General features: G+C 69.3%; 46 protein-coding genes and 1 pseudogene (2 of these 47 cut by a window edge). 20 read left to right on the forward strand and 27 right to left on the reverse strand.

The annotated features are described in order from the left end of the window. The 5 genes from AUC47_RS04825 to AUC47_RS04845 form a co-directional block, all read right to left on the reverse strand. Positions 1-692, reverse strand: the 5' portion of a protein-coding gene (locus tag AUC47_RS04825; protein WP_096714067.1) for an adenylosuccinate synthase. It extends 595 nt beyond the left edge of the window; 692 of the gene's 1,287 nt are visible here — the first part of the coding sequence; its start codon is at positions 690-692; its stop codon lies beyond the left edge, outside the window. 123 nt (positions 693-815) lie between these two features. Further along, complete coding sequence (locus tag AUC47_RS04830) at positions 816-3,194, reverse strand: FG-GAP-like repeat-containing protein (RefSeq protein WP_179297517.1); 2,379 nt, start codon at positions 3,192-3,194, stop codon at positions 816-818. 113 nt (positions 3,195-3,307) lie between these two features. Next, entirely contained in the window at positions 3,308-5,755 is a 2,448-nt protein-coding gene (locus AUC47_RS04835) for an FG-GAP-like repeat-containing protein (protein ID WP_179297518.1), read from the reverse strand. 122 nt (positions 5,756-5,877) lie between these two features. Further along, positions 5,878-7,059 (reverse strand): hypothetical protein, encoded by a 1,182-nt coding sequence (locus AUC47_RS04840; protein WP_143740703.1) that lies wholly within the window; start codon positions 7,057-7,059, stop codon positions 5,878-5,880. Positions 7,060-7,089: 30 nt separating this feature from the next. Continuing rightward, positions 7,090-10,872, reverse strand: a complete 3,783-nt coding sequence (locus tag AUC47_RS04845) for a putative toxin (RefSeq protein WP_096714071.1) — start codon at positions 10,870-10,872, stop codon at positions 7,090-7,092. A gap of 427 nt (positions 10,873-11,299) precedes the next feature. On the opposite strand from AUC47_RS04845, the gene AUC47_RS04850 reads away from it, so the two are divergent. Further along, a complete protein-coding gene (locus tag AUC47_RS04850) occupies positions 11,300-12,226 on the forward strand; it encodes a DMT family transporter (protein WP_096714072.1) in 927 nt (308 codons plus the stop codon). A 102-nt stretch (positions 12,227-12,328) separates the two neighbouring features. Here AUC47_RS04850 and AUC47_RS04855 read toward each other — a convergent pair whose 3' ends face one another. Both AUC47_RS04855 and AUC47_RS04860 read right to left on the reverse strand, forming a co-directional pair. Continuing rightward, the gene (locus AUC47_RS04855; protein WP_218838202.1) at positions 12,329-13,756 is read right to left on the reverse strand and encodes a mechanosensitive ion channel domain-containing protein; all 1,428 of its coding nucleotides are present in this window, start codon (positions 13,754-13,756) and stop codon (positions 12,329-12,331) included. 1 nt (position 13,757) lies between these two features. Continuing rightward, the gene (locus AUC47_RS04860) at positions 13,758-15,914 is read right to left on the reverse strand and encodes an adenylate/guanylate cyclase domain-containing protein (protein WP_096714073.1); all 2,157 of its coding nucleotides are present in this window, start codon (positions 15,912-15,914) and stop codon (positions 13,758-13,760) included. 111 nt (positions 15,915-16,025) lie between these two features. Here AUC47_RS04860 and AUC47_RS04865 point away from each other — a divergent pair, with 111 nt between their 5' ends. From AUC47_RS04865 to AUC47_RS04900, 8 genes are all read left to right on the forward strand, one after another. After that, complete coding sequence (locus tag AUC47_RS04865; protein WP_096714074.1) at positions 16,026-16,727, forward strand: Pr6Pr family membrane protein; 702 nt, start codon at positions 16,026-16,028, stop codon at positions 16,725-16,727. Positions 16,728-17,022: 295 nt separating this feature from the next. Beyond that, positions 17,023-18,006 carry an AAA family ATPase gene (locus tag AUC47_RS04870; protein WP_096714075.1) on the forward strand — a complete coding sequence of 328 codons (984 nt, stop codon included), beginning with the start codon at positions 17,023-17,025 and terminating at the stop codon, positions 18,004-18,006. A 3-nt stretch (positions 18,007-18,009) separates the two neighbouring features. Further along, entirely contained in the window at positions 18,010-18,897 is an 888-nt protein-coding gene (locus AUC47_RS04875; protein WP_096714076.1) for a DUF58 domain-containing protein, read from the forward strand. After that, the gene (locus tag AUC47_RS04880) at positions 18,884-19,375 is read left to right on the forward strand and encodes a hypothetical protein (protein WP_096714077.1); all 492 of its coding nucleotides are present in this window, start codon (positions 18,884-18,886) and stop codon (positions 19,373-19,375) included. Before AUC47_RS04875 ends, AUC47_RS04880 begins: the two co-directional genes overlap by 14 nt. Continuing rightward, a complete protein-coding gene (locus tag AUC47_RS04885) occupies positions 19,366-20,352 on the forward strand; it encodes a vWA domain-containing protein (RefSeq protein WP_096714078.1) in 987 nt (328 codons plus the stop codon). Before AUC47_RS04880 ends, AUC47_RS04885 begins: the two co-directional genes overlap by 10 nt. Next, positions 20,349-21,425: a vWA domain-containing protein gene (locus tag AUC47_RS04890; RefSeq protein ID WP_096714079.1), complete on the forward strand. Its 1,077-nt coding sequence runs from the start codon at positions 20,349-20,351 to the stop codon at positions 21,423-21,425. The genes AUC47_RS04885 and AUC47_RS04890 overlap by 4 nt, the downstream gene beginning before the upstream one ends. Beyond that, entirely contained in the window at positions 21,422-22,189 is a 768-nt protein-coding gene (locus AUC47_RS16665; RefSeq protein WP_096714080.1) for a hypothetical protein, read from the forward strand. The genes AUC47_RS04890 and AUC47_RS16665 overlap by 4 nt, the downstream gene beginning before the upstream one ends. Continuing rightward, positions 22,183-23,298 (forward strand): DUF4064 domain-containing protein, encoded by a 1,116-nt coding sequence (locus tag AUC47_RS04900; RefSeq protein WP_096714081.1) that lies wholly within the window; start codon positions 22,183-22,185, stop codon positions 23,296-23,298. The genes AUC47_RS16665 and AUC47_RS04900 overlap by 7 nt, the downstream gene beginning before the upstream one ends. Before the next feature lie 18 nt (positions 23,299-23,316). On the opposite strand, the gene AUC47_RS04905 is transcribed toward AUC47_RS04900, so the two are convergent. From AUC47_RS04905 to AUC47_RS04925, 5 genes are all read right to left on the reverse strand, one after another. Next, entirely contained in the window at positions 23,317-24,312 is a 996-nt protein-coding gene (locus AUC47_RS04905) for a helix-turn-helix domain-containing protein (RefSeq protein WP_096714082.1), read from the reverse strand. Positions 24,313-24,396: 84 nt separating this feature from the next. Beyond that, positions 24,397-25,365 (reverse strand): alpha/beta hydrolase, encoded by a 969-nt coding sequence (locus AUC47_RS04910; RefSeq protein WP_096714083.1) that lies wholly within the window; start codon positions 25,363-25,365, stop codon positions 24,397-24,399. A gap of 131 nt (positions 25,366-25,496) precedes the next feature. Further along, positions 25,497-26,204, reverse strand: coding sequence for a ZIP family metal transporter (locus tag AUC47_RS04915; protein ID WP_096714084.1), 708 nt, complete (start codon positions 26,202-26,204; stop codon positions 25,497-25,499). Between the two features lie 145 nt (positions 26,205-26,349). Then, the gene (locus tag AUC47_RS04920) at positions 26,350-27,132 is read right to left on the reverse strand and encodes an NAD(P)H-dependent oxidoreductase (RefSeq protein ID WP_096714085.1); all 783 of its coding nucleotides are present in this window, start codon (positions 27,130-27,132) and stop codon (positions 26,350-26,352) included. Between the two features lie 23 nt (positions 27,133-27,155). Further along, positions 27,156-28,526 carry an MFS transporter gene (locus tag AUC47_RS04925; RefSeq protein WP_179297519.1) on the reverse strand — a complete coding sequence of 457 codons (1,371 nt, stop codon included), beginning with the start codon at positions 28,524-28,526 and terminating at the stop codon, positions 27,156-27,158. A gap of 99 nt (positions 28,527-28,625) precedes the next feature. Here AUC47_RS04925 and AUC47_RS04930 point away from each other — a divergent pair, with 99 nt between their 5' ends. From AUC47_RS04930 to AUC47_RS04955, 6 genes are all read left to right on the forward strand, one after another. Continuing rightward, positions 28,626-28,997: a winged helix-turn-helix transcriptional regulator gene (locus AUC47_RS04930; protein ID WP_096714087.1), complete on the forward strand. Its 372-nt coding sequence runs from the start codon at positions 28,626-28,628 to the stop codon at positions 28,995-28,997. A gap of 136 nt (positions 28,998-29,133) precedes the next feature. After that, positions 29,134-30,567 carry an argininosuccinate synthase gene (gene argG / locus AUC47_RS04935; RefSeq protein WP_096714088.1) on the forward strand — a complete coding sequence of 478 codons (1,434 nt, stop codon included), beginning with the start codon at positions 29,134-29,136 and terminating at the stop codon, positions 30,565-30,567. A gap of 157 nt (positions 30,568-30,724) precedes the next feature. Next, a complete protein-coding gene (locus tag AUC47_RS04940; protein WP_096714089.1) occupies positions 30,725-31,348 on the forward strand; it encodes a TetR/AcrR family transcriptional regulator in 624 nt (207 codons plus the stop codon). After that, entirely contained in the window at positions 31,345-32,166 is an 822-nt protein-coding gene (locus AUC47_RS04945) for a hypothetical protein (RefSeq protein ID WP_179297520.1), read from the forward strand. Before AUC47_RS04940 ends, AUC47_RS04945 begins: the two co-directional genes overlap by 4 nt. Continuing rightward, the gene (locus AUC47_RS04950; RefSeq protein ID WP_096714090.1) at positions 32,163-33,998 is read left to right on the forward strand and encodes a YhgE/Pip family protein; all 1,836 of its coding nucleotides are present in this window, start codon (positions 32,163-32,165) and stop codon (positions 33,996-33,998) included. The genes AUC47_RS04945 and AUC47_RS04950 overlap by 4 nt, the downstream gene beginning before the upstream one ends. Positions 33,999-34,103: 105 nt before the next feature. After that, positions 34,104-36,752 carry a penicillin acylase family protein gene (locus AUC47_RS04955; RefSeq protein WP_179297528.1) on the forward strand — a complete coding sequence of 883 codons (2,649 nt, stop codon included), beginning with the start codon at positions 34,104-34,106 and terminating at the stop codon, positions 36,750-36,752. A 118-nt stretch (positions 36,753-36,870) separates the two neighbouring features. On the opposite strand, the gene AUC47_RS04960 is transcribed toward AUC47_RS04955, so the two are convergent. After that, complete coding sequence (locus tag AUC47_RS04960) at positions 36,871-38,211, reverse strand: MFS transporter (RefSeq protein WP_256999444.1); 1,341 nt, start codon at positions 38,209-38,211, stop codon at positions 36,871-36,873. Between the two features lie 81 nt (positions 38,212-38,292). Here AUC47_RS04960 and AUC47_RS04965 point away from each other — a divergent pair, with 81 nt between their 5' ends. Next, a complete protein-coding gene (locus AUC47_RS04965) occupies positions 38,293-39,054 on the forward strand; it encodes an alpha/beta fold hydrolase (RefSeq protein WP_096714091.1) in 762 nt (253 codons plus the stop codon). Positions 39,055-39,083: 29 nt separating this feature from the next. Here AUC47_RS04965 and mnhG read toward each other — a convergent pair whose 3' ends face one another. The 13 genes and pseudogenes from mnhG to AUC47_RS05030 form a co-directional block, all read right to left on the reverse strand. After that, on the reverse strand, positions 39,084-39,473 hold the full coding sequence (mnhG, locus tag AUC47_RS04970) for a monovalent cation/H(+) antiporter subunit G (RefSeq protein WP_096714092.1): 390 nt from the start codon (positions 39,471-39,473) through the stop codon (positions 39,084-39,086). Next, entirely contained in the window at positions 39,470-39,739 is a 270-nt protein-coding gene (locus tag AUC47_RS04975) for a monovalent cation/H+ antiporter complex subunit F (protein ID WP_096714093.1), read from the reverse strand. Before AUC47_RS04975 ends, mnhG begins: the two co-directional genes overlap by 4 nt. Beyond that, the gene (locus AUC47_RS04980) at positions 39,736-40,314 is read right to left on the reverse strand and encodes a Na+/H+ antiporter subunit E (protein ID WP_096714094.1); all 579 of its coding nucleotides are present in this window, start codon (positions 40,312-40,314) and stop codon (positions 39,736-39,738) included. Before AUC47_RS04980 ends, AUC47_RS04975 begins: the two co-directional genes overlap by 4 nt. Then, positions 40,311-41,864 (reverse strand): Na+/H+ antiporter subunit D, encoded by a 1,554-nt coding sequence (locus tag AUC47_RS04985; protein ID WP_096714095.1) that lies wholly within the window; start codon positions 41,862-41,864, stop codon positions 40,311-40,313. Before AUC47_RS04985 ends, AUC47_RS04980 begins: the two co-directional genes overlap by 4 nt. Before the next feature lie 227 nt (positions 41,865-42,091). Further along, a pseudogene (locus AUC47_RS04990) lies at positions 42,092-42,619 on the reverse strand (Na(+)/H(+) antiporter subunit C); the annotation flags it as partial. After that, positions 42,619-45,561 carry a Na+/H+ antiporter subunit A gene (locus AUC47_RS04995; RefSeq protein WP_096714096.1) on the reverse strand — a complete coding sequence of 981 codons (2,943 nt, stop codon included), beginning with the start codon at positions 45,559-45,561 and terminating at the stop codon, positions 42,619-42,621. The pseudogene AUC47_RS04990 and the gene AUC47_RS04995, both read right to left, overlap by 1 nt. 72 nt (positions 45,562-45,633) lie before the next feature. Beyond that, a complete protein-coding gene (locus AUC47_RS05000; protein WP_096714097.1) occupies positions 45,634-46,374 on the reverse strand; it encodes a GntR family transcriptional regulator in 741 nt (246 codons plus the stop codon). 5 nt (positions 46,375-46,379) lie between these two features. Continuing rightward, the gene (locus AUC47_RS05005; RefSeq protein ID WP_096714098.1) at positions 46,380-47,435 is read right to left on the reverse strand and encodes an aldo/keto reductase; all 1,056 of its coding nucleotides are present in this window, start codon (positions 47,433-47,435) and stop codon (positions 46,380-46,382) included. Continuing rightward, on the reverse strand, positions 47,432-48,571 hold the full coding sequence (locus tag AUC47_RS05010) for a mandelate racemase/muconate lactonizing enzyme family protein (RefSeq protein WP_096714099.1): 1,140 nt from the start codon (positions 48,569-48,571) through the stop codon (positions 47,432-47,434). The genes AUC47_RS05005 and AUC47_RS05010 overlap by 4 nt, the downstream gene beginning before the upstream one ends. Then, positions 48,571-49,455, reverse strand: a complete 885-nt coding sequence (locus tag AUC47_RS05015; protein WP_096714100.1) for a carbohydrate ABC transporter permease — start codon at positions 49,453-49,455, stop codon at positions 48,571-48,573. Before AUC47_RS05015 ends, AUC47_RS05010 begins: the two co-directional genes overlap by 1 nt. Continuing rightward, positions 49,448-50,410 carry a carbohydrate ABC transporter permease gene (locus AUC47_RS05020; RefSeq protein ID WP_256999445.1) on the reverse strand — a complete coding sequence of 321 codons (963 nt, stop codon included), beginning with the start codon at positions 50,408-50,410 and terminating at the stop codon, positions 49,448-49,450. The genes AUC47_RS05015 and AUC47_RS05020 overlap by 8 nt, the downstream gene beginning before the upstream one ends. A gap of 13 nt (positions 50,411-50,423) precedes the next feature. Beyond that, positions 50,424-51,680 (reverse strand): ABC transporter substrate-binding protein, encoded by a 1,257-nt coding sequence (locus AUC47_RS05025; RefSeq protein WP_256999446.1) that lies wholly within the window; start codon positions 51,678-51,680, stop codon positions 50,424-50,426. Positions 51,681-51,788: 108 nt separating this feature from the next. Beyond that, on the reverse strand, positions 51,789-53,138 hold the full coding sequence (locus AUC47_RS05030; protein ID WP_256999447.1) for an alpha-L-fucosidase: 1,350 nt from the start codon (positions 53,136-53,138) through the stop codon (positions 51,789-51,791). Positions 53,139-53,220: 82 nt separating this feature from the next. Here AUC47_RS05030 and AUC47_RS05035 point away from each other — a divergent pair, with 82 nt between their 5' ends. From AUC47_RS05035 to AUC47_RS05045, 3 genes are read left to right on the forward strand one after another with little or no spacing between them, the layout of a single operon-like run. Further along, on the forward strand, positions 53,221-54,549 hold the full coding sequence (locus tag AUC47_RS05035; protein WP_096714103.1) for an alpha-L-fucosidase: 1,329 nt from the start codon (positions 53,221-53,223) through the stop codon (positions 54,547-54,549). A gap of 17 nt (positions 54,550-54,566) precedes the next feature. Then, the gene (locus AUC47_RS05040; protein ID WP_096714104.1) at positions 54,567-54,896 is read left to right on the forward strand and encodes an L-rhamnose mutarotase; all 330 of its coding nucleotides are present in this window, start codon (positions 54,567-54,569) and stop codon (positions 54,894-54,896) included. A gap of 43 nt (positions 54,897-54,939) precedes the next feature. Then, positions 54,940-56,445 (forward strand): hypothetical protein, encoded by a 1,506-nt coding sequence (locus AUC47_RS05045; protein ID WP_096714105.1) that lies wholly within the window; start codon positions 54,940-54,942, stop codon positions 56,443-56,445. Between the two features lie 21 nt (positions 56,446-56,466). Here AUC47_RS05045 and AUC47_RS05050 read toward each other — a convergent pair whose 3' ends face one another. Next, positions 56,467-57,528, reverse strand: a complete 1,062-nt coding sequence (locus AUC47_RS05050) for a LacI family DNA-binding transcriptional regulator (RefSeq protein ID WP_096714106.1) — start codon at positions 57,526-57,528, stop codon at positions 56,467-56,469. Between the two features lie 59 nt (positions 57,529-57,587). On the opposite strand from AUC47_RS05050, the gene AUC47_RS05055 reads away from it, so the two are divergent. Further along, positions 57,588-57,671, forward strand: the start of a protein-coding gene (locus tag AUC47_RS05055) for an MFS transporter (RefSeq protein ID WP_096714107.1). It continues 1,152 nt past the right edge of the window; only the first 84 of its 1,236 coding nucleotides appear in the window; it begins with the start codon at positions 57,588-57,590; its stop codon lies beyond the right edge, outside the window.

Here is a 57,671-nt window from a genome sequence, read left to right on the forward strand (position 1 = left end):
TGGTCGATGTCGAGCATGGTGGCCTGGCCGCCCTCGAACACGACGACCTCGCCGCGGTCGAGCGCCTCGGCGATCAGGTAGCCGGTGTCGGCGACCATCGGGCGCAGACGCTCGGCGTACGACAGCAGCTCCTCGACGATCTCGTCGACCGTGACCGCGCGGCGGTTGAAGACCTTCACGAGCAGGTGGTTCTTCTGGTCGAGGGCGCCCTCGACCTTCTGGCGCAGGATGTTCTCGTCGAAGAGGTCCTGCACGCGGATGCCGACGCGGTTGATCTTGTCGGCGTAGGCCGGGCCGATGCCGCGGCCGGTCGTGCCGATGTTGCGCTTGCCGAGGAAGCGCTCGGTCACCTTGTCGAGAGTGCGGTGGTAGGCGGTGATGATGTGGGCGTTCGCGCTCACCTTCAGCCGCGAGACATCGATGCCGCGGGCGCCGAGCGCCTCGAGCTCGCTGAACAGCACCTCGAGATCGATGACGACGCCGTTGCCGATCACGGGCGTGACCCCGGGCGACAGGATGCCGGAGGGCAGCAGGTGCAGCGCGTACTTCTCGTTGCCGACGACGACGGTGTGACCGGCGTTGTTGCCGCCGTTGAACTTCACCACCCAGTCGGTGCGCTCACCGAGCAGGTCGGTGGCCTTCCCCTTGCCCTCGTCGCCCCACTGGACGCCGACGATCACGATTCCTGGCATGGGTGTCCCCCTTGCTGACGCCGGGTTCGCACCGGCTGATGAGCTGGCCCTCTTCGGGCGACCCCATCCTATCGAAGGCCGGTTTCGGGGCTGTTTCGGGTGGTCGGAACAGCCCCGGTCGCATCAACTGAACAGACGCAGCGAGTTCCAGCCGTTGCCGACACGGACCGGAGCACCGAAGCCGGTGGCGCCGAGGCCGGGGTACACATACAGTCCCCCGTCGGCCGTGCGCCCGAACAGGTCGGCCTTGCCGTCGAGGCCGTAGTCGACGCCCCCCGTGATCGCTGAGATACCGGCCCATCCGTTGCCGACTTGGGGACCCTTGGTCAGTGTTGCGCCGTTTCCCGGATAGAGGAGCAGCGCACCCGCGGGAGTCGTGGCGAGAATGTCGCCCTTGCCGTCGGCGTTCCAATCGCCCGCGAGCACGCGGTTGATTCCGGTCCAATCGCCGCCGATCCTGACCTTCGGACCGAACGTTCCGTTCCCGATTCCGGGATACGCATAGAGGTTGCCGTCCGATTCGCGCGCGACGAGGTCGGCCTTCTTGTCTGCGTTGAAATCCGCTCCGCCGGTTATCAGGGCCTTTGTGTGCCACCCGCGTCCGACCAAGGCCTTGGTGGGGAACCTCAGTGCGCCGTCGCCCTGGTGGTACCAGAGGGTTCCGTCGTTGTTGACGACCATCATGTCGCCCTTGCCGTCGCCGTTGTAGTCACCGTGGATGATCTGCTTCGCGTCGTTCCACCCACTGGTGGAAACGGTCTGAGCGGCCCATCCGCCGTTGCCGTTGCCGTGATACAGGTTGAGCACATTACCTGACGAGATGCCGATCACATCGGCCTTGCCGTCGCTGTTGAGGTCGAACGACGGCTTGCTCGGCGTCAGGGGCGTTCCGTGGTACTCGAAATGGTTGTGGGTGCAGTCGTCGACCGTCTGCGCCCAGCCGTTCGGCACGGTGAGCGGCGCACGGCAGTTCACCTGGCCGACGCCGGCAGGAGCAGGCAGCGCGATGAACATGGCCGCCACGAGAGCGCGGTCCTCAGGCGTGTCACCCGTCGATACAACGCCGTTGACGACGCTGATGTCGACGGCGTGGCCGCCGCCGTCTTTCGCGTGATAGCTGGTCGTCGAAGGCGTCGCCGTGGTGCAGTTCTCGTTGAGGGACGCGATCGTGATGGAGAACCCGTCATCGACGACCACCTTCTTGAGCGCGGCGAGGATCACAGGGTCGATGGTGCAGTCGCGGACCACGCCAGCCACGAGGTTGCCGCGCTTGAAGCCGTCGGCATAGGCCTGGATCTGTCCCAGCGGCTCACCGCCCGACACTCGGGCCGTTGCCATGATCTGCTGCGCGAGAGCCTTGTCGGCGGCGGACACGGGGGTCGTGTTCAGCGCCTTCTGGACGGTGGTGGTGATCCAGGGGGCGAGGGTGTCGATGCGGGTGGAGGTCACGGAGGCGGTGCCGGCGGGGATGCCCGAGCCCACGCACCCGGCCTGGGACGACGTCGATGCGATCGCGACGAGGGTCTTCGTGCCGTTCACGGTGCGGATGCCGGGAGCGCCGCCGTCGCCGAGACACAGGGCAGCGCCGGTAGCGGATGCCGTCGTCGTCGCCGCGGCGACAGCCGTGACCGGGTAGGTGTTCGTGTGCGGGGCGAGCGGCACCCATGCGGATGCCGTGCGCCCGTACCCGGTGAACGCCAGGCTCTCCCCGACCGCGGGGGCCGTGGTCGCGAGGGTGATCGGGGTGATCGTGTCGATCGGTGTCTCCAGCTTCAACATCACCGCATCCGCACCCGCAGCGGGCTGCACCTGCGTGACCTTCGCACCCGAACCGGCACCGCCCGTGGTCTTGTCGTTCGCGATATCCGCACCGAACAGCACCCGCACCGGGCCCGCCGGAGCGCCCGCGACAAGCGACGCGGGGTCGGCGACACAGCTCGCCGCGGTGAGAACCCAGGACCGATCTACGAGGGTTCCCGTGCACGCCCCCAGACCCGACCGGACCTGCCCGATCGCGGTGCGCGGGAACGCGGCATCCGTGACCGGCACATCCGAAGCGTCCGCCTTCACATCCAGCGTCACGATCGTCGATTCGCCCGTCCGACCCTCGTCCACCGACCCCGACCGGGTCGGGTCCAGCTCCAGGGTGTCCTCCACCCCGTCGATCTCGAAAGTCACATCCAGCGGCTGCTTACCCGCCCGCACCCCGAACGAGCTGTCGATCTCGAGATTCAGCACCGCGGGACGGAAGATCACGTCGAAACAGACCTGGTTCGCACGGCCGTTCAGCACCCGCTCCACCCGCACCTGATTCAGCGACGCAGGCGGCGTCCCCTGGGGACACGTCCCCAACCGCAACCCGCCGTTGCCGTCCTTCAACACCAGCCCATTCGCCGCCCCCAACGCCGCCGCGTCAGGATGCACCCCGGACTCCACCAGGAACCCCGGCGCATCATCAGCGACCGCCGACGACACCGGCACACCCACCAACAACGCAGACACCAACGCACCCAACGCGGCAACGACACCCACGCGGGAACGGAAACGAGACGATGACATGAAGGCCTTTCTTGCCTGGTTGCGAGAGGAGTGATCGGGCGTCGTGACACCCATGGTCAGGTCAAAAGACGGTGGAGGTTCCAACCGCTATCCGGGTTGGTCGGTGAGGTGAAGCCCGATCCGGTTCCCGCATAGAGCAGGAATTGCCCAGCAGTCGTCCGTCCGAGGATGTCGGCGTTGCCATCGCCGTTGTAATCCACACCGCCCGTGATGACGGTCATGATGTCCCATCCGTTGCCGACCTGAATGGCCGGGGTGAGGTTGACGCCGTCCCCGCGGAAGAGCCAGAGGATGCCGGCTGAGTCGCGCGAGACCAGATCGCCCTTGCCGTCGCCCGTGAAGTCTCCGGCGAGGAGTGACGTCATGTGCCCCCATCCGGCGTTGAAGTGCACGCCAGCCTTGAAGGTGCCGGCGCCGGTGCCCGCGTACAGGAAGATGTTCCCGTTCGTGCCACGTCCGATCATGTCGGCCCGCCCGTCGCCGGTGAAGTCCGCCCCTCCAGTCAGGTAGGTCGTGCCCGGCCAGTTGGAGCCGATGAGCGACTTCGTGAAGCCCCGCGCTCCATTCCCCTCGTAGAACCAGACGGTGCCGTCGCTCTCGGTGGAGACGATGTCGCCCTTGCCGTCGGAGTTGTAGTCGCCGTGGACGATCGCGGTTGTGGCGTCCCATCCGAAGCTCTGGAGGTGCCGGCTGAGCCAGCCGCCCGTGCGAGCGCCGGAGTAGATGTTCAGTTGATGGGTCGTCGAGATCCCCAGCACATCGGCATAAGTGTCACCATCGACATCGAAGGACGGCGGCGTGACCGGTGCCGCCGCCGCAACCGTGCCTCGATACTCGAAGTGATTGTGGGTGCACTCGCTCGCGAACTGAGCCCACCCGGTAGGAGCCTCGGCTCGCGGTCGGCAGTCCAGCTGTCCGACACCGGCGGGCGCCGGCAGCGCGGCGAACATCGCGCTGCGGAGGGCGATGTCCTGCACGGTCGCACCGGTCGCCGCGACCCCGTTCACGACCGTGATCTTCACGGCGTGGCCGCCCCCGTTCCGCGAGTGGTAGTCGGTCGCCGCGGTCGCGGTGCCCAGGCAGTACTCGTTGAGTGACGAGATGGTGAGGGAGAACCCGTCGTCGACGACAACCTTTTTGAGCGCTGCGAGCAGGGTGGAGTCGATCGCGCAGTCGCGTGGCTGGCCGCTCACGATGTTGGCACGCTTTACCCCGCTCGCGTAACCCTGGAGCTGCGACAGTACCGGGGCGGCGGCGGTCACCCGGCCGCTGTCGATGATCTGCTGTGCGAGGGTCTTGTCGGTGGCCGAGACAGGCGTCGTGTTCAATCCGTTCTGGATGGTGGTGGCGATCCAGGGAGCGATCGTGTCCACCCGCGTAGACGTGACTGAGGCCGTGCCCGCGGGGATGCCCGAGCCGAGGCATCCGGCCTGGGACGACGTGGACGCGATCGCGGCGAGGGTCTTCGTGTCGTAGATGGTGCGGATGCCGGGGGCACCGCTGTCACCGAGACACAGGGCAGCGCCCGAGGCGGATGCGGTCGCCGTCGCGGGCGCGACGGCGGTCACGGGGTAGGTGATCGTGTGAGGTGCGAGGGGCACCCAGGCGGATGCCGTGCGCCCAAACCCCGTGAACGCGAGATTCTCCCCCACCGCCGGGGCCGTGGTCGCGGGAGCGATCGGGGTGATCGTGTCGATCGGGCCTTCCAGCTTCAGCATCACCGCATCCGCACCGGAGGCGGGCTGCACCTGCGTGACCTTCGCACCCGAACCGGTACCGCCCGTGGTCTTGTCGTTTGCGATGTCCGCGCCGAACAGCACCCGTACCGGCGCTGCGGGCGCACCTACAGCCAGGGTCGCGGGGTCAGCCGCCAGGCAGCTCGCCGCGGTGAGCACCCACGACCGGTCCACGAGCGTGCCCGTGCACGCTCCGAGGCCGGACCGGACCTGCCCGATCGCAGTACGCGGGAACACCGCATCCGTCATCGGCACATCCGAAGCGTCCGCTTCCACCTCGAGCGTCACGATCGTCGAGTCGCCCGTCTGACCCTCGTCCACCGACCCCGATCGCGTCGGCGCGAGAGGCAGATTGTCCTCGACGCCGTCGATGACGAACGTCACATCCAGCGGCTGCTTGCCCGCCCGCACCCCGAACGAGCTGTCGATCTCGAGGTTCAGCACCGCGGGACGGAAGATCACGTCGAAACAGACCTGGTTCGCACGGCCGTTCAGCACCCGCTCCACCCGCACCTGATTCAGCGACGCAGGCGGCGTCCCCTGGGGACACGTCCCCAACCGCAGCCCGCCGTTGCCGTCCTTCAACACCAGACCGTTCGCTGCACCCAGAGCCGCAGCATCTGGATGCAGCCCGGACTCCACCAGGAACCCCGGCGCATCATCAGCCACCGCCGAGGACACCGGCACACCCACCAACAACACGGACACCAAAGCACCCAGCGCGGCGACGACGCCGAACCGGGAACGGAAACGAGACGAAGAACTCATGAACTGCCTTTCGCTCGACCGCTCGCCGCGGCGAAGTTCGCGTACCACCTTGGGTTGAGGCGCACGGAAGAAGCGGGAAAAGGAGTGCGGCATTCGCGGCGCATCGTGGTGGTGCCGCACGGCTACGCCAGGCCTGCGCGCGCTCGGTTAGCGGCGATGCGGCGCTCGATGCGCTCTGCCTCCGGAGAGCCCGGAAGAGGGGCCCGCAGAACCGACGGCATCGATAGAGCAGGCTGGAGACACCGCCGCTCCTGGTCGGCGCTCAGCGTAGCGAGCAGTTCGCTTCCGACCCATGGAGCACGTCGGACCAGAGGGCGGAGTGCACTCCCCGCCGACGGCTCCGCCGTCCACACGTGCATGCTTCCCTCCGGGTGATCTGTGATGACTCCCGAGGTGAGGTACGGACGGACCAGCTTCGTGTATTCGGGTGAGTACCACGTCATCCACTGCGCCGTCCTGGGAAGCCCACCCCAACTACCCTTGTAGGCCGGCGAGGCGGCTGTGGCGTAGAGGCTGGAGTTCAGTTCCGCGAAGGCGAAGAAGCTGGAGGTGCGCTTCGCCACTTCCACGAAGAAGTCAGTGAAGTCCTGCGTCGCGAGATCCGCCGTGTCTTTGAGCGGGATCGTCAACCTGAGTGCCTGGAACCTCGACCTGAGCTCGTCGGTCCAGCCGTCCACACTCCCGCTCAGACCCGACCGTCCTTTGAGGATCAGCCGGGAGAGCTTGCACTGCTCGCGATAGATGAGGTCGAACGCCGAGTCTCCTCCGCCAACCAGCTTTCCCTGCAGGGGCTCCTCCGTCCCGAACCTCGTCGGAACCGCGGAAGGAAAGTGATCCCTCGCGGCTTCGAGATAGCGGGCGGCGAAATCGGCAGAGCCGTCGCGGGTCCGATTCCACTCGACGTGCAAATACACGGGCGCGCGGTTCTCCGTCGAGTCGCTGTGCGCGCGGCCCGGCGACACGTACGTCTGCGGGTCGACGACTCGTCCGTTGATCTTGAGCGCCAGATCATCTGCAAACGACCTCGCGGCGGTGATGTCTTCCGGGTCCGAGCTGAGAACGGCGATGCTGTACAGCACCGGCGATCCGTCCGCCTCGCCCCACTCTCGAAGGTCCTCCGGCTCGAGAACGAAGGGGCCCTCCACGGTGTACAGGTGCGCCCCGGTGCGCCGGTTCAGCACAGCGAGCACCTCTCCCGTACCGGGCCCGCGGACGACCTTGGTCCTTCGCGGAGCCGATGCAAGCCGCGCCAGTTCTCGCTCCGTGAGCACCTCGGCACCGAAGACGTTCAGATCGTATGACAAGGCAGGTTCCTTTCATCCGCCCGTGGCGCGTTACTTGCAGTAGGTTGCACGCATGCTCCCCGACAACTCGCCACCCACCGTAGCCGGGAGGTGCTTCACGACGATCTCAACGCCCGTGCCAAGCGGGGCGCAGATCGCTTCCACAAGCGGACCTGTCAGCTTGGTGTCAGGTCGGATCGCCAGGACCACCTGCGAGAGCCCCAGTTGTTCGGCGATTTTGACGTCATCCTTGATCTGGCTGCTGTAGTACTGGCTGTTCACGTTCTTGACTTCCATGAGGTAGTCGTCGCCGATCGCATCGGGAATGCGGTCCCTCTTGAGGTCCAGGTCGGGATAGTCGGCCTTCGAGAAGGTGGTCTTCGGACCCCCCGGGGGGATTCCCGCCGCAGTTTCACCCTTCTGCCCCTTAACGTTCGCCGAATCGCCTGGCCGGAAGGTCGGTTCCTCGGGATCGAACGGACCGCAGTTCTTCGTCGACCGACCGAGACTGCACGCCGCTCCCGCGATGTCGTCAACGCGCCCATCGTTCTTGCGGATGAGCGAGAACGCGTCCTTCACCTTGTCGGCGAAGCCGATGACCTTTGTCGCGATCTTCGCGATCAGCGGGATGGAGCCGAGAAGCTTGGCGACCTTGCCCCAGGGCGCGAATCCGATGATCGACATCACACAAGCGCCGAAGTCGCCCTTCGTGACGCAGTTCATGATGTCGGTGACGCCGAGAACATCGAGGAGGAGCTGGCCGCCTTCCTTGATGATCATGTCCATGAAGGCGTTGGGCTGCGTCAGAGCGTGAGCATCCTTCAATCGCTGGACCTCGGCATCACCGCCGGCGGCGTAGGCCGCGTCGATCTCGGCCTGCGTCAGATCACCGCGCTGGTCGGCAGGCGGCGGGAAGTTGTTCGAGGCGTCTTCGGCGCGCTGCATCATCGCCGCGATGTTCTGCGCATCGGTGGCGGCCTGCGCGGCGGCGGTTGCGGAGAGCCCGGCGTTGGTCGCCGACTGCGCGGCGCGAGCGGCAGCACCGGCGGCATCCGCCGCATATCCCTGCGCCTGCTGTGCCGAAGCCGTGGCGCGAGCGGCGCTGCTGCTCGCGACCTTGGCGTCGGCGATCGCTCGCGTGAGCGCCTGGTGGGCTCGCTGCTGCGACTGCTTCGCTTGGTTCTCCGACGCCGTGGCCTGGTTGGCCGACTCCGCGGCCTGCGCGGCCCAGCTCTGCGCCTGCTGTGCGTACTGCTGGGCCTTCGCCGCGCTGGCCTGCGCCTCCGCGGCCGCATTGCGGGCTATCGCCGCCGCCTCGGCGGCCTTCGCGGCAGCTTCCCGCGAGGCAGATGCCTGCGAATCGGCCAGCTGCAGCATGCTCTGCATCTGTGCGACATGAGCAGCCGTGGCGTTGTCGCGCTTCTCCGCCTCGTAGCGACCGCGTTCGAGGAAGACACGCAGATCGGCGTTGGACCCCTCCAGTGCGATGTTCGCCGCGGCCTGGAGCTCGGGACCCCCCGATCCGCTCAGGATGAAGGCTTCGGCACGTTGGTCGATCGCGAGAGCGTCGTATTGCCCGTGCTCGATGAACTCGGCGAGAGCGGCCGGGTCGTCGGCATCGAGGGCGGCGTTCGCCTGCCGCTGCACCTCGGCCCCGCCGTTCTGCGCGAGGACGAAGGCGGTCTGGCGGTTGTCGAGATCTTTGATCGCGGGCACGTCGACCGCGAGGAACTCCGCGACGAACTCCTCGCCGTTCTCGAGGATGTCGTACGACTCCACGCGGAGCTGCTCGTTGGTGCCGTACAGGTATCCCTTGACCTCGTCCCACTGGTCCTGCTCGAGAGCGACGGGGTATCCCTCGGTGAAGTACTCCACCACGGCCTCGTCGGATCCGACGACCGCTTGCTCGGCGCCGGCCGCGACCCAGGCGGTACCCGTGGTGATCAGCGCCAGCAGGGCGGAGCGGGCCTCAGGCAAGAGCTCGTCGAGGTCGGCGTCGGGCTGGGAGATGGCCTCGAGGAAGGCGCTGCTCTCAGCGACGGCATCCGCGGCCTTCTTCTCCTCCTTCTCCTGCTGTTCGAGAGCTTCGGCCTCTTCTGCGGCAGACTCCCGCGCGCGCTCCATTCCGTACTCTTCTTCGGCGGCGAGGCGCTCTGCGTCGGCCTTCCGGGCAAGGTCGAAGATTCTCTTGGCGAGATCGACGGCCTTCGTCGCCTCTGTCGCTGCGGTCTCCGCCTTCGCCGCCGACGCCGTCGCGCGCGTGGCCGCGCCTTGCGAGATCGATGCCTGATTGGCCGCCGTATCGGCTTCGATCGCGGCCGCGTTGGCGTGATCGGCGGCCCTCGACGCCGCATCGCGGGCCTCCTGCGCCACCTGCGAAGTCTGTGAGGCGAGTTGATCGACCCGGGCCGTGGCCGACGCCGCGCGGTCTTTCGCCGCGTTCGCCTTGGAGGCCGCAGCGCGCGCCTGGGCCGCCGCGGCAGATGAAACCCCTGATGCCTGCGACGCTTCTGTGGCCCACCCAGCGGCTTCTCCGGAGTAGCCGGCCGCGGCGTTCGCCGCATTCGAGGCCCTCGTGGCGGCACCGGACGCCTTGTCGGCCTCGCTCGACGCCCGGGATGCTGTGCTCGCAGCCCCGGCTGCGGTGCGTGCCTGCTCGGCGGCCGCGCGCGCCGCCGCCGCGTTCTGCTCCTGCCCCGCGGCGGATGCCGCGGCGCTGTTGGCGTTGGCTGCGGCGCGCTGTGCGCGCGCGGCAGCCGACGCCGCCGTCCCGGCAGCACTCATCGACGCATTCATCGCCTGGTGCGCGGCCGCCGCAGCCTGCACGGCGGTGTCTGCGGCATCCGCGGCCTGCGAGGCCAGGGAGGCCGCCCGGCCCGCTGCGGCGTTCGCCTTCTGTGCTTCGCCCTGCGCGGCATTGGCCTCCGCAGCCGCACGCTCCGTCGCCTCCTTGGCGAGTCTCGCCGCGAGGACAGCCTGAGCCGACGCCTCGTCGGCTTTGAGGCGCTCCTCCTGCGCGATGGCGTTCGCGTCGATCGCCTGCTGAGTGAGCTGCGTGATCGACGCCGTCTCGGCATCCCGCGCGGCGGCGACGAACTGGCCGTAGCGGAGGAAGTCCGCGACAGCCTGGGCGTCGTCGCTGCCGTCCGGCAGCATCGCGCCGAGCGCCTCCTCGGCCGCCGCGGCGACGCTGGGCGATCCGGAGCTCGCGAGTACGTACGCCGCGGAGCGATCGTCGATGATCCGCGCGTCATACTGCCCGGAGCGGATGAATTCGCTGACCGCGTTCGGGTCATCGGAGTCGAGGGCCTTCTCGGCCTCTCTGCTCACGGTGGGGGTGCCCGATCCGGCCAGGATGTACGCCTCTGAGCGCTCGTCGACGATCCACGCGTCCTGCCAGCCGCCCGAGACGAACGCGCGGATGACGGCAGGGTCGGTGGAATCGAGGGCGGCCTCGGCCTGCTCGCGCACCTCGCGACCGCCGAACATGCTGAGCCGCAGTGCGACGATCCGGTAGTCCTGGTCGATCGCGAGGGCCTGGCCGTTCGCGATGAACTCGTCGACAGCGGCTTCACCCTTCGCGAGCGCGTCGCGTGCTGCGGCCTGAACCGAAGGACCGCCGTCCGTGAACAGGCGAACGACTCCCGCCGGGTCGGTCGCCGGCTCGTAGAGGCCGAAGCCTTCCGGGACAGACGCCGGCGCAGTGTCGGCCGTAGCCACGACCGGCTGGAACAGTCCGATGACGACGGCGACCGTCGACACCATTGCGGCCAGCGCGAACGGCAGCCTTCGTGCGGGAGCGAAACGGAGTCGTCGAGCCGATCTGGGGGCCATCACGAGCCTCTTCTTCGAATGTCAGAAAGTCAGGGAGAACCGATGAACCGGAGACCGAAGGCGAGGCTGGCGGCCGCGGCGAATCGCCGGGTGGCGCGCGACCGAGAGTGCGAGCAGATCTGGCGTTCGAGCAGACCATCACGCGTCATCCGAAGGTCTGCGGCGGTACGGATCGGACTTTATCCATCGACTGTGAAAGTGTCTGTCCTCCAAATGGCCGACTTGACACGATAGAACGAGCGTGTGCAGCGCAATGTGTTCATATACGAGGACGATCCAGGGTCAACCGAGTCGCGTCAACCTTCGAAAATCCTGAAAGAATCTCTGGAGAATCCTGCGGGTCTCACGATTCCAGCGGCCGGAAAACGACGGACTCTGTCGCTCCTCCGCGTCGACTGATGTCGGTGGCCGGTGCCACGATCGGAGGATGCCGAACACCGACCTCCCGAGCGACGCCACCGTCGCGACGCCCCGCCGCCAGGGGCTGCTCGTGCTCGTGGCCGCGTTCGTCACGGTCGTGCTGTGGGCGTCGGCATTCATCGGCATCCGCGGTGCGGGACCGCACTTCGACCCCGGGGCGCTCGCGCTGCTGCGCATGGCCGTCGGAAGCGCTGTGCTGGCGATCATCGCGGTGCGGCACGGCATCCGTCTTCCCGCGCGGCGGAACTGGTGGCTCGCGGCCGTCTGGGGCGTTGGCTGGTTCTGCGTCTACAACCTCGCCCTCAACGCGGCCGAGCGCACGCTCGACGCCGGCACTGCGGCGATGGTCGTGAACCTCGCACCGCTGATGGTGGTCGTCTTCAGCGGACTGTTCCTGCGCGAGGGGTTCCCGAGGCCGCTGCTGATCGGAGCGCCGATCGCGTTCCTCGGGGTCGTGCTGATCGGCATGAACTCCTCGACGTCCGCTGGTCCCGACATCACCGGGCTACTGCTCGCCCTGCTCGCAGCGGTCATGTACGCGGGGTGCACCCTGCTGCAGAAGCGGCTGCTGAACGAGGGATCGGATGCGACGACGCTGACGTTCCTCGGGGCTGTCGCCGGCACGGTCGCACTCCTGCCCTGGACGGGAAGCCTGATCGGCGCCGTCCAGACGGCTCCCCTCGACTCGACGCTCTGGGTCGTGTACCTCGGGATCTTCCCGACGGCTGTCGCATTCACGACCTGGGCGTACGTGCTGCAGCGCAGCACCGCGGGTCAGACCTCGGCGACGACCTACGTCGTGCCCGCCATCGCGATCCTGCTGTCGTGGGCGATCCTCGGCGAGGTCCCGACGCCGCTCATGTTCCTGGGCGGTGCGCTCTGTCTGCTCGGCGTGCTCGTCACCCGCATGCGCTGGCGGCGGCGGGAGAGCTGACACGTCGCTTCACTCGGCCGATCGCCCCTCCCTCGGCCGGATGCGCCGCAGACGGCCGAGGCAAGCGTGTTCGGCCGAGGCGACGGCATCCGAAGACCGATCTCAGCCGCGCGAGATCGACCCCCGAGCGCCCTCGAGGTTCGCGAGCATCTCGCCGGCGAGCTTGCGCTTGAGCTCGAGCGACTCGCCGATCTCAGCGGCCAGCCGCGGACGGGTGCGGATCAGCTCATCGACCGTCGATAGGGGAAGCACCACGACCGTGAGGATCTCCCCGGCCACGGTCACCGCCTGCGTGCGCTCGCGGGTGAGCGCCGTCTGTCCGATGATGTCGCCCTTCTCGGCCGTCGCGAACTCGACGCGACCGCCGTCGACTTCCAGCGTGAGCACGGCGCGCCCCGACACCACGACCCGAACCTCGTCGGGCACGACCCCGCTCGGCAGCACGACCTCGCCGACGCCGAAGCGCTCCAGGTGAGACCCCTGCAGCAGCGCCTCGAGGTCGTCGTCGTGCAGATGCAGCGTCCCCGCGATCTCCGAGAGCGCCTCGGCCAGCCTGCCGGGCTCGGCGATCGGATCCGTCGCATCGCCGTCGAGCGCGAACCCGTGCCGGCGCGCCGCGTACCAGAGCCACGACAGGTAGGTCGAGAGCGCCCGCCCGGCATCCGCCGGTCCTGCGACGGGAATCGTGACGCCGTACGCTCCGGCACCCGAGTAGCTGGCACTCGCACGCTCCCCCGGCGCCCGCATGGGCAGGGCATCGGCGACCTCGACGAGCAGAGCGATGACCTCGTGCGGCGGGTCGTCGGTCGCGAACTTCACGTCGGTCGACGCCGCGTACGGGCCGTCCGGCTCCGACAGGTTCGTGAACGACGCCCCCGACAGGCTCGAGTTCGGGACGATCTGGATGCCGGAGCCGGTGTCGATGTGCACGGCACGCCAGTTCACCTCGACGACACGACCGCGCACGCCGGAGGCGTCGAGGAAGTCGCCGATCTTGAACGGCTGCTCGAACAACAGCAGCAGCCCCGAGATGACGCCGCCGACCGCGTTCTGCAGGGCGAGGCCGATCACGATCGATCCGACGCCGAGAGCGGTGAACAGGCCGCCGACGTCGGCATCCCACACCCAGGAGAACAGCAGCGCGAGGCCGAGCGCGACGAGCACCAGCCGTGCGATCTCGACGAAGATCGTGGGGATCCGCTTGCGCCAGGAGTCCTCTGCGGCGTTCGCGAACAGGGCGACGTTGAAAGAGGACAGAAGCAGCAGGATGACGAGGAAGCCGAACACCGTCGCCACGACGCGCGTCCACACCTGTTCGGCCGGCGACTGGATCGCGAACGCCAGCAGCGCGAACAGGGCGCCGACCGGGATGACGGCGTTGCGCAGCAACCGCAGAGGCCCGGCGACCGGGCTGTTCCGCCTCCGGAGACCGTTGATCAGCTCAGTGAGCACGACGAGCAGCACCGGCACGCCCACGGCGAGGACGATGACCCACCAACCCCAGCCGTCGCGGAAGGCGTCTTCGATCACGTCACGCCACCTTCCACACGGTCTCGGTCGTGCCGTGCGCCTCGATCGTGCCCGCCTCGGTGAACGTGAAGACCTCTCGAGTCCGGTCGTACACCGTCTGACTCACGTACACACCCGGCTGCCCGGTGACCGACCGCACGCGGTACGCGAGGTTCACGGCATCGCCCCACAGGTCGTAGGCGAGACTCGTGCGCGCGACGAGTCCGCTCGTCACCGTGCCGGTGTCGACACCCGCTCGCAGGCCGATCGACGTGCCGTTCTGCGCGTTGAAGCGCTCGATCACTCCCAGCAGATTCCGCGCGAAGTCGACGCTGCGTCGCACGTTGTCGACCCGCGGCACGATGAGTCCCGATGACGCGAGGTAGCCGCCGCGCAGGGTACGCACCTTCTCCACGCCCGCCTTCTCGGCCGCCTCGTCGAACCCGCGCATGAGGGTGTTCAGGTGTCCGATCTCCTGCTCGGGGGTCAGCCCGCGCGCGTAGTCGTCGAAGCCGATCAGCTCCGCGAACACGACCGAGACGTTCTCATGCGCCTCCGAGATCGCCTCGTCGCCCTTCTTGTACCGCTCGGCGACGCGCTCCGGCATGAGGGTCAGCAGCAGCCGCTCGTTCTCGGCGTGCTGCTCGTCGATGAGCTCCTGCTTCACCCGCAGGCTCGACGCCATGTCGTTGAAGGCGCTGCCCAGGTCGCCGAACTCGTCGCGGGACCCCTGTGGCACCTGCACATCGAGGTCGCCCTCCGCCACCCGATGCGTCGCGGCGACGAGACGGTGGATCGGGCGAGTGAACACCTGCGCGAGCAGCAGCGACAGCAGCGAGACCCCGAGCAGGATGCCGAGCAGCGAGAGCAGCACGGTCCTCGTGAAGTCGCTCACCGGGGCGAACGCCTCAGCTGAATCGATGCGCGCGATGATCACCCAGTCGAGGCCCTCGACCTCCAACGGCGCGTATGCGGTGACGCTGTCGCCTCCGAGGTAATCGCGGCCGGTCGTCGTGCCGGATCGGCCGGCTTGAGCATCCGTCACCGCCTGCGTCGTGACCGGCTGCAGCAGCACGGTGCCGTCGACCTCGACGGCACGCTTCGCGATGCTCGGCGCCACGCCTCCGTTGACCGCACGCTCCTCGTACTTCTCGGGGTCCTCGATGAGGATACGGGAGTTGCTGCGCATGAGGTCGTCGCGGCCGACGAGGTAGACCTCGCCGGTGTCGCCCAGACCCTGCTCCTTCCAGCCCTCCGACCCGGTCGTGAGGTTGTTGATCGTATCCAGGGAGATCTGGAAGGCGAGCGCGCCGGTGACGCGATCGCTGTTGCCGACCGGCGAGACGACCCACATGCTGGGAACGTTGAGACCGGGGATCCAGCGCTCGAAGTCGGTGAGGATCACGGTGTTCACGGAGTTCGTCGCGATCGCCTCGGAGTAGGCGTTCGCGACCGACGTGTCGCGGTACGGTCCGGTGAGGAGGTTGGTCCCCAGCTCGGGACCCTTGTACGCGGAGAACACGACGTCGCCGTCGAGGTTCATCAGCAGGGCGTCTTCGTAGCCCGCCTCCTGGATCAGGCGGGTGAAGTAGTCGCCGTACTGTTGCGCCGCCTGCCCGTACGCCGACTCGTCGTCGGGGTCGTTGTCTTGCAGAAGCGTGTCGTAGTCGGCGTCGAAGTCCTTGTTCTGCGTCGTGAAGTGCGCCTGCAGATGCTGGCCGGCCACCGACTCGGGGATGAAGGCGCTGTCGCCGTACTGATCGCCGGTGCGCGCCTCGAGCTCGGGGATGAAGGTGTCGGCGTAGTACGCCTGCAACTCCTCGATCTCGCCTGGCTCCTGCTCCTCCTGCTGAAGCGCGGCGAAGCCGGCGTTGATGGAGGTCGACAGGGTTTGGGCACTGAGATTGCGGGAATGCAACGAGGCGTCGCGTTTGACGGCATCGAACTCATCCGTGATCTCGGCGGCTCGCATCGAGCGGATCGTGATGAGCTGATCGACCGCCGCGTCGTGCAGCGAGCCGCGACCGTTGATGAAGCCGATCGCTCCGACGATGACCGACGAGACGAGGCTCACCGCCAGCAGCATGATGAGCAGCTTGGATTGGATGCTGAGCCCCGCCCGACCGCGCCAGGAGCGACGGCCCTCTCGGGTCGCAGGTGTAGCCGTACCTTCGCTCATGTGCCCCTCCGCCACGCGCGTCGTCGTCTCGCGACAGACGCTATCGATATATCGGCATGGCGGTCTAGAGCCGATTTCGACGGTGTCGATAGTGTGTGCGCGGGAGGAAGTATGAAGACCTGGTGGCCTTACGTCCGGCTGGCGTCCGCAGCGCTCGGCCTCGCGGCTGTGATCGCCCAGCTCTCACTCACCGTCGCGCTCGCGGCCGACAACTCGACCCCGTGGGGCAGTCACCTCCCCACTGTGTGGTGGAACTTCTTCAGTTTCTTCACGATCGACTCCAACGTCATCGCGGCCGTGTCGTTCATCGTCGCCGCGATCTGGGGCGTCCGGCATCGGCGCGACGACGAGCGGGAGCCCTCCTGGCTCGCGATCCTGCTCGTGTGCGCGAGCACCTACATGATCGTCACGGGCATCGTCTACAACACCCTCCTCCGCGGCATCGAGCTGCCCCAGGGCATCACGGTCCCGTGGTCGAACGAGGTGCTGCACGTCGTCTTCCCGTTGATCCTGCTGCTCGACGTGCTCTTCGCCCCGCGCCGCCGCGCACTCCCCTGGAGCACAGTCTTCATCTCGGCGATCTTCCCGCTCGTCTGGGTCGCATACACGATGATCCGCGCCAACCTCGTTATCGCGCCCGCCACGGGCGAGAAGTGGTGGTACCCCTACCCCTTCCTCAACCCGCAGGTGATCCCCGGCGGGTATCTCGGCGTCTCCGGGTACATCATCGGCATCGCGATCGCCATCATCGGCGTCGCCTGCTTCGTGGTGTGGGTGGGACGCCGCCGCGCGGCATCCGTCTCCTCCGACTGACCGACAGCGAATGGGGAGAAGTCCCCATTCGAGGGCCGGAGGGGCACGAACGGATGCCGTTACGCTGGTCGCGGGGGAACGTCGTCGCGTCCCCGAGGGAACGAGGAGACCTGTGAACGAGCCCTACGCACCTGGCAGCCCCGCGGGTTCCACCCCGCCGCCTCCGCCCGCTCCGTCGGCATCACCCGCGCCCCCGGCCCCGCCGGCCCCGCCCGCGGCTCCGACCACGCGCGCCGAGGCAAGCGCTGCTCAGCCCGCTCCTCCCGCTTCGCCTTCGGCATCGAAGAGATCCGAGGTGCCGACCGACGCCGAGCTGCGCCGCGCGAGCGCCGTGCTGAAGACGGTGTCGGACGCGTACTCGGCGAAGATGGTCGGTCAGGAACGCCTGCGAATGAGCCTGCTCATCTCGCTGATCGCGGGCGGGCACATCCTGCTCGAGAGCGTGCCGGGTCTCGCCAAGACCACCGCCGCGAGCACGCTCGCCGACACCGTGAAAGCGCAGTTCAAGCGCATCCAGTGCACGCCCGACCTGCTGCCCAGCGACATCACCGGCAACCAGATCTACGACGCCGCGACCGGTTCGTTTCGCACCGTGCTCGGACCGGTGCACGCGAACTTCGTGCTGCTCGACGAGATCAACCGCTCGAGCGCGAAGACCCAGAGCGCGATGCTCGAGGCGATGCAGGAGCATCAGACCACGATCGGTGGCGAGGTGCACCACCTCCCGCAGCCGTTCCTCGTGATCGCCACGCAGAACCCCATCGAGCAGGAGGGCACGTACGAGCTGCCCGAGGCTCAGATGGACCGCTTCCTTCTGAAGGAGATCGTCGAGTACCCGAGCCCGGCCGACGAGTTCGAGATCCTCGGACGCATCGACTCGGGCGTGCTCGACCCCGACCGCCACGTCGAGAGCGCGATCACGCTCGATGACGTGCGGATGCTGCAGGACGTCGCGAGCCGCATCTACGTCGACCCCGCGATCCGCAACTACATCGTCTCGATCGCGTACGTCACCCGGAACCCCGCCCCGTACATCGGCGAGGAACGCGCCCGCTACATCAAGTACGGCGCCAGCCCGCGCGCGAGCATCGCGTTCCTGCAGGCCGCGCGCGCCCTCGCGCTGCTCAACGGTCGCGGTCACGTGCTCCCCGAGGACATCCGGTCGCTGCGCCACCTCGTGCTGCGCCACCGCGTGCTGCTGACGTTCGAGGCCGACGCCGAGGGCATCCGCAGCGAGGAGATCATCGACCAGATCTTCGGCGCCGTCCCCACCCCCTGACCCATGCCCAGCCTGATCACCCAGGTGAAGAGCAAGCTCTTCATCCACTCGTCGCGCAAGTCGCTGCACGCCCTCGACGGCGCGTACGCGTCGCTGCTGCACGGGCGCAGCCTCGACTTCGAAGACCTGCGCAAGTACGAGTACGGCGATCAGGTGCGTGACATCGACTGGCGCGCGACCGCCCGGCTGGGCACGCCGCTGGTGAAGCGGCACCGCGCCCAACGCATGCACACGGTGATGTTCGTGGTCGACACCGGGCGATCGATGAGCGCTCTCGCCCGCGACGAGCGCTCGAAGAAGGAGCTCGCGATCCTGGCCGCCGGGGTGCTGGGGGTGCTCGCCCTGCGACACGGCGACGACTTCACCCTCGTCTACGGCGACTCCGCCGGCGTGCGCCGTCGGGCTCCCGGCCGCAGCGAGGGAGCTCTCGAACACGCGCTGCGCACGGTCGACCGCGCGATCGACGACAGCACGGCCCCGAGCGACCGCGACGCCCTGCTGTCGTATGTGACGCGCACCATCTCGCGGCGGATGATCGTCGTCGTCATCACCGACGAAGCGCCGATCACTCCCGAGACCGAGCGGGTGCTGCGCCGACTGCGCGTGCAGCACGACGTGCTGTGGCTCACCCTGCGCGACGCCGAGCCCGTGCTCGACCACACCACAGGAACCATCCGCAGCGACGTCGACAGCATGTGGGAGGTGCCCGACTTCGTGCAGGGCGACCTCGACATCGTGCGAGAGCTCACGGCGCAGACCGAGGCGGATGCCGTGCGGCTCGCCGAGGTGCTCAAGCGCATGGAGATCAGCCACGGAGTGCTCGCGGATCAGGACGACGCCGTCTCGCAGCTGCTGCAGCTGCTGAATCGGAGGTCGCATGCCCGGCTCTGACGAGCTCTACCCGCCGGCGCAGTACGGCTGGGGATGGATCCTGCTCGCGATCGGCATCCTGCTGCTGCTCGTCGCCGGGGCCTGGCTGGTCATCGCCGTGACGAAGCCGCGCCGCGACCTGACCCTGATCCGCGACGGGCAGGGCGCCACGCTGCAGACCGTCGACGTGCTGTCCCAGCTGCGGGTCGAGTATCTGCAGGCGATCCAGCACATCGAGGACGACTATCGAGCGCGCACCCTCTCGGCGCGCAACGCCAACTTCGAGCTGAGCCGCGTCGTGCGCACCTTCGTGAACGAGTACAGCGGCCTCGAAGCCCCGGTCCTCGCGCTCGACGACCTCGTGTCCCGCGGCGTGCACCCCGCCCTCATCGACGCGATGGGCCGCCACTACTACCCCAGCATCTTCCGTCCCGGTCCTGCGATCGATCCGCTGGCCGGCGCCGAGGCGGCCAGAACGGTGGTGCGCACATGGCACTAGCGAACTGGTGGGTCGTCCTCGTCGTCGTGGGCACCGCCGTCGTCGCGATCGCGATCGGTGTGCTGCTCGGGTTGCGCGGCGGCGCGAAGACCGATGCGCACGAGCGAGCGAGAGTCGCGCGCGCCGAACGCCTGCGCGCCCTGCCGACGTTCCGTCAGGCGCTGAACCGCCGCGTGCTGGCGCTCTCCGGCATCCTGCTGCTGGGTGTCATCGCCGTCGTGTCCGCGGGTGTCGTCGCCGCCCGGCCGATGTCGTCGCAGACCATCCAGCCCGTGAACACGAGCCGCGACATCATGCTGTGCCTCGACGTCTCGGGGTCGATGAGCGAGGTCGACGTCGAGGTGCTGACCGTGTTCGAGGAGCTTCTCGACAGCTTCGAGGGCGAGCGCATCGGGCTGACGATCTTCAACAGCTCCCCGGTGCAGATCTTCCCCCTCACCGACGACTACCCGTTCATCCGCGAGCATCTGCAGAGCATCCGCGAGAGCTTCGACTACCTCGACGAAGTGCCTGAGCACTGGGTCGGCACCCTCAACGGGAACGGCGCCTCGCTCATCGGCGACGGCCTCGCCGCCTGCGCCATGGCCTTCGACCACCCCGACGACGAGCGCTCCCGGTCGATCATCTTCGCCACCGACAACGAGATCAACGGTGCCTCGATCGTCACTCTCGACGAGGCCGCCGCGTACTCGGCGTCGGTCGGGGTGCGCGTGTTCGCGCTCAATCCGGTGGAGGGGAAGGATGCCGACGTCAGCGCCGAGCTCACCCGCGCCGCCGAGGCGACGGGCGGGCAGGCGTACGGCCTGCGCGACACCACCACGGTGTCGGACATCGTGGCACAGGTGCAGGAGCAGGAGGCGACCGAGCTCAAGGGACAGGCGCAGGTCGTCTGGACCGACACCCCGAACCTCTGGATCGTCGTGCTGCTCGTCGCGATGCTGTCGTTCGTGGTCGTGCTCTGGAGGGTGAAGCTGTGATCCTCCAGCCCGTCCTCAACGTCTTCCTGCTCCTGCTGCTGTTCGCACCCGTGGCGGCGATCGGCGTTCTCGCGCTCGTCAAGGCTCCCGGACGCGACCGGGGTCTGTGGGTCATGCGGCTCGTCATGCTCGTGGCCCTCTTCGCGATGCTGCTGCGCCCCGGCATCCCCGGAGGCGCGACGCAGACCCTCGCGACCGACACCGACATCGTGCTCGTGGTCGACACGACCGCGAGCATCGTCGCCGAGGACTGGGCCGACGGCCAGCCTCGACTCGACGGCGTGCGCGCCGACGTGCAGTCCATCGTCGACGAGTACCCCGGCGCCCGCTTCGCGCTCATCACCTTCGACGCCTCGGCCGACCTGCGGCTGCCACTGACCACCGACACGACGGCGCTGATCTCGTCGCTCGACGTGCTGCGCCCCGAGGTCACGAGCCAGTCGCGCGGCAGCTCGATCGGCATCGCGAACCAGTTGCTCGCCGACACGCTCGCGAACGCCGCCGAGTCGCAACCCGATCGCTCGCGCATGGTCTTCTACTTCGGCGACGGCGAGCAGACCGCGAGCTCGACGCCCGAGCCCTTCGACGGCAGCGAGCGATACACGGATGCGGGAACCGTGCTCGGCTACGGCACGACCGAGGGTGGACCGATGCGGCTCACCACCGGCGGCGTCGACGGAGCGAGCGGCGAGTACATCCAGTACGAGGGCGCGAACGCACTGTCGACGATCGACGAGCGGAACCTCGAGACGATCGCCGGTCAGCTGGGCGTCGAGTATCAGCACCGGGCGGCGGATGCCGAGATCGCCCTGCCCGAGGCGCCGTCGACCACGACGAACTACGCCGAGTCCGGTCAGGTGGGCAACGTGATCGAGCTGTACTGGATCGCCGCGTTGCTCATCGCCGCGCTGCTCGCGGTCGAGCTCGCGAGGGCGAGCATGCTCGTCGCTCGACTCCGCCACCTCCGCGCCCCGAAGCCCGGCAGCGCCACCCGCGGGTCGTCGAGCGAGCGCAGCCGCCGCGGGTCGTCGAGCGAGCGCAGCGAGACGAAACGTGACGGAGGTGACGCATGAGCACCGTGACCTCACCCGCCGAGGTCCGGGCCGAGGCGGCATCCGCTCTCCTCGCCTCGAACCGGCGGCGGCGCCGCATCCGTCGCTGGATCGCGATCGGCACGCTGCCGCTCACGCTCGTCGCGCTTCTCTTCGTCGGCAAGCTGCTGAGCATGTACGCCTTCGCGCACCAGTCGATCAGCGCGTACGTGGCCGACGACTATGCCGGTTCGGAGGCGTCGGCGCGAGGCCAGGAGTTCCTCAACTGGTTCGAGCCGTACAAGGCGCCCTTCAACGTCGGCACGGCCCTCGCGGGCGCCGAGCAGCTGCCCGAGGCACGCGCGAAGCTCGAGGAGGCGCTCGACCTCGCGACCGGACTCGAGGTCTGCGGAGTGCGCATCAATCTCGCGATCGTGATCGAGCGGATGGGCGATGCCGCTCGCGCCGACGGCGATGGTGCGGGGGCCGCTCAGCTGTACGCCGAGGCGCTCACGGTCACCACCGAGATGCCCGAGGAGTGCAACAGCGAGGAGGCGCAGCAGCAGTCGTCGGATCCGAGCCGCGACATGCAGCAGAGCAAGGATGACCTCGAAGACCGCCTCAAGCAGAAGCAGCAGCAGGAGCAGCAGCCCGAGCAGCAGGAGCAGCCCCAGGAGCAGCAGCAGGAGCAGCCCTCTGACGACAAGCTCGAGGAGCTCAAGGACAAGCTCGAACAGGGCACTCAGGAGCGCGACCAGCAGCAGGGCGGCGACGGCGGCGGCTCGGGAACGGACAAGCCATGGTGATGGATCACGAGAAGCAGCGCGCTCGGTACATCGCCGGTACGGAGGGTGCACCGCCGCTGCCCCCGCCGGGCGGGTACCGCAACGCGCGACGCCCGTCTTCACCGGTGGTGCAGCAGCCGGCCGTCCCCGGCGCGTTCGCCACCGCGACCGCCGAGCCCGAGGCGAAGAAGCCCGCGAACGCCCTCGGCTGGATCGCGCTGGTGACCGGCATCCTGTTCGCCGTCATCCTGCTCGTCACCCTCGCCGCGGGCGGGACCGACGTTCTTTACGGCGTCACGATGCTCGCACTGCAGCTCGTCGTCGTCGCGGTGATCGTCGGCGCGCTGTTCACCGGCAGGGGTCGCACCTTGGGCGCGATCGCTCTCGCTGTGACGCTCGTCTTCAATGTCGCGACCGTCGGCGGTATCGGCGCACTGCAGACCTCGGCAGCCGGGACCTATGACGGCATGAAGTCAGACGAGCAGAAGCACGAGGAGGCCTACCCCGGAATCAAGGGGACCGACTCTCAGGACGTGCTGGCTCAGCAGTCGCTCGAACAGGTGCAGGCCGAGGCCGAGAGCCTGTTCGCCGACGTCCGCTCGCGGCTCACGGCCGAGTACGGGTTCGAGTGGGTGCAGGTGGGCGACGAGGACTTCCGCCCCGAGCGCAACGGCTACGGCGGCGAATCGATGCTCGTCGAGTACACCTCCGCCAGCTGGGCGACGACCGAACCCGTTCAGGACTACGCGCTCAAGCTCGACGTCATGTCGACGATCGACGACGTCATCGCCGAGCACGGCCTGTCGTACCTGTACTCGTTCAACGATGCATCGTCGGGCCTCGATCCCACCACGATCGCGAAGCTCTACGGCAGTGACGACCCCCGTGAACAGCACACGTGGGAGTACTACGCCGAGAACTATCCCGACCCGATGCGGTTCTACGCGAACATCTACGACCTCTCCAACGACCCGACCGGCGACTTCCGTACGGCGAGGGAGGCGCAGAACGCCCGGACGGGCGAACCGCTCGAGGGTCTGCAGCTCACCGTGCTCGCGAGCGCTCTGCTCAGCGACGCCGACCGGGCCGAGTTCGAGAAGAAGCTGCAGGAGTACCCGGGCTTCGAGTGAGTCTCCCGACGTCGTCGGTCAGTCGGCGAGCGTGTGGAGCATCCGGGCCAGGGCATACCGTGTATGGCCGCGAGCGGTGCGGGGGTCGTAACCGAGGGTGTCGATCAGCGACGCGAGTCGCTCCTGGATGCTGGAGTGGTGCCGCCCGAGTCGCGCGGCGACCGCCCGGACGCTGCGCTCCTCGGCGAGAGCGTCGAGGAGTTCGAGGGTGCGCGGGTCGAGGGTCCGCAGAGCCGCCGCGTCAGGGTGCAGTGGCGCGGAGTCGGCCGCCTGCGCGACGATCAGGGCCCCACCGAGGTCGGCCGCGTGCACGGCGGGCTCGGCCTCCGACGTGAGTCGCACCGCTATCAGCGCCGACGACCACGAATCGGGGAGCTCGACGCTCGGCACCGTCAGCCCCACTCCGAGGCGCGGAGCGGAACCCTCCGGCCAGGCCGACACCGGATCGGACGCGGCGTCGACGATCGTCGCGCGGGTCAGCCCGTGCCGGGTGGCGACGACGGACGACGGATGCTGCGCCAGTGGCGCCGGATCGGGCGGCGAGGCCACGACCCGCAGCGCGCCGTCCGGCACCCGAAGGCGCAGCACAGCGCTCGCCCGTTCGTCGGCACTCGCGTAGGAGCTGATCGCGAGTTCGACCGCGCTCTCGGCGCCGACCGACCGGCGAGCGCGGACGATGCCGAGCGCGAGGGCGAGACGTTCCAGGATCATCGCGTCGTTCGTACGGGGTTCGCCGTCGCGCTCGATCCAGGCCGCGGCGTCCTGTCCGCATTCCCGCTGCATCCACGACTGCTCGGGCTCGCGCGGGTCGACGCGCTCCCCGCCCGCGGCGACGCGGACGATCTGCGAGCCGTCGCGCAGTCCGACCGTCGCACCGCTCAGCACGGCGGCCCCGCGGAGCATGCTCTCGACGCCGACCGACCGGGCGACCAGCGCATCGAAGTACGTGACGACCTTGAGGGTCTCGCTCGCGTCGGGATCGAGGGCGGTGAGCCGCCCCAGCAGATCTTGCATGTCGGCTCCATCGCCCGGGGGTTCCAGATTAGGACGTCAGCCACGTGCCGACCTCCTCGGCACCACCGAAGAGCGCCCGCGCCCTCAGCCGAGGAGCCGCGTGACCCAGTCGTCGCGGGCGGCGAGCATCGCCTGCGCGACGGCGGCGTGCGGCGCGAACATGTCGAAGCCGTGGAATCCGCCGGCCCACACGTGCAGCTCCGCCTGCACGCCCGAGGCCCAGAGCTTCGTCGCGTAGGCCACGTCCTCGTCGCGGAAGACCTCGGCGCTGCCGCAGTCGATGAACGCGGGCGGCAGGCCCGAGAGGTCGGTGGCCCGCGCGGGGGCGGCGTAGATCGACACCTCCTCGGTGCCCTTGCGGTCACCGAGCAGCGCCGTCCACCCAGTGATGTTCGACCCGCGGTCCCACACGCCGATGCCGTCGATCTGGTGGGTCGAGACGGTCTCGTCGCGGTCGTCGAGCATCGGATAGATGAGCAGTTGGCCGATCAGCGGCGGACCCTTCCGGTCGCGGGCGAGCAGCGCGGTACCGGCGGCGAGCCCGCCCCCGGCGCTCCCGCCGCCGATGAGCAGGCGGCTCGTGTCGATGCCGAGGTCGTCGGCGTGCGCGGCGGTCCAGTGCAGCGCGGCGTAGCAGTCCTCGACCGGATAAGGATCGGGGAACTCCGGCGCCAACCGGTACTCGACCGTCACGATCACCCCGTTGAAGCGCTCGGCCCAATCGAGGAAGCCGACCACGCCCAGCCAGCGGTTGCCGATGATCATGCCGCCGCCGTGCGTGTGGAAGAAGCCCGGTCCGGTGCCCGTGCGTCCCTCTTTCTCGATCACCGTCACGACGATGTCGTCGCCCTCGTGACCGGCGACGGTCTCATCGCGCCATACGAATCCGCGATCTGCGAGCATCTGTCGGATCTCGCCGTCGTTGCTCACGGGCGACTGTCGCATCAGCGGGATCATCTCCGCCGTGAGCGTCGGCGGCAGCTGATCGGCGACGAGCGCGAGCGCGGCCTCGAGCTCGGGGTCGAACGGCGGGCGGGCGAGTGTGTCGGTCATCGGAACTCCTTCGTCCTCAGTGTCCATGGTCGCGTCGTCGCGGCCTCAGGCTCAGCATCCCTTCACTCGTCGCGCCGAGGAACCCGCCGGGTGCGGCCGATCGAGGGAGTACCGACCGCCGGACGGCGGGGTCAGGACGACAGTGCGAGCCCCGCGGCGAGCGCGAAGCCGAGCACGGTCGCGAGCCCCGTGGACTCCTTGGCCTTCGACTGCGCCTCGGGCACCATCGAGTCGACGAGCATCACGAGCAGCGCGCCGGCCGCGAAGCCGCCCGCTGCAGAGCGGAAGGTCTCATCGGTGACGCTCGCGAGCGCGAAGCCCGCCACCGTGGCCGCCGCGCAGACGACGGCGACCCCGCCCCAGAGCGCGAGGACGCGCGAGCGCTTCATGCCGCCCGCGAGCAGGTCGGCCGCTGAGCCGATCGACTCGGGCAGGTTCGAGACGAGGATGGCGACGACGAGCGCGACGCTCACCGGCTCTCCCGAGGCGAGACCGATGCCGAGCACGAGCTGCTCGGGGATGCCGTCGAGCAGCGCCCCCACCGCGAGCTGGCCGCCTCCGGCGCCGCCCTTCGCCTTCGCCGCTCTCGCATCGAGGATGCGGTCGGCGATGTAGTAGCTGAGCGCGCCGAGGGCCACGCCGATGACCAGCGGGATGGGACCGGTGCGCTCGAGGCCCTCCTCCCACAGCTCGAAGGCGATCGAGGCCATGAGCGCGCCGGCGCCGAATCCCAGCACGATGCCCAGCCAGCGGGGCGGCCACGCACGCAGCAGTGCGAGCACCGCGCCGACGAACAACGGGGATGCCGCGACCACACCCCACAGCACTGCCTGACCCATGCCGACCACTCTCGCACCGCGGGGGTCGGAAAACCCAGGGGGTTGCCACCGAGATCTGAGATCAGGAACATCACCCGAGATCAGGAGGATGCTGTGCGCGCACTCCTGATCTCGGGATGTGGTCCTGATCTCAGAGACGCGAGGGTCAGCCGATGCGGTGGATGTCGAGGTCGATGCGTCCTGGCAGGAGGTCGGCGCGCAGAGCCCGCGTGCCCCGGTAGTCGCCGTCCTTAAGCCGTCGGAACGGGCGGCTCGGCGCCTCGTCGACGACACCGTCGAGACGCGCGAGCATCCGCGCGGTCTCTCGGTCGACGTCGTCCGCGTCGAGACCGTCGGCGTCATGGACGACGTGCAGGTCGAGCGGCTCGATGCCCGTGTACCAGAGCGTCCCGTGGGTCACGGGGAAGAGCAGCTGATCGATGTCGCCGCTGATGCCGCGGCTGCCGATCGAGCGGTCGTCCTCGCCGGCGGTGACGATCACGAGAGCGCGGCGTCCGGCGAGCGGGCCGTCGCCGTAGCGGCGCGGGAGACCGGTCTCGGGGTCGTTCGGACCGTACGCGAAGCCGTTGGTGAGCACCCGGTCGAACCATCCCTTGAGGATCGCCGGCGGTCCGTACCACCAGAGCGGGAACTGCAGCACGACGAGGTCCGCCGCCCCGAGCTTGCGCTGCTCCTCGACCACGTCGTCGGGCAGGCGGCCCTCGGCGAACGCCTCGCCCATGAGGTCGACGACGCTGCCGGGTCGCCCCAGCGGGTCGCCGAGGTCGCGGGCCGCGAGCACCGGGTCGAACCCCTGGCGGTACAGGTCGCTCGTGACGACCTCGTAGTCGCGGGACAGCGCGTCGACTCCTTCGCGGAAGAGGCGCGCGTTGAAGGAGTCCGCCTGCGGATGGGCGAAGATCCAATGGGCGACGGGGCGCGACGACATGGTGTCCTCTCAGTCGGTTCTGGTCAGCGGGCGCCGGCCGGGGTGGTCACGACCGTTGCCCGCCGCAGCGGGAGCAGAGCGGCTGCGACGACGGCCACGGCCGCGACGACGAGCGCGACGGCGAATCCGGCCGTGCCGACGATCGTCGCGATCGTGCCGAGCACGGCGATGCCGAGCCCGCCACCGAGGGAGAAGCTCACCTCCTGGATCGCTCCGACCTGCCCCGCGTCGTCTTCGGTCGTGACGTCGAAGAGGGTCGTGGCGGCGAGAGTCGCGGCGACGCCGAACCCGGCACCGACGAGCACGAGCGGGATGGCGACGATGTCGGGATCGAACGCCAGCCAGGCGAGTCCCGCTCCCTGCACGAGGAGCGCGAGCACGGTCAGCGTCGGCGAGGTCAGCCAACGCAGGAAGAGCGGAGCGACCACCCCGCCCAGCGCGATGGCGACCGCCTGCGGGAGGATCGCGATCCCCGCCTCGGCGGCGGTGTGCGCGCGCAGATCCTGCAGGTGCAGGCTGACGAGCAGGACGGATGCCGCGGCCACACCGCTGCTCGCCACGATGCGCACGATCGCCGGGCTGAACCCCGGCACCGAGAACAGCCGCATGTCGATGAGCGGTTCACGGAGTGCACGCTGGCGCCGGATGAAGTACACGAGGGTCGCGACGGCGACGACGGCGGCGACGGCAGCCGCGATCGGCGCCGCGAGCGCCTCGTGCAGGGCGAACACGAGCGCGCCGAGCGCCACGATCGACGACAGGATGCTGAGCACGTCCCACGACGCGGGCCGCGAGCTGCGCGAGTCGGGCACGAGCCAGATCGCGAGGATGCCGGCGAGCACGGCGAGCGGCACGCTGCCGAGCAGCAGCCACCGCCATCCCGGTCCCTCGGTGACGATGCCGCCGAGCACCGGCCCGAGGGCGCTGCCGGTGCCGAACGTCGCCGTCCAGAGACCGTAGGCGAGCACGCGCTGACGCGCCTGGTAGTGCGCGCCGATGGTTGCGACGACCCCCGCCACGACGAACGCCTCGGCCACACCGAGCAGCGCGCGCACGACGATGAGCAGCAGTCCGTCCTGAGCCAGCCCGCCCACGAGATTGAGCGCCGCGAAGCCGGCGAGACCGATGAGGACTATGCGCTTGCGGCCGAAGGTGTCGCCGATGCGCGAGGCGAGGATGAGCGTCGCCGCGAGCGCCAGCGCATACACGTCGACCAGCCACAGCGCACCGCTGTCGGTGAGGGTGAGATCGCCCCGGATCGCCGGGAGCGCGGTCGACACGCTGCTGATCGCCAGGGCTCCGATGAGGATGCCGAGCAGCAGCGGGATCATGGCCAGCCAGGGACGCCGAGCGCGGCGCGCGTGAGCGGAGACGACGGGGACGGGGAAGGTCACCACACGAGTCTGGCGGAGGGGTACGATTCCGACAAGTACGGTCATCCAGGTCACATACTGACGTTTCGGATACCATGGCGGTCGACGGAAGGCGGAGCGATGAGGGAGAAGACCGAACGCATCGTGCGCGAGTGGGGCGACGCCTGCGACGCCGAGATCTCGATCGCCGTCCTCGGCGGGGCGTGGAAGCCCAGCATCCTGAGCCTTCTCGGCGAGCACGAGGTGCTTCGCTTCGGCGAGCTCAGCCGCCTGCTCGACGAGCCGACGGCCCGCGTGCTCACGCGTCAGCTGCGCGAGCTCGAAGACGACGGGTTGATCACACGCGAGGTATACCGACAGGTGCCCCCGAAGGTCGAGTACCGCCTCAGCGACCTCGGCCGCGGATCCATGCCGCTCGTCGACGCGCTCACCGCCTGGGGTGGGCAGTACGCCGCGACACAGCGCGCGTCGCTGGCCGCGGCATCCGCCTGATCGTCCCCTCCGTCCCGAGATCAGGGGCATGCACCCAGATCAGGAGGACACTGTCGGCATCCTCCTGATCTCGGGCGATGCTCCTGTTACCGGCGCCCGCGAAAACAGGCGACACGCCGCCGATAGACTGGAAGGCATGTCCAAGGTCCTCCAGTCACTGCCCGTCGGCGAGCGCGTCGGCATCGCCTTCTCCGGAGGACTCGACACCTCCGTCGCCGTCGCGTGGATGCGTGACAAGGGCGCGGTGCCCTACACCTACACCGGCGACCTGGGTCAGTACGACGAAGACGACATCGAGTCGATCCCGGGCCGCGCGCTCGAGTACGGCGCCGAGGCCTCGCGACTGATCGACTGCAAGACCGCCCTGGTCGAGGAGGGCTTCGTCGCCCTCTCGTGCGGCGCGTTCCACATCCGCTCCGGCGGCAAGACGTACTTCAACACCACTCCCCTCGGCCGCGCGGTCACCGGCACGCTGCTGGTGCGCGCCATGAAGGAGGACGGCGTCGACATCTGGGGCGACGGCTCCACCTACAAGGGCAACGACATCGAGCGGTTCTACCGCTACGGCCTGCTGGCCAACCCGCGCCTGCGCATCTACAAGCCGTGGCTCGACGCTGACTTCGTCACCGAGCTCGGTGGTCGCAAGGAGATGAGCGACTGGCTCGTCGCCCACGACTTCCCCTACCGCGACTCCGCCGAGAAGGCGTACTCGACCGACGCGAACATCTGGGGTGCGACCCACGAGGCGAAGACCCTCGAGCACCTCGACGTCTCGCTCGAGACCGTCGACCCGATCATGGGCGTCAAGTTCTGGGACCCCTCGGTCGCGATCGAGACCGAAGACGTCACCGTGAGCTTCGAGGGCGGCCGTCCCGTCGCGATCAACGGCGTCGAGTTCGCCGACCCGGTGGCCCTGGTGCAGGAGGCGAACGCGATCGGCGGACGCCACGGCCTCGGCATGAGCGACCAGATCGAGAACCGCATCATCGAGGCGAAGTCGCGCGGCATCTACGAGGCCCCCGCCATGGCGCTGCTCTTCATCGCGTACGAGCGCCTCGTCAACGGCATCCTCAACGAGGACACCCTCGCCACGTACCACGAGCAGGGTCGCCGCCTCGGCCGCCTCATGTACGAGGGCCGGTGGCTCGAGCCGCAGTCGCTCATGCTGCGCGAGTCGATCCAGCGCTGGGTCGGATCGACGATCTCGGGCTCGGTGACGATCCGTCTCCGCCGCGGCGACGACTGGACGATCCTCGACACCGTCTCGCCGAACCTGTCGTACGGCCCCGAGAAGCTGTCGATGGAGCGTGTGGGAGACGCCGCCTTCGGCCCGGTCGACCGTATCGGACAGCTCACGATGCGCAACCTCGACATCGCCGACTCCCGTGCCCGCCTCGAGCAGTACGCCGGCCTCGGCCTCGTGGGTGGCGCGACGGGCGAGCTGGTCGGCCGCGTGACCGCCGGCGAGTCCGCCGAGATCACCGGTTCGGTCGAAGAGGTCGACGAGAAGTTCGCGGATGCCGTCGACACGGCATCCGAGGGCGCCGCCTTCGACTCCGGCACCGACTGACACCACGCGCAGAAGAGGGGCGGATGCTGCGGCATCCGCCCCTCTTCCGCGTTCCCCCGCCGGGCCTTCCCCGACGCTCTGTCGGGGTGGAGGACCTGGGCTGTGAGTCTTCCGAGTTATGTTGCACAGTTATGTGCAACATAACTATCATGGAGGCATGAGCACCCGTGCACCCCGCCGCGATTCGGTCGAGAACCGCGCCGGCATCCTCGACGCCGCCCGCGCGACCCTGGCGAACGACCCTCGCGCGTCGATCGACGTCATCGCCCGGAGCGCCGGTCTCTCGCGCCGCACCCTCTACGGACACTTCGACGACCGCGACGCTCTGATCCGCGAACTCATCTCGACCGGCGCGCAGCGCTTCAACGCGATCGCCGAGTCGGTCACCGACATCGAACCGCGCATCGCGCTCGCCCGGCTCGCCGCCCGCCTCTGGCGCGAGGCCTCGCACGTGCAGTTCGCCGCCGCCCTCGCGCTCGACGAGGCGCACGTCGAGCACACCGCCGCCGCACTCGCGCCGCTGCGTCGCACGGTCGCCGCACTCGTGCGGCGCGGGCAGGATGCGGGCAGCTTCCGCACCGACATCGCCGCCCCGACACTCGCGCGGCTCATCGAAGAAGTCGCCCGCACCGTCGTCTCCCGCACCGACGCGAGCAGCAGCGGCGCCGCGAACCTCGCCGTGCGGGCACTGCTGAGCATCGCGGGACTCTCCTGGCGCGAAGCAGACGAGCTTCTCCGCTCCCACCCCGACATCATCGAGGCCGAGGAAGTCGACGCATGAGGATCACCCTGCACGAGGTCAGCAAGGGCCGCGGCGGCCAGGCCCTGCCGAGCACCAGTCTCGAGTTCCACACCGGCGCCGTGCGCTTCGCCCTCGCCGAGACCGAGCAGCGACCGACCGTGCTCGGACTCATCGCCAGCGGTCGCATGCGCCCCGAGACCGGACGTGTGACGATCGACGGCGCGACGGACAATCGGATGCTGCGCCGCACCGTCGCTCTCGTCGACGCCCCCGACGTCAGCGACCCCCACCCCGACATCGCCCTCGCCGGCGTCGTCGGCGAAGAGCTCATGTTCGCCGGACTCGGCGCCACACCGCTGCACGCCCGCCGCTGGCTGAACCAGCTCGGCTACGGCGAACTCGCGTCCGTGCCGATCGGCAACGTCGACCCGGCGGCGCGCGTCCGCATCCTGTGCGAGCTCGCCGTGCTGCGCGAAGGCACGCAGGCGATCGTGCTCGTGGCCCCCGACCGCCATGGCGGAAGCCCCGACGGCTGGTGGCGCATCGCGATGGAGTTCGCCGACCGCGGCTACGCCATGCTCGTGATCGTCGGCGGGTCGGCGGCCGTCGCTCTGGAGCGGATGCAGGAGTTCGACGCCGTGAACGCGTCCGGTCCGATCGAGCCGCTGACGCTCAATGCGGATGCCGAGGGACCCACCGGGTCGTTGAGCGAGGACGGCGAAGCCGACCGAGACGACACGCCTCCCGACCCGACGACCGAGGCTCGCGACGGGTCGTTGAGCGCGGACGGCGAAGCCGACCGAGACGAAACGCGCCATGACCCGCAGCACACCGAAGACGAGGAGGGCGCACGATGAAGGTCCCCGCCATGATCGCCGCCGAACTGCGGCGGCTCACCGCCAGCAAGATGGGCATCATCGCGCTCGTCGCGCTCGTGTGCGTGCCGATCCTCTACGGCGGCCTGTACCTGTGGGCGAACCAGGACCCGTACGCGAAGTTCCCTGAGGTCCCGGTGGCCCTGGTGGTCGACGACGAGGGGGCGCCGGCGCCGACCACGGATGCCACGCAACAGGCCGACGACACCGTCAACTACGGCGAGGACGTCGCCGACAACCTCATCGACGGCAACGCCTTCGACTGGCAGCGGATGACCGAGGACGAGGCGGCCGAGGCCTTGCGCACGGGGTCCGTCGACTTCACCGTGACGATCCCCTCCGACTTCTCGGCGGCGCTCACGTCGGCCGCCGGCGACGATCCGCATCAGGCACGCATCGACCTCGAGACGAACGATGCGAACAACTACCTCGCATCGTCGATGGGCACTCAAGCGGTGGAGAAGATCCGCAGCTCCGTCGCCGAGATGGTCGGCAGTGAGGCTGCCGAGCGCCTGCTGACCGGTCTCAGCGAGGTGCGAGACAACCTCGTGACGGCGGTCGACGGCGCCACCCAGCTCGCCGACGGGGCGACGACCGCAGCATCCGGCAGCGCCACGCTCGCCGACGGCACGTCGCAGCTGGCCTCGGGCACCGCGCAGCTCGCGAGCGGAGCGAACACACTCGCGGCCGGAGCCCAGCAGGTGAGCGACGGCAACCGCCAGCTCGCCGATGTCGCCGATCGCGCGGGTGCCGTCGTGCAGCAGGCGACGAACGCCCTGCCACAGGTGCGCGCCGACATCCAGGCGCTGCTCGCCGATCAGGGCCTCGCCCAGGAGGAGATCGATCAGGTGCTCGCCACCCTCGACCCGCTCGGGACCCGTCTGCAGGAGGGCAACACCACCGTGCAGGCCGCCGTCGGCAAGGTCGACCAGCTCGCCGACGGCGCCGCCGCAGTGGCATCGGGCGCGTCCCAGCTCGCGAGCGGTGCGAGCACGGCCGCCTCCGGCGCCGCCGCGGTGAACGACGGTGCCGTGCAACTGCGTGACGGTCTCGCGACCCTCTCCGACGGCGCCGCCCAGCTGCGCGACGGTCTCGCCGACGGAGTAGCGCGCATCCCGGCATCCACTCCCGAGCTGCGCGAGAAGCAGGCCGACACCATCGCCGACCCGGTGAAGGTGTCGAGCGACAAGGTCGCATCGGCCGAGGACTACGGCGCAGGGCTCGCACCGTTCTTCGCCGCGCTGTCGGCCTGGATCGGCATCTACGCGCTGTTCCTCATCGTCAAGCCGATCTCGCGCCGAGCGGTCACTGCCCTGCACTCGCCGATCCGCGTGACGCTCGCGGGCTGGCTCACCCCGGCGATGCTGGGCGCCGTGCAGATGCTCGGCCTGATGGGCATCCTCGCGATCACCCTCGGGTTCACCTTCGACAATCCGATCGGGACGCTCGGGGTCCTGATGGCGGCGTCGGCGACATTCGCGGCGATCATCCTGGCGCTGAACGTGTGGCTCGGATCCGTCGGGCAGTTCCTGGGCCTCGTGCTGATGGTGCTGCAGCTCGTGACAGCCGGCGGCACGTTCCCGTGGCAGACGCTGCCTGCACCCCTCGCCGCCCTGCACCACGTGCTCCCCCTCGGGTACGTCGTCGACGCGATGCGACAGCTCATGTACGGCGGCGACCTCGCCCGCGCCGGGTGGGATCTCGCGGTGCTCGGGATGTGGCTCGTCGGCGCGCTCGCACTCGCGGCGATCGGCGTCACGCGGATGACGCATCGCCGCACCCTGCGCGACCTCCAGCCGAGCCTGATCGGCTGACAGCGCGTCGGGTCTGTGACTAGGATTCGAGAACGCGTCCGTGAGACGCGCTCTGGGGCTCTCTGGGACTGAGTCCCGTCGAGCCACCCGAGAGAGTTTTCGATGATGACAACTGATCAGGTATCCGTCGTGGAGCCTGCGCGCCGCTCGTGGGGAGTGCGGCTGGGCAGGATCGCGTTCGTCGTCGTCGCAGCGATGATGGTGATCGCCGTCGCCGCCGCGTTCTTCGTGACCTGGACGATTCAACGCTCCTTCCCGCAGGCCGAGGGCGAACTGCGCCTCGACGGACTGCAGGCCGAGGTGACGGTTCAACGCGATGCGAGCGGCGTGCCGACGATCACGGCCGATTCCTCGCACGACCTCTTCTACGCGCAGGGCTTCGTGCATGCGCAGGACCGCTTCTTCGAGATGGACTTCCGCCGCCACGTCACGGCGGGCCGGGTCGCCGAGATGTTCGGCGAGTCGCAGGCCGGCACCGACGCGTTCCTGCGCGCCCTCGGGTGGCGCAAGGTCGCCGAGGAGGAGGTCGCGCAGATGGATGACGTCACGCGCGGCTACTACGAGGCGTACGCCGACGGCGTCAACGCCTACCTCTCCTCACGCTCGGGATCCGAACTGTCGCTGGAGTATGCCGTACTCGGCATACAGAACCCGGAGTACGCGCCGGAGCCCTGGCAGCCGGCCGACTCCGTCGCCTGGTTGAAAGCCATGGCCTGGGACCTGCGGGGCAACATCGAGGACGAGACCGAGCGGGCGCTGCTCACCGCCCGGCTCGCCGAGGGCGGAGCGGATGCCGCCGAGCTCGACGCCACGCTCGAACAGCTGTACCCGCCCTACCCGTTCGACGAGAACCCCGTGATCGTCCCGACCATCTCGACCGTGCCCGCCCTCGACACCGGGGCGGAGCCGGCGGCGTTCTCGACCTCCGACGGCGATCCGGACCTGCAGCAGGCCTTGACGACGGTCGACTGGACCGAGGCCTCCGACGTGATCGAGGCCGCGAGCCTGCTGGTGGGCGACGTCGGCGAGGGCATCGGCTCGAACTCCTGGGTCGTCTCCGGCGACCTCACCGAGAGCGGGATGCCGCTGCTCGCCAACGATCCGCACCTGGGCGCCTCGCTGCCCTCGGTCTGGTACCAGGTGCAGCTGCGGTGCGCGGAGGTGTCGGACGAGTGCCCGTTCGACGTCGGCGGCTTCTCGTTCTCGGGTCTCCCCGGCATCGTGATCGGCCACAACCAGCACGTGGCCTGGGGTTTCACCAACCTGACGACCGACGTCACCGACCTGTACGTCGAGCGCATAGAGGGCGACCAGTACTGGCGCGACGGCGCGCTCGTGCCCCTCGAGGAGCGCACCGAGACGATCCGCGTCGCGGGGGGCGACGATATCGACCTCACGATCCGCTCGACCGGGCACGGGCCGATCATCTCGGGGCTCGTCGACGATTTCACCGCCCTCGCCGATGACCCGGAGCCCGGGCTCGCGGCCGGCGGCGCGACGGCATCCGCTCCTCCGGGCGACGGGGCCGAATACGCCCTGAGCCTTCGGTGGACGGCACTCGACCCCGGGACCACCGGCACCGCGATCTTCGCCCTGTCGACGGCCCAGGACTTCGACGACTTCCGTGTCGCGGCATCCCTCTTCGACGTGCCTGCGCAGAACCTCGTCTACGCCGACACCGAGGGGAACATCGGCTATCAGACGCCCGGCCGCCTCCCGATCCGCGGGGCAGGCGACGGGTGGATGCCGCAGCCCGGCTGGGACAGCGCGTATGACTGGACGGGCTTCATCCCCTTCGAGGAGCTGCCGGTCGTCTACAACCCGGCCTCGGGCTACATCGTGACCGCGAACAACGCGATCGTCGCGGACGACTACGAGTACTTCCTCTCGCGCGACTGGGACTACGGCTATCGCGCCGGTCGCATCGCCCACCTCATCGAACGCCGCGCAGCAGCCGGACCTCTGACCGCGCAGGACATGCGCGACATCCAGATGGACAGCGAGATGTGGATCGGCAAGCGCCTCGCCAGTGCGATGGACGATATCGACGTCGACGGCGCAGGTGCGAAGGATGCCGTGGCGCTGCTGCGCGACTGGGACGCGCAGAACGAGCCGTCCTCTGCCGCGGCGGCGTACGCCAACGTGCTGTGGTCGAACCTCGTGCAGAACCTGTTCACGGAGCGCGACGAGCCGCTTCCCGCCGGCGGTCAGGGACGCCTGTTCACGGTCGTGGGCGCGCTGCTCGACGACCCGGACGACGCGCTGTGGACCAACCCCGCCATCGACGTCACGGGCAGGGACGAGATGCTCGCGCTGTCTGCCGAGGAGGCGTACGACGAGCTCTCGACGCTGCAGGGCACCGACGTCGACGCCTGGCGCTGGGGAGACCTGCACGCGATCACCCTCACCAGCGACACCCTCGGCTCGTCGGGGATCGCGTCGATCGAGGCGCTGTTCAATCGGGGGCCCTATGCCGTCGGCGGCGGCGCCTCGGTGGTCAACGCCACCGGGTGGGAGCTCGGCGTCTCGTACACCACCACGACGGTGCCGTCCATGCGCATGGTCGTCGACCTGTCGGACTTCGACGCCTCGACGTGGATCCACCTGACCGGCGCGTCCGGCCACGCGTTCCACGAGCACTACATCGACCAGACCGCCGACTGGGCGGCGGGAGTGCAGCGCCCCTGGGCGTTCTCACCGGAGGCGGTGGATGCCGCGGCGCAGCGTACACTCGTGCTGACCCCCGGCGGGTGACGCGTCCGGCCACGCCACCTTCTGCGGCCACGGTCATGTTCTGCGGCCCAGAGCCGTCCCGTTGGCCGCAGAAGGTGCGCACGGCCGCAGAAGTTGCGGGCGGGGGTGACGCGAGGGATCAGGCGGATGCCGCGGCGCGGCGCGCGATGGCCCAGATCCCGACCGCCGCGGCGAGGAAGATCGCGGCCAGCATCGCCCAGCCCGCCGGTCCGTAGGTGATGGCGGTCGCGTTGACGACGATCGGCGAGGCGAGGGCGCCGAGCGAGAAACCCATGCCGAACACGCCCTGATAGGCGCCGGCGCGCACGGGGTCGGCGAGCTCGAAGCTCAGTCCCCATGCTCCGGCCTGGGAGAGGATCTCGGCGAACGTGTGCGCCACCATCGCGATCACGAGCACGACGATCGCGACCCAGGCGGGGATCCCTGCGGCGAGCGCGTAGACGAGGCACGCGGCGACCATGAGCCACCCCGCGACCATGGTCACGCGGCCGGCGACCCGCACGTCGTGCGTGCCGCGCGAGGCGCGCACCTGGAACAGAACCACGAGCGCGGTGTTCACGATGAGCAGCACCGACACGACGACCTCCGGCGCCTTGGTGTACTCGGTGATCCAGAGCGGGATGCCGAACTCCGCCACCCCGAACTGCATGCCGAAGACGGCCGACAGCACGGTCAGCAGCAGGTAGCGCGGGTCGCGCCACGGCGAGCGGCGGCTCCAGTCGCGCCGCGACGCGCTCGCGGCATCCGTGTCGATGGAGCCGGTCTCCGTGCGCACCTCGTGGAGCGCGGTGCGGCTCGGTGAATCCACCGCCGAGGTCAGGCGGAGGAGCGGCAGCGACCCGAGCGCGCAGAGCAGACCGCCGCTCGCGATGACGATGCGGTACGCCTCAGGCGTCCCGAGCGCGAGGGCGACGGCGCCGAGCCCTGACCCCGCGGCGATCGAGAGGTTGGTGACCGTGCGCAGCACCGCCCGGGCGTGCACGCGGCGCTCGGGCGCGAAGCCGCGGGCGATGATCGCCGACCGCGCGGAGTGACCCATGGAGTCGAGGAAGCCGCTGGCGCTGGCGAGCACGAGCGCCGACACGAAGTCCCCCGCGAAGGCGTAGGCGGCGAGCAGCAACCCGCCCAGCGCTTCGAACGCGAAGGCGAGTCGACGTGCACTCCACCGGTCGGCCATCCAGCCGCCGAGCAGCGATCCGAGCACTCCGCACCCGCTCGAGACCGCGAGCACCACCGCCGCCTGGGCGGCGGAGAGACCGATGATCTGCGTGAAGAACAGCACCGTGACGGCGAAGAACACGCCCCGCCCGATGCGCGAGACCGCGGTCGCGGCGACGAGCGCGCGCAGCACCGGGTCGCTCAGGCTCGACGCCAGTCGCCCGAGAAAGCGGGTGGGCTTCGCCGCCGGTCCGACCTCCGGCACCGTCGTCGTCTCGGGTTCGGGGTCGCGCGAAGTCACCCTCCATCCTCACATGAGCATCGGACTCCGTCGCGCACGCCCGGTTTCACCGACCGCTCGCCGCTCGACTACCGTGGACAGGTGGCATCCAGTTACCTCGCACCGAAGGGCACGCCGGTCACGCTGCTCGAGTTCGAGCACAAGGGCGCGACCCTGATCGCCGAGTCGTTCGGCGAGGCAGGTCCGACCTTCCTGCTGCTGCACGGCATCGGCATGGGGCGCAGCGTCTACCTCGACGTGGTGCAGCGACTGCGCGGACGGGTCGTCGCACTCGACCTGCCCGGATTCGGCGAGGCGCCCGAGCCGAGCCGCACACTCACCATGGAGCGCCACGCCGACCTCGTCGCCGCGTATCTCCGCCACGCCGGTGAGGAGCCCGTCGTCGTGATCGGCCATTCGATGGGCAGCCAGATCGCGGCCGAGCTCGCCGCCCGGCATCCGTCGCTGGTGAAGGGCGTCGTGCTGGCCGGTCCGACCGTGAACAAGGCCGCACGCAACGTCGCCGCCCAGGCCCGCTACCTGCTCACCGATCTCGTGGGCGAACGCCCGCTCGTCATCTGGCGCGGAGCCCGCGAGTACCTGCGCGGCGGCCCGCACCTGATCCGCAAGATCCGCGCCACGGTGGTGCACGAGCCCGAAGACGCCTACGCGCGGATCGACCGTCCGGTGCTCGTGCTGCGCGGCGAAGACGACCCGCTCGCCCCCATGAGCTGGTGCCGAGAGATCATCGACGCGATCCCGGGAGCCGACCTGCAGGTCATCCCCGACCACGGGCACGGCACGCTCATCAGCGACTCCGAGCCGGCCGCCGACCTCATCCAGGCCTTCGCCGACCGCCTCTGAGGCCGTCGCCTTCTGCGGCCCGAGAGTCGTCAGCCCGCAGCGGGCGGCGTCTGCTTCGACTCGGCCAGCTCGTCGACGACGAGGCTGCGCTCGTCGGTGGTGCCGTTGCGGTATGCCTGGCGTCCGACCATGTGGGCCGACAGCGGAGCGGTCGCGAACTGCATGAGCACGATCGGCGCCACCAGCAGGAGCCCGACGAGGATGCTGCCGAGGGAGCCCATCGACACCGCGATCGCGAGGCAGATCAGCGCGAGCCCGAGCACCTGCGGCTTGGTCGCCGCGTGCAGCCGGGACGGCACATCCCGGAAGCGCAGCAGACCGACCGCGGCCGACAGGCACAGCACCGCGCCGAGCAGGATCAGCACGAGCACCGTCACGTCGACGACGCCCTTCGGGAGCGCGAGTTCGAACACGTTCATGGCGTCGTGTTGTCCCTTCTCGCGACGAACCGTGCGACCGAGATCGACCCGAATACGCCGACGGCGGCGATGATCAGCATCACCGGGATCGTGCGGGTGTGTCCGTTGATCGCCATCTCGGCGCCGAGCACGCACATCACCTCGGTGAGGAGCACGTCGGACGCGACGGCACGGTCGAGGATCGAGGGACCGCGCACGATCCGGACGATCGTGAGGATCGCCGCGACACCGAACACGACCATGACGACCAGGAGCAGGGTGTTCATCGGGCACCGCCCTTCGCCGCGCGCTCGTCTGCCTTGAGAGCACGGTACTGCGACGGCGCCCCGAGCGCCCGCACGATGCGGCGCTCCCACCGCAGCACGCCCTCGCGCTGCTTCTCGACGTCATCGGCCGACCGCACGCCGATCACGTGCAGGTACAGGATGCGGCGGTCGCGGTCGGCCTCGACGATCAGCGACCCGGGAATCAGCGACGACACCACGGACACGTGCGTCATCATCAGGTCGTCGGCGTATCGCAGGGGCACCGCGATGATCGCCGCGCCGGGCTGATGCCGGAAGTCGAACACCTGCGCCGTCACGGCCAGCGCTCCCCTGATCATCGCCGCCAGGAACTGCACGACGAACAGAGCGCCGTACCAGAGGTTGATGCGCCCCGACAGCTCGACGGTCGGCAGCCGGAACACGCGGGTGACGAACACGGCGACGACGAGTCCGGAGAGGAAGGCCAGCACCGTGAACTGGCTCCACAGCAGCATCCAGAGCACGACGAGCCACGCGAGGAACGGCAGCTGCACGCCGATGTCGCGCCAGATGTGGTGCCCCGTCTCCTTGGTCATCCCTCCACCTCGCCTTCCAGCTGCACGAGGTTGACGGGTTCGAGCAGCACGGCGCCGATGCGATCGCACAGCGCGTAGAGGGGTCCGGCGAAGACGGTCAGCGCGACCGTGACGCCGACCATGCCGGCGGTCGCGACCGTCATGATCTTCGGGATGCGGCGGCGCTCCTGCTGCTCGTCGGCGGCGGGTGCGTTCCCGAGGTACGAGATGCGGCCCTCGGTCTCGGCGGAGTCCTCCTCCTCGCGCCAGAACGCGAGGTTCCACGCGCGCATGAGGGCGTAGAGCGTGAGGAGCGAGGTCACGATGCCGCCGACGATCAGCACGATCATCAGGGGTGTGCCCACCGAGGCGGCCGCCTCGAACAGCGCGAACTTGCCGATGAATCCGGAGAAGGGCGGGAGTCCGCCGAGGTTGATCGCGGGGATGAAGTAGAGCACGGCTATCACCGGCGCGACCTTGAGCAGGCCCTTCACCCGCAGGATCGACGTGCTGCCCGCGCGGCGCTCGATGAGGCCGACCGCGAGGAACAGCGTCGTCTGCACGACGATGTGGTGGACGATGTAGTAGACCGTCGCCCCGATCGCCGCGGGTGTCGCGATCGCGAGACCGAAGATCATGTAGCCGACGTGGCTGACGAGCGTGAACGAGAGGATCCGCTTCAGCTCGGCCTGAGCGACCGCGCCGAGCACGCCCACGATCATGGTCGCCAGGGCGATGATGAGCAGCAGCGTGTCGATGCTGTTCTCGGCGAAGAGCTGCGTCTCGGTGCGGATCAGCGCGTACACGCCGACCTTCGTGAGCAGTCCGGCGAAGACGGCGGTGACGGGCGCCGGCGCGGTCGGGTAGGAGTCGGGCAGCCAGAACGACACCGGGAAGATGGCCGCCTTGATGCCGAACGCCACGACGAGCATGAGGTGCAGCACGAGCTGCGTCTCCTGCGGCAGCTCGGTCATCCGCTCGGCGATCTGCGCCATGTTCACGGTGCCGAGCGCGCCGTAGATCATCGCGATCGACGCGAGGAAGAGGATCGACGACACGAGCGACACGACGATGTACACGGCGCCGGTGCGGATGCGCGACTCGGTGCTGCCGAGCGTGATGAGCACGTACGACGCGACGAGCAGGATCTCGAATCCGACGTAGAGGTTGAAGAGGTCGCCCGCGATGAAGGCGTTGAAGATGCCGGCCGCGAGGATCAGGTACGAGGGGTTGAAGATCGAGATCGGCGTCTCGTCGGTGCCGTCGGCCGCTCCCTGACCGATCGAGAAAAGGAGGACCGCGAGCAGCACGATGCTCGAGACGAGCACGAGCAGGGCCGCGAGCCGGTCGACGTAGAGCACGATGCCGAACGGCACCGGCCACCCGCCCACCGAGACCGCGAGGGGCGACCCCGCATCCACCACCACGAGCAGCACGGCGGCGATCACCGAGACGATCGCGAGCGTCGCGACCGTGACGAAGACCTGTAGGCGCGCGTTCCGGCCGAACACGAGCGTGACGGCGGCGCCCAGCAGGGGCAGGGCGACGAGGAGAGGGACGAGTGCACTCATCGGCTGTCCTCCCCGCCTTCTCGGTGCTCGGGTGCGTTGTCGTCGGATGCGGTGTCGGATGCCGTGTCTCGCGCCGCATCCGCGGCATCCGTCTCGTGGGCGTCGGAGGCGTGCGTGTCGGCGTCTGTGCGGAAGTCGCGGTCGTCGTCGGGCGGAGCCGATTCGGCGGAGAGGACGGATGCCGCAGCGCCCGCCTCTTCCGCGTCGTCGGTGTCGGCGCTGCCCTCCGCGTCGCGGCCCTCGGGCGACCACGAGCTCGGGCGGTCGACCGGGGCGTCGTCGTGGATCGCCGCGTTGTCACGCATGTGCAGCACCGTGATCGGCGAGGTCTCCACGCCGACGAAGTCGGTGGTCGCGTCGTCGTCGCCGGTCTCGGACTCGTCGTCCATGAGGTCTTCGTCGGCGTCGGTGCGCTCGCGGAGCGCGATGTCGGCCTCGTCGTCCTCGACCGTGTCGGCCTGGCCGAGCTGCCAGGAGCGGTAGATGAGGGCGAGGAGGAAGGCCGAGACCGCGAAGGTGATGACGATCGCGGTGAGGGTGAGCGCCTGCGGCAGCGGATCGCTCACATCGCCGTCGGCGTCGTAGAACGGCGCGCGCCCGGGGACGCCCATGACGATCAGCAGCAGCAGATTCGTGGCGTTGCCCAGCAGCAGGAAGCCGATGAGCACGCGGGTCAGGCTGCGCTCGAGCATCGCGTACACGCCGCACGCGAAGAGCACGGCCATGATGGCGATCAGGGTGACGGACACGTCCATCAGATCGTCACCCCCCGCTCGCGCAGCTCCTGGGTCTGCCGGTCGACCTCGGCGCCGAGGCTGCGCAGCACGTCGAGCACGAGCCCGATGACGACGAGGTACACGCCGACGTCGAAGATCGTCGAGGTGACGAACTCCATGTGGCCGATGCCGGGGATCTCCCACTCCCAGAACGTGCTGGTGAGCGGCGCCTGCCCGAAGAACAGGGGCACGACGGCCGCGCCGACCGCGAGGATGAGCCCGGCGCCGAGCAGGCGTCCGGCATCCGTGGGAGCGGCCGCGCCGAGCTCCCAGCGTCCGCCCGCGATGTAGCGCATGACGAGGGCCATGCCCGCGACGAGCCCGCCGGCGAAGCCGCCACCAGGGAGGTTGTGCCCGGCGAACAGGAGGAAGATCGATACGACGATGATCGTGTGGAACAGGATGCGGACGATCACCTCGAGCAGGATCGACCTGTTCTCAGGCTTCATCTTGGGGCCGCCGACGAGCCAGGCGCGGGGGCTGCTCTCGTTCTGCGACGTCTGGAAACGGATGCCGTCGGTCGTCTCGACGAGGGGGCGGCTGAGCGTGCGGCGGCGCTTGGCCTTCGGGAGCGTCTTGGTGGAGGCGAGCATGTCGGCCCGGTGCGTCACGAACACGAGCGACGCGACGCCGGTCGCGGCGAGCACGAGCACCGAGAGCTCGCCCATGGTGTCCCATCCGCGAAGGTCGACCAGGGCGACGTTGACGACGTTCTTGCCGTGGCCGATCTCGTACGCCAGTTTCGGGAACGTCTCGGAGATCGGCGCCGCGACCCGCGACTGCGTCGCCACGATCGCGATCCAGGCCATCGTCAGGCCGGCGCCGATCGCGAGCAGCGCGCGCGGGACGCGGCCGACCGACGCGTTGTGCTCGCCGAGACGCGCGGGCAGCCGACGCAGCACGAGCGCGAAGGTCACGAGCGTCACCGTCTCGATGAGGATCTGCGTCAGCGCGAGGTCGGGGGCGCCGCTCGTCGCGAAGAGCACGACCATGCCGAGGCCCGTGACCGAGACGAGCACGACGCCCGTGTAGCGCTTGCGCGCCCGCACCGCGATCACACCGGCGACGGCCATGAGCGGGGCGACGACGATCTGCACGGGGGTGTGCCAGGCGGAGAGCTGGAACCGGTCGATGTCGCTCGCGAGCAGCGCGGTGATCTCGGCGGCGACGAAGACCACGAAGATCGTGCCGACGTACACCGGCAGCGAACCGCGCTGGGTCAGGCTCGTGCTGAGCACCGACAGGCGGTCGACGCCGCGCACCACGAGGTAGTACGCGTCGGCCGCGGTGAACGGCAGCAGGCGGGACCTGCGGTCCCAGCCCGAGCGCACGGTCAGCAGGAACAGCGCCGCTCCGAGCAGGACCGTGAGGATCGAGATGCCGAGTGCCGGCTCCAGTCCGTGCCAGAGCGCGAGATGACCCGGCCCCTCGATCGCTTCGCCAGCATGGTCGAGACCCGGCGTCGCGGTGAGCGCGTACCCCTGCAGCGCCTTGTCGATCGCGGGCGCGCCGATGCCGGCGGCCAGCGTGACGCCGGCGAGGATGATCGGCGCCGAGAGGAAGCCGACGGGCGGGTCGGGCCAGACGGTGTCGGGGATGCGGTCGCCCATCGCGTCGCGCTTGCTCCAGAACGCACCCCAGAGGAAGCGGATGCCGTATGCCGCTGTGAGCATAGAACCCAGGCTCACGCCGATGATCGCCACGACACCCCATGTCGAGCCGCCGATCGCGTCGTCGAGCAGGGCCGTGAGCGTCGACTCCTTCGCCACGAATCCGATGGTGGGCGCGATGCCCGCCATCGAGGCGACCGAGATGAATGCCGCGGTCGCCATGACGGGTGCCTGGCGGCCGACTCCGCTGAGCTCGGTGATGTCACGCGTCGAGAGCTGCCGGTCGATCACGCCGACGATGAGGAACAGCGCCGACTTGAAGAGCGCGTGGCCGATGACCAGCGCGAGTCCGGCGAGGGCGCTGGCCTGCGTGCCGTAGCCCACGACGACCGCGAAGAAGCCGAGCTGGCTCACGGTGCCGAAGGCGAGGATGCGTTTGAGGTCGGTCTCGCGCAGCGCCTGGAATCCGCCGAGGAGCATGGTGACGATGCCGAGCGAGATGATGATCGGGCGCCATGGCCCGCTGAACGCGAAGATCGGCGCGAACCGGGCGATGAGGTAGATGCCCGCCTTCACCATCGCGGCCGCGTGCAGGTACGCGCTCACGGGAGTCGGCGCGGCCATCGCGCCGGGCAGCCAGAAGTGGAACGGGAAGATCGCGGACTTGCTGATCGCCCCGACGAGGAGCATCACGATCGCCGCATCCACCATCGGTCCGCTCGGTGCGAGCTCCAGGATCTCGCGGATGCTGCCCGTTCCCGCATCCACCACGAGGAGTACGACGCCGATGAACATCACGAGTCCGCCGAGCGTCGTCACGAGCAGCGCCTGCAGGGCGGCACGACGGCTGGCGGCGCGACGGCGGTAGTGGCCGATGAGCAGGTACGACAGGATGCTCGTGACTTCCCAGAACATGACGAGCATGACGAGGTCATCGGTGAGCACCAGGCCGTACATCGCGCCGGCGAACGCGAGCAGCACCGCGGAGAACTGCCCGATACCCGCGGAGTCGTCGTGGAAGTACCACCGGCAGTACAGGAGCACGAGGGCGCCGACACCGGTGACGATGAGGGTCAGGACCCAGCCCAGTACGTCCATGTGCATCGACATGTTCAGTCCGAGCTGGGGGATCCACGGCACGGACACGAACGGCGCCGGGCCGTCGAGCACCTGCGGAGTGAGCACGAGCGCGTGGGTGAATGCCGCTGCGGGAATGAGCGCGGCGACCGCGAAGGCCTGAGCCCCCAGCCAGCGCACCAGAACGGGCATCAGAAGCGACCCGAGGAGGAACACGGCGAGGAGCGTCAGCATAAGCGGCTCCTCAAAGCTCGTCGGCCGAGATCGGCTCAGGCGGGCGGGTGTCGCTGTCCAGTTTACCCGGCGTTAGGAAGTCGTAAGGCCGCGGGTCTCGGATTGCTCCGCTTCGGAGTTCCGCGCGAGCGCAGGACCGAGCCGTTCGTAGGACTGCGCGATGTGGGCGCGCATCGCCTCGGCCGCGGCATCCGCGTCGCGTCGGCGAAGCGCCTCGAGGATGCTCTCGTGCTCCCTGACCGTGTCGTCTTCGAAGTCGTGACGGAAGTTCAGCCGATAGAGGTGCATGTGCGAGCGCAGCCGCACGATCGCCTCGGCCAGCAGCGGGCTGTCGGCGTGCTCGGCGATGAGGTGGTGGAAGTGGAGGTCCTCGTCGATGAACCGGCGGTAGTTGCGGAAGCGCTCGTCCTCATTCGGATCGGATGCCGCGCGCATCTGCGCCACCGACTCCGCCAGCTCCGACTCGGTGCGGTCGTCGATGTGCCCCGAGGCACGCCGAGCGGCCTCCGGTTCGAGGAGCTCGCGCATGTCGTAGAGGTCCCTCAACCCTCGGGCGTCGAGCAGCGGGGCGGCGACGTATCCCTTGAGAGCGCGCTTCGCGACGAGCCCCTCCGCCTCGAGCCGCGTGAGAGCCTCCCGGACGGGCGTGGGCGACACGTCGAGGTCCCTGGCGACGGCGTCGATGTTGACGCGAGCACCCGGGTCGATCACGCGGTCCATGAGCAGTCCGAGCACCGCGTCGTAGACGTCGTCGACGAGGGCGCGTCGCGCGGGGAGCGGGCGCGGTCCGCGGGCCTCGTCGTCGCTGAACATGAGTCTCATCGTACGGGCTGCCCTTCGCCCTCATAACGGGGGCGCGCGGACGCCGGATTCGCGAGCACCGACGGAGAGTGGCTGATCAGACCGAGTTCCCGGAGTTCGTCCCAGAGGTCGGCGGCGACGGGACGCTCCAGCAGACCACTGTTCCGGGAGATCTGCTCGGCGCTCGCTCCGCCGAGCACGACGGCCGCCACCGCCGGATGGGAGAGCGGGTACTGCACCGCGAGCTCGGGGAGCGTGTGCCCGTGGCGAGCGGCGACGCGCGCGATCGCCCGGGCACGCGCGACGATCCGCTCCCCGGCCGGCCCGTAGTCGAACATCGCGCCGGGCGCCGGGTCGTCCGTCGCGAGGATGCCGGAATTGAACACCGCGGCGGCGAGCACGCTGACACCCCGCTCCTCCGCGGCGGGCAGCAGGTCGTCGGCGGCGGATTCGTCGAGCAGCGTCCACCGTCCGGCGATCATCATCACGTCGGCATCCGTCTCGCGCACGAAGCGGGCGGGCATCGCGCTCTGGTTCATGCCCGCCCCGAACGACGTGATCACGCCTTGGTCGCGGAGCTCCGCGAGCGCGGGAAACGCGCCGTCGAGCGCCTCCCGCTCGAACTCGTCGGGGTCGTGCACCAGCACGATGTCGACGCGGTCGAGGCCCAGCCGCGTCAGCGAGTCCTCGATCGAGCGCAGCACGCCGTCGCGCGAGTAGTCGCTGACCCGACGGTGGTCGGACGGCACGTCGAAGAGGTTCTCCAGATCCGTGCGGCCATCGGCATCCTGCGGCACGAGGAGCCGCCCCACCTTCGTCGAGACGAGCAACTCGTCTCGCGGCAGGGCACGCAGCCCCTCACCCAGCCGTCGCTCCGCGAGCCCGAGGCCGTAGTGCGGGGCGACGTCGAAGTACCGTACGCCGCTGTCCCACGCCGCGGGGACGATCGCCGGCCACTCGTCGTCGCTGAGCGCGCGGTAGAGGTTGCCGAGTGCGGCGGCGCCGTAGCCGACGGGCGGGGCGGCGAGTCCCCCGCGCCCGATGGCGACGGGTGGGGCATCGAGGAGGCTCATGCGACGATCAGCCGGTCCAGCGCACGATCGTCCCACGGGATGCCGAGGCCGGGTGCCGTCGGCGCCCACCCTCTGCCGTTCTCGATGCGCAGCTCTCCCGTGGTCACGGCCCGCAGTTGCGGGATGTGCTCGAGGTAGAGCGCGTTGGGGATCGCGCAGACGAGCGAGACGTGCAGCTCCATCAGGAAGTGCGGCGCCACCTTCGCGTTGAACGACTCCGCGAGGTGCGCGATCTTGAGCCACGGCGTGATGCCGCCGACTCGCGCGACATCCGCCTGCACGATCGACGCCCCGCCGCGCTGCAGGTGCTCGCGGAAATGACCGAGCGAGTACATGCTCTCGCCGACCGCGATGGGCACCGACGTCGACCGGGCGAGGAGGCGGTGGCCCTCGATGTCTTCGGCGGGGAGGGGCTCCTCGAACCAGAACACGTCGACCTGCTCGAACAGGTGTGCACGGCGCACGGCCTCCGAGACGGAGAACGACTGGTTCGCGTCCACCATGATGTCGAGATCGGGGCCGACGGCGTCGCGCACCGCGCGCAGTCGGTCGAGGTCCTGGTGACCTCGCGGCATGCCGACCTTGATCTTGACCCCGCCCATGCCGCGCTCCTTCGCGGCGACCGCGTGCTCGACGAGCTCGTCGGTGCGGTAGTGCAGCCAACCGCCCTCCGTGTCGTACATCGGCACCGAGGGGGAGGCGCCTCCGGCCGCGACCCAGAGCGGCAGCCCGGCGCGCATGGTCTTCGCATCCCACACCGCGGTATCGATCGCGGCGAGCGCGAGCGCCGTGATCGGGCCGACCGTCGTGGCCCTGGTGATGCCGAACAGCGACAGCCACACCGCCTCCGGCCGCTCGGCCTCGAGCCCGATCAGCGCGGGCAGCAGCGTCTCGCGGAGCAGGCTCAGCACCGCGGCGCCGCCCGTGCCGATCGTGTAGCTGTAGCCGACGCCTTCGGCGCCGTCCGCCGTGCGGATCCGCACGAGGATCGTCTCCTGCTTCACGAAGGTCTGCAGCGCGTCGGTGCGCTCGGTCTCGACGGGTATGTCGCAGAGCCGGGCCTCGGCGTGCACGATGCGGCTTCCCGCCGTGGCATCCGTCCGCACGTCCAGGCGTGTGTCGTCAGTGGTGGTCATCAGCGTCCTCCGAGTCCGCCCAGGGTGACCCCCTTGATCAGCTGACGCTGCAGGAGCAGCACCAGGATCAGCGAGGGGATGACGGCCAGGGTCGACGCCGCCATGAGCAGAGCCCACTGCGTGCCGAACTGGCCGGTGAACATGCCGAGCCCCAGGGGGACCGTGGCCATGTCCTGCGTGTTGATGATGATGAGCGGCCACAGGTACGAGTTCCAGTAGCCGATGAACGAGAAGACCGCCAGCACGCTCAGGGGTGCGACCAGCTGCGGCAGCAGGACGGACCACAGCGTGCGCAGCCGCGAGGCGCCGTCGATCAGCGCCGCCTCCTCGTACTCCAGCGGGATGGTCAGGAAGAACTGACGCATGAGGAACGTGCCGAACGCCGTGAACGCGAACGGGATGATCAGCGCCGCGTAGGTGTCGTTGAGCCCCCAGCCGTTGATCATGATGAACAGCGGAACGACCAGCACCTCCTGCGGCAGCACGAGCGTGAGCACGAACAGGAGGAACAGCTTGTCGCGGAAGCGGAAGCGGAGTCGCGAGAACGCGTAGGCCGAGAGCACCGCGACGACGACCGACAGCGCGGCACCGAGGATCGCGACGAGCAGGCCGTTGAGGATGAAGCGTCCGAACGGCACGACCGTCCACGCCTCGACGAAGTTCGCCCAGCGGATCTCGGATCCGAAGATCTGCGGCGTCTCGGTGAAGACCTCGTTCTCGGGTTTCAGCGCGGTGAGGAACATCCAGATGAACGGGAACGCGAAGATCAGCGCCACCACGGCGATCGCCGCGGTGTTCAGCCACTCCTTCACGGTGGTCCGCCGCTGCTTCGCTCGCCGAGGGAGCACCAGCAGAGCGGTGGCGGAGAGGTCGCGGTCACTCATAGTTCACCCACTTGCGCTGGCCGACGAACTGCAGGGCCGTGATGAGCATGACCACGACGAAGAGGATCCACGCGAGCGCGGATGCGTAACCGAGCCGGTCGAAGACGAAGCCGTTCCGGTACAGGTAGAGCACGAACGTGTTCGTGCTCTCGCCGGGACCGCCCTGGGTCAGGAAGAGCGGCTGCACGAAGACCTGGAAGGCGCCGATCATCGTCATCGTCGAGCAGAAGAACAGCGAGGGCGACAGGAGTGGCAGCACGATGAAGCGCAGCCGCTGCCACGCGGTCGTCCCGTCGATCCGGGACGCCTCGAGGAGCTCCTTCGGGATCGCGCTCAGGCCGGCCGAGAGCACGATGACGTTGTAGCCGAACGACTGCCACACCGACATCGCGATCACCGACGGAAGCGCCCAGGCCGAATCGGACAGCCAGTTGGGGCCGTCGATCCCGACCGTCGCGAGCATCGAGTTCACGAGCCCGTCCTGCGAGAGCAGCAGCCGCCACACCAGGGCGTTGGCGACCATCGGAGTGATGACCGGCAGGAAGAAGATCACGCGCCACGCGCCGGCCGCCTTCATGCGGGTGTTCAGCCAGAGCGAGATCGAGAGCGCGACGAACAGGTTCAGCGCTGTGTAGACCACCGCGAAGATCACGGTGTTGCCCAGCACGGTGTAGAACGTCGGGTCGCGGAACAGCTTGACGTAGTTGTCGACGCCGATGAAGTCGGGGCTGCCGAACAGCTTCCAGTCGAAGAGGCTGATGAACGCCGAGCCGAACAGCGGCGTGAGGATGAACAGGACGAAACCGATCATCCCCGGCGCGAGGAACGCCACCGCCACCCAACCGTGACCCCGCCGCCGCGGCAGACGCGGAACCCGCGGGGCGGGGGCGCCGGTCGGCGCCCCCGCCACGCCGGGCATCGCAGAGGAGGCCGTGGCCTCTCTCCGGTCGCTCATGATGGCCATCCGCTCAGCCCGCCACCGAGTTCTGGATCGTCTCCATGATCTCCTCGGCCGTCAGCTCGCCTCGGTAGCCCTGCACGCCGTACTGCGTCATGAGGGTCTCCACCTGGTTCCAGGTCGGGGTCGTGCGCTGCGGCGTCGCGTCGGACAGCAGTGCCTCGACCACGTCGGCCGCGCCCTCGGTCTTGCCCTCGGCCCAGGCCGGCAGCGCCTCGATGCGGGCGGGGACGATGCCGCGGGCCTCGGCCTGCTTCTCCTGGACCGACAGCGAAGTGAGCGCCTCGATGGCGGCGAACGCCTCTTCCGGTCGCTCGCAGTTCGCCGCGATGCCGAAGCCCGACCCCGCGGTCATGGCCGCGGCACTGCCGCTGGTCGACGGCACGATCGTGACGCCGAGCGTGAAGTCGGCGGCCTCGGCGAAGCTGCCGTACATCCACGGGCCCTCGATGAGCATCGGCACCGCACCGGACGTGAACGCCTGCTGCGACACCTCCGAGCCGTCGGCCGCCTCCGGCGCCTTCGCGACCTGATCGACCGCGACGAGGTCGAAGAAGCTCTGCATCTGCTCGACGAAGTCGGGGTTGGTGAGGTCCAGCTCGCCGTCCTCCGTGACGGCGGGCACGCCGTCTGCCAGGGACCAGGCGTTCGGGATGAAGATGCCCGGCGCCAGCGCGAGCCCCTTCTTGTCGCCGTCGGTCAGGGCCTTCGCGTCGGAGATGAACTGGTCTCGCGTGTATTCGGCGCCGGGGAGCTCCAGGCCGGCGGCCTGGAACGCCTCGACGTTGTAGAACAGCACGATCGGCTCGGCGTCGTACGGGATCGCCCGAATCGTGCCGTCGACCGTCATGCCGGCGAGCATCGACGCGTCGATCTCATCGGTGTCGAATCCGCTCTCCTCGATGAGGTCGTCGAGCGGCATCAGCAGATCGCCGAGCTCCTGAGCGCGTGCGGCCTGCGTCGTCAGCAGACACGGCGGGTTGCTGCCGCTGAGCCGCGTCTTCACCTTGGTCCAGTAGTCCGAGAAGCTCGGTCCCTCGACGGAGATGTCGAGATCTGGGTCCTCCGCCTTCGCACCGGAGATGAAGTCGGCCCACTGCGCCTGGTCGCCCTCGCTGGCGGCCCAGGTGTAGAGCACGAGCGGACCGCCGGCGTCGCCGCCGCCTCCGCCCGAGCTGCTCGCGCACCCGGCGAGGGTGACCGCGGCGAGTCCGGCGACGCCGGAGACGATCAGGCGCCTGGCACGGCGCGTGGGGACTGCATTCATACTGTCTGCCTCCTTCATTGGATGCATCATCGATGCGTGGGTGAGGGGTACCGCTCGGATGCGTCCGGCCTCGATCGGGATGGGGTCCGGACGCGGTGTGTTCTGTGTTCAGGTGGTGGAGAAGTCGATGGCGACGACGTCGACCAGCGCTCCGCTCGGTTCCGGGGCGACGATGCGCAGTTCGCCCAGGTCGTCGCCGGCCGTCGAGGCCTCGTGCACCTCGAAGGTCGCGTCGTGCTGCAGGTCCAGGCCGTCGGCCAGGCGGTGCACGCGGGTGATCCGCCGCACCGGGAGCCCGCGCACGATGATCTCCTCGACCGGCAGGGCCGTGAGGTGCAGGTAGAGGCGCCCTTCTCGAGCGGTCGTCGGACCGTGGAAGTCGATCCCCTCGGTGGGGTCGACGCCGATCACGGATTCGGCGTGCGACGGCATCCAGTCGGCGAATTCCTGCAGGCGTTCCTGCTCCACCCCGGGGAGCGTGCCGTCGGGGCCCGGGCCGACGTTGAGCAGCAGATTGCCGCCGCGTGCGACGACGTCGATGAGCGTCACGAGCAGCGACCGCGCCGACTTCTCGTTGTCGGGGCCACGACGGTAGGCCCAGTGGTCGCCGATCGTGAGGCACAGCTCCCAGGGACCGGTCGGCGCGGTGAGCGGGAACCCCTGTTCGGGGGTGCGGTAATCACCCTGCCCCGGCAGTCGGTCGTTGATCACGACATCCGGCTGCAGTTCCTTGATGAGACGCCGCAGCGCGGGAGCCGTCCATTCGACCGCTGAGCGCTCCCAGTCGCCGTCGAACCAGAGCAGGTCGATCGTGCCGTAGTCGCTCAGCAATTCGCGCAGCTGTGCGCGGACGTACTCCAGGTAGCGCTCCCATTCCTCGGGGCTCGAGCGGCGGTGGCGGTCTGTCGCGTCCGGGGTGTCTGCGAACTCGGGGAGGCCGGCGGCGGGCCAGTGCTCGAGCTTGTAGGGCAGGTCCTCGTCACGGAAGGCCGGGTAGTCGGGGTGGTTCCAGTCGGGCAGGCTGTAGTAGATCCCGACTCGGAGCCCCTCTGCCCGCACGGCGTCGACGAACTCTCGGGTGATGTCGCGCCCGAAGGGGCTGTGCTCGACGCCGAAGTCCGACTGCTCGGTGAAGAACATGTTGTAGCCCGCGTGGTGCCGGGCGGTGAAGACGACGTAGGTGGCGCCAGCCTCACGAGCCCGACGGGCGAGGTCTGCGGCGTCCCAGTTCACGGGGTCGAACGTCGGCGCGGTCGCCTGGTACTCGGCGACCGTCACGCGATCCTCCACGGCATCCTCGCCCGGGATGATCGAACGCCCGACGAGCGGCCAGGAGATCTCGATGCCCTGCTGGGATGCCTGGTCCCAGTGCACGAAGATCCCGAGACCGGCTCCACTGAACCATTCGCCGCCGGAGATGCGCTGGGTGGGCCGGTGGAACACTGCTGCGTCCGTCATGACTCTCCTCATCGAGATGACAATTTCCTATAGGATACCTGATACGCAATATATCCCACAACGAAGTGAAGGAGAAGCGCCGATGGTCATGTTCGAGAAGGATGCCGTCAGACCCGCCGAGTACCGCCGTTTCGAGCGGTCGTTGCCCGAGTGGTACCGCGGCGCCGGTCTGGGCATCTTCGTGCACTGGGGGCCGTACTCGGTCCCGGCCTGGGCGGAGCCGACGGGCGAACTCGGCGCCGTCTCCCGCGAGGAGTGGTACGCCCACAATCCGTACGCGGAGTGGTACGCCAACACGATCCGCATCGAGGGATCCCCGGCGCGCGAGCATCACGAGACCGTGCACGGGGGCGCCCCGTACGACGACTTCCTCGACCAGTGGCGCGCGGAGGAGTTCGACCCCGACGAGGTGCTCGCCGTGGTCGCCGCGACCGGGGCGCGCTACTTCATCCCCACGACCAAGCACCACGACGGCGTCACGCTCTGGGACGCTCCGGGCACCGACGGCCGGAACACGGTCGCGCGCGGACCTCGCCGCGACCTGATCGACGCCTTCGCCGACGCCACCCGACGGGCGGGCCTGCGGTTCGGCGTCTACTACTCGGGCGGCCTCGACTGGCACTTCTCCGACCTCCCGCCCATCGATCACGACGGGGCCCCGGCACCCGACGACCTCCCGTACGCCGAGTACGCGCACGACCATCTCGTCGACCTGGTCGAGCGATACCGCCCCGACATCCTCTGGGGCGACATCCGCTGGCCGGAGGCCGGCATCGCACCGGGTCCCAAGAGCCTCGCGCACGCGTTCGACGTCTTCTACGACGCGGTGCCGGACGGAGTCGTCAACGATCGATGGGGCGAGTCGCACTGGGACTTCCGCACGAGCGAATACGTGCACGGCACGGCGGTCGAGGTCGGAGAGGCCTGGGAGAACACCCGTGGCATCGGCCTCTCCTTCGGTCACAACCGCAACGAGACGTCCGAGCATCTGCTCTCGGCAGACGATGCCGTGCGGCTGCTCGTCGACGTCGTCTCCCGCGGCGGGAACCTGCTGCTGAACATCGGCCTCGACGCGGCCGGCCGCATCCCCGACCTCCAGCGGCAGACGCTCGAGGGCATCGCCGCGTGGACCGCCCGGCACGGCCACGCCGTCTTCGACGCCCGACCGATCGAGGGACTCAGCCCCTCGGATGACCCGTGGCTGCGGTGGACCCGCTCCGACGGCACCGTGCACGCCGTGATCGAGGCACGGGGACCGGTACACCTCCCGGATCCCGCCCGCCTGCTCGACGAGACGACCGCGCGCATCGCCGGCACGCCGGTCGCCGCGACAAGGATCGGGGATGCCATCCTGGTTGAGATGACGGGTGCCGAGGGTCCCGTCGCGATCTCCTTCCGCGTCCGCACCTGACGAAAGGCCACCACACCATGCGCATCGCCCTGCACTCCGAGATCCGCGAGGGCGCGATCGACGATTACCGCACGAACCACGCGCGCATCCCTGACGACCTCGCCGCGACGTTCGCGCGCGTCGGCATCCACGAGTGGACGATCTGGCGCTCGGGCCACCGCCTGTTCCACCTCGTCGAGTGCGACGACTGGGATGCCGCGGTCGCGGCGCTCGCCGATGACCCCGCCGACCACGCCTGGCAGGCCGACATCGGCCGCTTCGTCGAGCTGTTCCGCGATGCCGACGGCGCCGAGGGCACCGCGCCCCTCGAGCGGGTGTGGGACCTCGCGGCCCAGCGCGACGCCTGAGGTACATGCGGATCGCCCGTCGATCCCGTGGCAGAGTAGGCGCGTGACGCGGGCGTGGATGCGGGAGCTGACGGGCTGGCTCCTGGCCGCCGCCGTCGCGCTGATCACCGCGGCGAGCGCGGCATCGTCGCCCCGCGCTGAGCTTCTCTTCCGCGACGGCGACTCGCTCGTCGTCGCGCTCCTGTCCCGGTCGCTCCTCAGCGGCGAGACGCTGGACTGGGCGATGTCGAGCGTGCTCTTCCTCCCGGAGACGGCCCTGTTCTCGGGCCTGCGCCTCCTCCTTCCGCTCGGAGACGACGGCCTGTTCGCGGTGAGTGCGGTGGTCGGAATGCTCGCGCTGTACGGAGCGATCCGCCTCGTTGCGGGCCGCGCACGGGAGGGGCGCGCCCCCGTCGGCTGGTCGGTGGTCGCGATCGCGACCTTCGGCCTGCTGGCGATGACCGAGACGTCGGCGTCGCGGGACGCTCTCGAACTCGCATCGCTACAGCTCACGACGACCTACTACTCGGCGACGGTCGTCGCCGTGGTGGCGTCGATCGGCCTGACGCGACGGGCGCTCGACGGCAGCGCCCACACCGTCGCCCTCGGTGTCGCACTCGGTGCGGTCGCCGCGCTCTCCGCCCTCACCAACCCGCTCTATGCGGCCTGGTTCACCGCGCCCTACGTCGTCGTATCGGCTCTGTTCCTGTTCCGCCGTGGTCCTCGCGCGTCCGTGATCGGCCTCCTGGCGGCCGCGACCGCAGGCACCGGGCTGGGCATCCTCCTTCGCATTCCGTTCGCGGCATGGATCGCGAACACGGGTGCAGGATACGCCCAGCCGTCATTGTGGCGGGAGTCGGTCGGGTACTACGGGGACCTCGCGGCGCAGCGTCTGCAGTCACCGCTCGGGGTCGTCGCCCTCGTCGTCTGGCTCGCGCTCCTCGCTCTCGGAGTGGTTCGCAGCATCCGCGCCGATGATCCGGCGTCGCGCATGGTCGCCGTCGCGTCGTGGGGCTTCCCGGTCGCTGTCGTCATCGGCGCGATCGCCCTCGGCACCCATGCCGCGCGCTATCTCGAGCCGATCGCCTTCCTGCCGGTGCTCTCACTCGTCGCCTCGCCACGAGCACTCCGGCTCCCCACGCGGGTGCGCCGCACGGCCCTCGCCGTCGCATCGGCGGGCGTCCTCGTCCTCGGGGCGATGAGCGCGCCCGGTCTGGCAATCGCTGCATCCGAGGCGTCCGAAGACCCCGACCTCGCGTGCGTCAAAGACTGGATCGACGCGTCGGGTCGCACCGGCGCCGGCCAGTTCTGGACCGCGCGGCTGCCGAAACTGCATCTCGACGATCCCGCTCAGCTGGTGCAGGTCGACCATCGGCTGAACGGCTATGCCTGGCTCGTGAACCGCGAGGACTTCCGCGTGGGCGAGGTCACGTTCCTCGTAGAGGACTCGCAGTCGGTGCCGTGGGAGCTGCCGGTCTCCGCGGTGCCCGACGACATCGTCGACTGCGGCCGGTGGTCGGTGCTGGACTTCGCGACGACTCCACTACCGCTCGGTCCGGCGCACTCCTGATCCGGCGCCATCGTGCCCGAGTCAGCGCCGCGGCGCGGCGGTCGTGGTCCCCGCGCGGAAGCGGCACGTCAGGTGCAGCGAGACTCCCGGCTCTCCGCGCAGCATTCGCGCGACCTGCTCGCCGGCGGCGCGGCCCTTCTCCACCGCGGGCTGCACGCTCGTCGTGAGCACGAGGTCGCCGAGTCCGTCGGCGTCGATCCCGTCGAAACCGGCCACCGACAGATCCTCCGGTACGCGCAGTCCGAGCTCCTCCGCCGCGCGGATGACGCCGACCGCGAGCAGATCGCTCTGCGCGAAGATGGCCGTCGGCCGCGATGCGGGATCCTCGAGCAGCATCCGACCGACCAGCAGTCCCTCGTCGATGAGGCTGCCCGAGGCCGAGATCGCCGGGGCATCGGGGAAGATCTCGCGCATGCCTGCCAGACGATCCACGGTGACGTCGACCGTGGCCGTAGCGATGCGCTCCGCCGTGACCGTCCCGCGCACGCGGTCCTGATCGAGCGGCAGCGTGACGAGAGCGAGGTCGCGGTGCCCGAGCTCGCGGAGGTGCCGTGCCACGTCCGCCGCGGCCGCCTGATTGTCGAGGGTGATGCGCGGGATGCCGTCGCCCGCGTCCCCCTCGATGACGACGACGGGGAGACCTCGGCCGCGGACGACGTCGAGAGATGCCCGGGTGCGACCGGAGCATCCGATCAGGACCACGGCGTCGACGGGTGCGCTCGCGAGGGGCGATCCGTCATCGCCCGGCTCGTCGCGCATCAGCAGGATGCCGGCGCTCAGCTCGGCGAGCCCGTCGGTGAGGCCGTCCATCATCGCCGTCGTCACGGGGTCGAGGAACGCGGCCCGCAGATGCCCTTCGAGGACGACTGCGACGATGCCGCTCCGCCCTCGCCGCAGCGACGCCGCGCGGGGGTCGGGTCCGGCGTAGCCGAGCTCCGCCGCCGCGGCCAGGACCCTCTCGCGGGTGGCCGGGGCGACGTTGGCCTTGCCGCTGAAGACGACGGATGCCGTGGAGGTCGCGACCCCCGCCTCGCGCGCGACATCGGCGATGGTCGCGCGGCGCGGAGTTTCGGGACTGGTCATACTCCGAGGATAACCCGCCGTGGCTAGGCGGGATCGAATCGATTCGATAGGCTCTCCTCATGCAGCACGTCCTCACCCGCGCGCAGTACGTCCGCTGGCGCACCGCGATCTTCGCGATCTTCTTCATCAGCGGTCTGTCGGTC

It is taken from the genome of Microbacterium sp. SZ1 (genome assembly GCF_002362255.1).
Taxonomy (GTDB): Bacteria; Actinomycetota; Actinomycetes; order Actinomycetales; family Microbacteriaceae; genus Microbacterium.

Excerpts from the sequence above, each read along its gene's own strand:
- AUC47_RS04835 (WP_179297518.1), bottom strand. The coding sequence starts at position 5,755 with ATGAGTTCTTCGTCTCGTTTCCGTTCCCGGTTCGGCGTCGTCGCCGCG.
- AUC47_RS04845 (WP_096714071.1), bottom strand. The coding sequence starts at position 10,872 with ATGGCCCCCAGATCGGCTCGACGACTCCGTTTCGCTCCCGCACGAAGG.
- AUC47_RS04850 (WP_096714072.1), top strand. The coding sequence starts at position 11,300 with ATGCCGAACACCGACCTCCCGAGCGACGCCACCGTCGCGACGCCCCGC.
- AUC47_RS04860 (WP_096714073.1), bottom strand. The coding sequence starts at position 15,914 with ATGAGCGAAGGTACGGCTACACCTGCGACCCGAGAGGGCCGTCGCTCC.
- AUC47_RS04865 (WP_096714074.1), top strand. The coding sequence starts at position 16,026 with ATGAAGACCTGGTGGCCTTACGTCCGGCTGGCGTCCGCAGCGCTCGGC.
- AUC47_RS04875 (WP_096714076.1), top strand. The coding sequence starts at position 18,010 with ATGCCCAGCCTGATCACCCAGGTGAAGAGCAAGCTCTTCATCCACTCG.
- AUC47_RS04880 (WP_096714077.1), top strand. The coding sequence starts at position 18,884 with ATGCCCGGCTCTGACGAGCTCTACCCGCCGGCGCAGTACGGCTGGGGA.
- AUC47_RS04885 (WP_096714078.1), top strand. The coding sequence starts at position 19,366 with ATGGCACTAGCGAACTGGTGGGTCGTCCTCGTCGTCGTGGGCACCGCC.
- AUC47_RS16665 (WP_096714080.1), top strand. The coding sequence starts at position 21,422 with ATGAGCACCGTGACCTCACCCGCCGAGGTCCGGGCCGAGGCGGCATCC.
- AUC47_RS04900 (WP_096714081.1), top strand. The coding sequence starts at position 22,183 with ATGGTGATGGATCACGAGAAGCAGCGCGCTCGGTACATCGCCGGTACG.
- AUC47_RS04905 (WP_096714082.1), bottom strand. The coding sequence starts at position 24,312 with ATGCAAGATCTGCTGGGGCGGCTCACCGCCCTCGATCCCGACGCGAGC.
- AUC47_RS04910 (WP_096714083.1), bottom strand. The coding sequence starts at position 25,365 with ATGACCGACACACTCGCCCGCCCGCCGTTCGACCCCGAGCTCGAGGCC.
- AUC47_RS04915 (WP_096714084.1), bottom strand. The coding sequence starts at position 26,204 with ATGGGTCAGGCAGTGCTGTGGGGTGTGGTCGCGGCATCCCCGTTGTTC.
- AUC47_RS04920 (WP_096714085.1), bottom strand. The coding sequence starts at position 27,132 with ATGTCGTCGCGCCCCGTCGCCCATTGGATCTTCGCCCATCCGCAGGCG.
- AUC47_RS04930 (WP_096714087.1), top strand. The coding sequence starts at position 28,626 with ATGAGGGAGAAGACCGAACGCATCGTGCGCGAGTGGGGCGACGCCTGC.
- argG (WP_096714088.1), top strand. The coding sequence starts at position 29,134 with ATGTCCAAGGTCCTCCAGTCACTGCCCGTCGGCGAGCGCGTCGGCATC.
- AUC47_RS04940 (WP_096714089.1), top strand. The coding sequence starts at position 30,725 with ATGAGCACCCGTGCACCCCGCCGCGATTCGGTCGAGAACCGCGCCGGC.
- AUC47_RS04945 (WP_179297520.1), top strand. The coding sequence starts at position 31,345 with ATGAGGATCACCCTGCACGAGGTCAGCAAGGGCCGCGGCGGCCAGGCC.
- AUC47_RS04950 (WP_096714090.1), top strand. The coding sequence starts at position 32,163 with ATGAAGGTCCCCGCCATGATCGCCGCCGAACTGCGGCGGCTCACCGCC.
- AUC47_RS04955 (WP_179297528.1), top strand. The coding sequence starts at position 34,104 with ATGACAACTGATCAGGTATCCGTCGTGGAGCCTGCGCGCCGCTCGTGG.
- mnhG (WP_096714092.1), bottom strand. The coding sequence starts at position 39,473 with ATGAACGTGTTCGAACTCGCGCTCCCGAAGGGCGTCGTCGACGTGACG.
- AUC47_RS04975 (WP_096714093.1), bottom strand. The coding sequence starts at position 39,739 with ATGAACACCCTGCTCCTGGTCGTCATGGTCGTGTTCGGTGTCGCGGCG.
- AUC47_RS04980 (WP_096714094.1), bottom strand. The coding sequence starts at position 40,314 with ATGACCAAGGAGACGGGGCACCACATCTGGCGCGACATCGGCGTGCAG.
- AUC47_RS04985 (WP_096714095.1), bottom strand. The coding sequence starts at position 41,864 with ATGAGTGCACTCGTCCCTCTCCTCGTCGCCCTGCCCCTGCTGGGCGCC.
- AUC47_RS04995 (WP_096714096.1), bottom strand. The coding sequence starts at position 45,561 with ATGCTGACGCTCCTCGCCGTGTTCCTCCTCGGGTCGCTTCTGATGCCC.
- AUC47_RS05000 (WP_096714097.1), bottom strand. The coding sequence starts at position 46,374 with ATGTTCAGCGACGACGAGGCCCGCGGACCGCGCCCGCTCCCCGCGCGA.
- AUC47_RS05005 (WP_096714098.1), bottom strand. The coding sequence starts at position 47,435 with ATGAGCCTCCTCGATGCCCCACCCGTCGCCATCGGGCGCGGGGGACTC.
- AUC47_RS05010 (WP_096714099.1), bottom strand. The coding sequence starts at position 48,571 with ATGACCACCACTGACGACACACGCCTGGACGTGCGGACGGATGCCACG.
- AUC47_RS05015 (WP_096714100.1), bottom strand. The coding sequence starts at position 49,455 with ATGAGTGACCGCGACCTCTCCGCCACCGCTCTGCTGGTGCTCCCTCGG.
- AUC47_RS05020 (WP_256999445.1), bottom strand. The coding sequence starts at position 50,410 with ATGAGCGACCGGAGAGAGGCCACGGCCTCCTCTGCGATGCCCGGCGTG.
- AUC47_RS05025 (WP_256999446.1), bottom strand. The coding sequence starts at position 51,680 with ATGAATGCAGTCCCCACGCGCCGTGCCAGGCGCCTGATCGTCTCCGGC.
- AUC47_RS05030 (WP_256999447.1), bottom strand. The coding sequence starts at position 53,138 with ATGACGGACGCAGCAGTGTTCCACCGGCCCACCCAGCGCATCTCCGGC.
- AUC47_RS05035 (WP_096714103.1), top strand. The coding sequence starts at position 53,221 with ATGGTCATGTTCGAGAAGGATGCCGTCAGACCCGCCGAGTACCGCCGT.
- AUC47_RS05040 (WP_096714104.1), top strand. The coding sequence starts at position 54,567 with ATGCGCATCGCCCTGCACTCCGAGATCCGCGAGGGCGCGATCGACGAT.
- AUC47_RS05050 (WP_096714106.1), bottom strand. The coding sequence starts at position 57,528 with ATGACCAGTCCCGAAACTCCGCGCCGCGCGACCATCGCCGATGTCGCG.